Consider the following 55,925-nt stretch of genomic DNA (forward strand, 5'->3'; position numbering starts at 1 on the left):
TCGATCGTCGCGGTCGCGCCAAGCTCCTCGGCAAGCGCGCGGCGCGAGGCCTGCCTGGTCGACAAGATGATGGTCGCCGCGCCCGCGAGTTTCGCCAGCTGAACGACGAGCAGGCCGATGACGCCGCCGCCGAGCACCGCGACCGATGCGCCCGGCCGGATCGCGGCAAGGTCGACGCCATGTAGGCAGCAGGCCAGCGGCTCGCAGAAAGCGCCATGCGTCGGCTTGAGGTTTGCGGGCAGCCGGAAAGCCTGCTTCTGCGGCATCAATACATAGCCGGCAAAGCCGCCGTCGCGGTGGATGCCGATGGCCCGGAGATTGCTGCAGAGATTGACGCGGCCGGCATGGCAGTGGGCGCAGCGCCCGCAGGCGATGTTGGGATCGCCCGTGACGCGGTCGCCGACGGCAATGCCCGACACTGCCGCGCCGACGGCTTCGACGATGCCGGAGAATTCATGGCCGAGTGTCACCGGCGGCGTGCAGGGAAATTCGCCGTGGAAAAGGTGTCGGTCGGTGCCGCAGACGCCGCAGGCCTCGATCCGCACAAGGACGTCCTCCGGTCCCGGCGAAGGCTTGTCCACCTCGCGAAGCGCGATGCTGCCGATTGCTTCTAGCCGGACTGCTCTCATGACGCGGTCACCTCAATTGAAACTCGGTGGCTTCGAAAGGTCGGGCGCCGGCGCCGCCGGCTTGGCAGGCGCCGTGTCGCTGAAATTCGGCGGCTGCGACAGGTCGGGCGTGCCCGGCGCGGCAGGCGGGGCGGCACCGCCATCGGTCGGAGCCGCGCCATTGCCCGCCGGCGGCGTGCCGAGCGGCGACAGCGAAGGCATGCCGGGGAGCTTGAGGTCGATCGTGCTTGGTTCGACCGCAGCGCCCTTGTAGCGCATGACCATCTGGGGAAAGGCGATGGTAAGCCCGATCATGATCACCTGTATCAGGACGAACGGCACGGCGCCCCAATAGATCTGCCCGGTGCTGACCGGCGCGATCTGCTTGCCGGTGATCCTGTCGAGATAGGGCACCCGGGCCGCGACCGAGCGCAGGTAGAACAGCGCGAAGCCGAAGGGCGGATGCATGAAGCTGGTCTGCATGTTGACGCCGAGCAGCACGCCGAACCAGATCAGGTCGATGCCGAGCTTGTCGGCGGCCGGCGCCAGGAGCGGCACGATGATGAAGGCAAGCTCGAAGAAATCGAGGAAGAAGGCAAGCACGAAGACCAGGATGTTGACGCCGATCAGGAAGCCGGTCTCGCCGCCGGGCAGCGAGGTCAACAGATGCTCGACCCAGATATGGCCGTTGACGCCGTAGAAGGTGAGCGAAAAGACGCGCGCGCCGATCAGGATGAACAGCACGAAGGAGGAAAGCCTGGTCGTCGAGGCCAGCGCCTGGTTGACGACCTCCCTCGTCAGGCGTCCCTTCATCGCCGCCATGATGAGCGCCCCGACGGCGCCCATGGCGCCGCCTTCGGTCGGCGTGGCGATGCCGAGGAAGATCGTGCCCAGCACCAGGAAGATCAGCGCAAGCGGCGGGATCAGCACGATCACCACCTGCTGCGCCAGCTTGGACATCATCTTCAGCCCCAGCCGCTGGTCGAGGATGGCGACGACATAGATGACGATGACGCCGACGGCGAAGCCGAGGATGTCGGCATTGTCGCCCTGCGTCGGCGCAAGATAGCGATAGGCGCCGTACGAGACGGCGCCGGTGACCAGCAGCGCCACGATCAGCGACAGCACGCCGTGGCCGAGCGTACGGGCTTCGAGCGGCAGCGCCGGCATCGAGTTCGGCCGGACGATCGACATGATCAGAATGTAGAGCATGTAGATGCCCGTCAGCACGAGGCCGGGGATCAATGCGCCGGCGTACATGTCGCCGACCGAGCGCCCGAGCTGGTCGGCAAGCACGATCAGCACCAGCGAAGGCGGGATGATCTGGGCAAGGGTCCCGGAGGCCGCGATGACACCGGACGCAACCCTGCGGTCATAGCCGTAGCGCAGCATGATCGGCAGCGAGATCAGCCCCATGGCGATGACGGAGGCCGCCACCACGCCGGTTGTTGCGGCAAGCAGCGCGCCGACGAAGATCACCGCATAGGCAAGCCCGCCGCGGATCGGCCCGAACAGCTGGCCGATCGTGTCGAGCAGGTCCTCGGCCATGCCCGAGCGCTCGAGCACGATGCCCATGAAGGTGAAGAAGGGTATCGCCAGGAGTGTTTCGTTCGACATCACCCTGGTGCCGTAGAAATTGTCGGGCAGTGCATGCAGCAGCGGCCAGGCGAGGTTGATCGACCCGCCGGAATAGGGCGAGACCAGGACGCCGATGAAGAAGAACAGCAGGCCGTTGGCGGCGAGCGAGAAGGCGACGGGGTAGCCGATCAACAGGAAGATGATTAGCGAGGCGAACATGATCGGCGCCATGTTCTGCGCGATGAATTCGATCATTGACGGGCCTCGCCCGCGATCGTCTTGGCTTCCTCGGCCAGCGCCTTGGCCTCGAGCTCGGCCTGCTCATGCGCCGACACGAAGGGATTGGGATCGTCCATGTCGCCGCGCATGATGGCGATCTTCTTGATGATCTCGGAAACGCCTTGCAGCGCGAGCAGGAAGAAGCCGGCCAGCAGGATCGCCTTGGCCGGCCACACGATCAGCCCGCCGGCATTGGTCGACATCTCGCCGCTGCGGAAGGACAGCGACACATAAGGTACGAAATAGATCACCATCAGCACGACGAAGGGCATCAGGAAGAAGAGGTGGCCGAGGAGGTCGATCCAGTGCTGCACGCGTCTCGGGAACATGCCGTAGACGATGTCGATGCGAATGTGGTCGTTCTGCTTCAGCGTGTAGGCGGCGGCCAGCATGAAGGCGGCGCCGAACAGATACCATTGCAGCTCCAGCCAGGCATTGGAGGAGGTGTCGAACACCTTGCGGATGACGGCATTGCCGGCGCTCACGAGGATCGCGAGCAGGATCAGCCAGGAGACCCAGCGGCCGATGAACTCGTTGATGCGGTCGATCGTCCTGGATAGAGCGAGCAGCCCCGCCATGCATAGTCCTCCCTGGCGCATCGGCCCGAAAATCACGTTCGATTTTCGGAAAGCACGATGCGTTGACTCAAAGTTCCATGCGGCGCGCCCGATTCCCCCTCCGGTGCCGCGCCGCTTGGCCCAACGATATGCAGTGCGTGGTCCGGCAGGTCAACATGACAAAGCCGCGGCAAACAGATCGGCACGCCGGACAGCGGCGGAATGCCGCCGCCTGACGATGCGTCATGCGACGAAAGTCTGTGGGCAACGACAGTCTGGGGACATGAAGTCTAGGAGCTTAGGCGATCTTTGCCTGGTCGCGCCCGGCGCCGATCAGCACCAGCATGGCGACGAGGAAGAGATAGATCCAGGCGTCGCGCCATTCGAGCGGGAAATAGCCGGCCCAGAGCGATTCCGCCATGCCGAAGGCCGCGGCGCCGAGCGCTGCCTTGAGCGGCGACAGATAGCCGCCGACCGCTGTCACGAACAGGATCTTGAGGCCGTAGACCAGCCCGGTGCCGAAGGAGACATTGCCGTAATAGAGGCCGGCAAGCACGCCGGCCAGGGCAGCGCAAAGGCCGCCGAACAGCACGGCGCGGCGGAACACGGCGGTGACGTCGACGCCGCACATCGCCGCCGCTTTCGGATCGTCGGAGACGGCGCGCCAGGCGCGGCCGAAGCGCGAATGCGTAAACAGCCAGGCGGCCAGTGCCACCACCGCGATGACGCCCGCGCAGTCGAGCAGCTGGATCACGGTGAGCGTGACCTTGAAGCCGTTGCCCTGGGCAAAGATGACCGGGGTGGCGAGCATTGGCGGCAACCAGAGGTCATGCGTGTCGGCGGCGATGCGGCTCGCCTCGGACAGGAAGAGCAAAATGCCGAGCGTCGTCACCACGATGGCGTTGGGCGAGCGGTCGGCGAGCCGCTCGAAAACGCTACGCGACAGGACGTGGCTGATCAGCACCGCATAGAGAATGGCGACGGCCACGCCGAGCGCCACAGCAGCGGCGAGCGTCAGCCACAGCGCCTGATAGCCGAAGGCGGCGGTCAGGATCATCGTCTGGCCGCAGAAGGCGAACAGCGCGCCGTAAGCCAGGTTCGTGCGGTGCAGAATGCCGTTGGTCAGCACATAGCCGAAGGCGAGCAGCGCATAGAGCGCGCCCGAATGCAGCCCGTTCAGCACCTGCTGGAAGAAATAGAGCATGCGGCGTTCCTACAGCGCCGCGCGTCCTTCTGACGCGCAAAGGACGCTGTAGCGCTTTGGTTTTGCGCATGATCCTTTCCAAAAATCGTTCTCGATTTTTGGGGTCATGCGCGGGGTCGTACCTTGACCTCCATCTGGACCGTTACATTCGGAATCTAACTTGTCAAACACGTTTTATCGGTTAGATTTCTGTCATGACGGTATCCTGGACCCCGCATCGCTTCACCGGCGGCATCCTTGCGCTCGATACGGCGAACACCGTCGTGCTGCGCAACGATCCCCAAAAGTCCTTCGACCGTTTCGACGACCCGGCCGAGATCGCCCGCTTCGCCGAGGCGGCGAGCGGCTTCCGCACCGCCGAGCTCGGCGGCCGGCGGCTGCAGGCGTCCGAACCGGGGGAGATAAAACCGATCGTCATCTCGATCCGCGAAGCGACCGATCGCCTGTTTCGCCATGCCGTGTCGAACGGCGCGCTTGCGACCAGCCACCTGCCGGACTTCCTCACGGCCTGCGCCGGCGGGCTGTCAGGCAGCGCGACCGAGATTGGGACGCCGGGCCGGCCTTTCGGCGATCCGGCCACGCCGATCGCCTTCGAGGCGGCCTTGGCCGTCTCGGCGCTGTCGCTGCTGCGCGACGAAACGTTGGCGCGGCTTCGGATCTGTCCCAATTGCAGTTGGCTGTTCGTCGACCGCAGCCGCAATGCCAGCCGCTTGTGGTGCGACATGGCCGTTTGCGGGAACCGCCAGAAGGCAAACCGCTATTACCGCCGCCGTACAGCGGCGAGGGAGGTCAGCAATGCTTAGGAAATTGTCGCGTTCGGCTCTGGTCGGCGCCGCCCTGGTCGCCGCTGTCGCGCTCGGCGCCTGCCGCGACACCGGCAAGGACCAGCTCTTTGCCATTTCCGGCAAGCTGTTCGAGTTCAACTACCGGCTGGCCATCGCCACCTATGTCATCACGCTGAAGCCGCTGCGGCCGATGGTCGACGGCCAGGTCGCGGTAGTGAGTTTCCAGAACCCGGCCGGCGGCGAACCGCTCGTTGTCCACCAGAAGATCTGGCCGAAGCTGCCCCACATCACGCTCACCAGCCCGCCGCTCTCCTGCGTGGTCAAGGACAAGCCTTACAAAGTCTCGATCCGCATCGAGGATTCGAGCGGCACGCTGCTGCAAAGCATCGACACCACCATGACCTCATCAGAGGACCAAACGATGCTGCCGGACCGGCCGCTGGTGATCGGGCCGAACTACGAGCTCAATGCCGATCTGGCCGGCCACCCGGACGGCAAGCTGCCGGGCGAACCGAAGCCGGATTGCTCGAAAGCGACCTGAAACGTAGGTGCTTGCGCGAAATTTTTGTTCCTCACGAAGCGGTTAGCATGATCTTGCATGCGTCGCCGGCCACTCGCCAGACCGTTTGTTGCATGTTATCTGGCCTCTGCGATTTTGTTTGACCTCACAGCCAAGGGACGAAAGACTGCGGCGTCCCGCTCCGACGTTGGCTGCCTGATTTGAGGCGCCTCCGCAGAGGAAATACCTGATGACGCTGCACGACGTCGCGCTCGACGACAAGTTCGACCTTGGCAAGGAGCGCGTCTTCCTGTCCGGCGCGCAGGCGGTTGTGCGCATGCTTCTGATGCAGCGCGAGCGCGACCGCCGCGCCGGCCTCAACACGGCGGGCTTCGTCTCCGGCTATCGCGGCTCGCCGCTGGGCGGCCTCGATATGCAGCTGTGGCGGGCGAAGAGGCAGCTCGCCCAAGCCGACATCGTCTTTCAGCCTGGCCTCAACGAGGAGCTTGCCGCCACCGCCTGCTGGGGCTCGCAGCAGACCGAATTGCTGGGCGAGGGCACGCATGATGGCGTCTTTTCCGTCTGGTACGGCAAGGGCCCGGGCGTCGACCGTTCCGGCGACGTCTTCCGCCACGCCAATCTGGCGGGCTCCTCGAAACATGGCGGTGTGCTTGCCCTGATGGGCGACGACCACATGGCCGAATCCTCGACCAACGCGCATGCCACCGAATTCCTCTTCGTCGACACCATGGTGCCGATCCTCAATCCGGCCGGCGTCCAGGAGATCATCGACTACGGCCTCTACGGCTTTGCCATGTCGCGCTTCGCCGGGACCTGGGCGGCGATTAAATGCGTCAAGGACAACATCGAATCGACGGCTTCGGTCGACGCCTCGATCGAGCGCCTGAGCATCGTCATCCCCGAATTCGACATGCCGCCAGGCGGCCTGAACATCCGCCACGAGATCGACATGCTCGGCCAGGAAGAGCGCCTGCACGAGTATAAGCGCGCCGCCGCTTCCGCCTTCATCCACGCCAATGGGCTGAACCGCATCGTCTATTCCGGCGGCCGCAATCCCAAGCTCGGCGTCATCACCATCGGCAAGAGCTATCTCGACGTCCGCCAGGCGCTGGAGGATATCGGCATCGACGAACAGGCCGCCAACCGCATCGGCATCCGCCTGTTCAAGGTCGGCTGCCCGTGGCCGCTCGACTTCCAGCACATCGCCGAGTTCGCCCGCGGCCTCGACACCATCGTCGTCGTCGAGGAGAAGCGCTCGCTGATCGAGGTGCAGTTGCGCGAAAACCTCTATGGCACCGCCACTCAGCCGGTGATCGTCGGCAAGAAGGACGAGCGCGGCGACTGGCTGTTCCCCGCCAAGGGCGCGCTCGACCCGAACGAGATCGCGATCGCGCTCGGCGAAAGGATCCTGCGCACGATCGGTCCGTCGGAAGAGACCGCCGCGCGGGTGGCGAAGCTTCGCCAGTTCCAGGCGATGCTTGCCGACATTGTCGATATCGGCTCGCGCACGCCTTTCTTCTGCTCGGGCTGCCCGCACAATTCATCCACCAAGGTGCCGGACGGCTCGCTGGCCGCCGCCGGCATCGGCTGCCACTTCATGGCGCTTTGGATGGACAGGAACACCGTCGGCTTTACCGCCATGGGCGGCGAGGGCGCGCAATGGGTCGGACAGGCCCCGTTCTCGAAGCGCGACCACATCTTCCAGAATCTCGGCGACGGCACCTACAATCACTCCGGCGTGCTGGCGATCCGCTTCGCGCTGTCCTCCGGCGCCAACATCACCTACAAGATCCTATACAACGACGCCGTCGCCATGACCGGCGGCCAGCCGCATGAGGGCGGTCTGACCGTCGATATGATCGCGAGGCAGGTGCGTGCGGAGGGCGTCGATCGCATCGCCGTCGTCACGGACGAGCCGGACAAATATGCCGGCAAGGCCGATTTCCCGGCCGGCATCACCATCCATCACCGCGACGATCTTGACTTGGTCCAGCGCGAGTTGCGCGACGTGAAGGGCGTCTCGGTGCTGATCTACGACCAGACTTGCGCGGCCGAAAAGCGCCGGCGCCGCAAGCGCGGCACCTTCCCCGATCCGGACAAGCGCGTCTTCATCAACGAGCTGGTCTGCGAAGGCTGCGGCGATTGCGGCGTGCAGTCCAACTGCGTCTCCATCCAGCCGGTCGAGACCGAATTCGGCCGCAAGCGCCGGATCGACCAGTCGAGCTGCAACAAGGATTTCTCCTGCGTCAACGGTTTCTGCCCGTCCTTCGTCACCGTGCATGGCGGCAAGATCAGAAAGGCCGAAGGCATTGCCGGCAAGGCCGATCCTCTCGACGGCGTGCCGGCGCCCGCTGAATTCCGCATGGGCAACCAGGGCTGGGCGGCGATCATCGACGGCGTCGGCGGCACCGGCGTCGTCACCGTCGGCGCGGTGCTCGGCATGGCCGCGCATCTGGAAGGCAAGGGCTGCGGCATGATCGACATGGCCGGCCTCGCCCAGAAGGGCGGCTCGGTCTTCACCCATGTCCGCATCGCCCCGACGCCTGAGGACATCCACGCCATTCGCGTTTCGGCCGGCAAGGCCGACCTTGTGCTCGGCTGCGATCTTGTCGTCTCCGGCGCCAAGAAGGTGCTGGGCGCGGTGCGTGAAGGCCATACGATCTTCCTCGCCAACACCGCCGAGATCATGCCTGGCGAGTTCACCCGCTCCGCCGACTTCTCGCTGCCGGTCGAGCGGCTGAAGAAGGCGATCCGGGCGGCTGCCGGCGACGACAAGGCGCATTTCTTCGACGCCACCCGCACGGCGACCGCTCTGTTCGGCAATTCGCTCGGCGCCAACATGTTCATGCTCGGCTTCGCCTTCCAGTATGGCGGCCTGCCGCTTTCGGCCGAAGCCCTTGAAAAGGCGATAGAATTGAACGGCGAAGCGGTGGCGATGAACATCGCCGCATTCCGCTGGGGTCGCCGCGCCGCGCATCAGCCCGATTTCGTGCGCGGCCTGGTCGCCCAAACCGGCAAGCCGGCGGTAAAACCCGCCGAGACGCTGGATGATGTCATCGCCCGCCGCGTCGCCTTCCTCACCGCCTATCAGAACGCAGCCTACGCCAGGCGCTATGCCGACCGTGTGGCGATGGTGCGCGCCGCGGAATGCAAGGCCGTGCCCGGCTCGACCGCCGTGACCGAGGCCGCCGCCAGGAACCTCTTCAAGCTGATGGCGATCAAGGACGAGTATGAGGTGGCGCGGCTCTACACCGACGGCACCTTCGCCGCCGACCTCGCCAAGCAGTTCCAGAGCTATGAGAAGCTCGAATTCCATCTTGCGCCGCCGATCCTCGGGGGGCGCGGCAATGACGGCAAGCCCCGGAAATCGAGCTTCGGCCCGTGGATGATGACGGGTTTTCGGCTGCTGGCGGCGATGAAGGGCATGCGCGGAACCGCCTTCGACCTTTTCGGCTACACGGCCGAGCGGCGTATGGAGCGGCAGTCGCTGCGAGAATATGAGGCCGATCTCGACCTTGTCGCCGGCGCGCTGGCGCCGGGCAGGGTGGAAGCCGCGACGGCCCTTGCCTCCGTGCCGGCGCTGATCCGCGGCTACGGCCATGTCCGGCAGGCCAGCGCCGCGAAGGCGGCGGGCGAGCGCTCGCGCTTGATCGAGCGTCTGGCCCAGGCTCCGGCGGAGCCGGCCCTTCGCGCGGCGGAGTGAACGCGCCGGCGCGTCGATGGCGCCAAATCCCCCTGGGTCTCCTGGTCTGTCCCGCGTATCGCAACCCTCTGCAACCGTGTCCGAGTGCCGTTCTAAGCCTTTCTTAAGGCAGCTGTGGCATGACAAGGCGTAGTGTTGGGCCAACGGCATGGGTAGAACAAAGACCGAGAACATCCCGGCGGATGTTTACATCCAGTTTGTGCGGTCGTTGTTCGACAACGCGCACATGCTGGTGATCGGCGGCGTTTGCTACTGGATCCTCGGATTCATGATCTATTGGCGAACGGACAATCCGCTGTTTCTGGCCTTTTCTTTCGCTCTGCTCTCCATCAGTCTTTTCCGTTACTCCGGCATTCGCACTTTCCTGAAGGCAGGCGGCGCCATAGCCAATGTCGAAGAGGCCCGGCGGTGGGAGCGCAACTACATCCTCAAGGGCAGCCTGCAGGGCCTGGGCCTGGGTTCGCTGTGCTTCATATCGATCTATGTTTATCCCGATCCCTTCGCGGAGTTGGCCGCGACCTCGCTGACGATCGCGACCCTGGTCACGGTTGTCGGCCGCAACTACGGCTCCCCGCAGATGGTGCGGATTTTCTCCGTGACCTTTATCGGGCCGGCGGCGCTCGGGCTCTTGCTGCGCATGGATTTCCCGTCGGTCCTGCTCGGCCTGATGATCATCCCGCTGACCTTCATCACCATCAACAGCGCCGACCATGTCCGCAACGTGCTCTTCTCGGCCGTCATCGGCCATAAGCAGGCCAGGAACCTGACGCGCCGATTCGATCGCGCGCTCAACACCATGTCGCACGGACTGGTCATGCTGGGGCCGGACGGACGCGTGGCGGTAGCCAATGCCGAAGCCGCCCGCCTGATGTCGCTGAAGTCGGGCGACGCCTTGCTCGGACGCTCGATCCACGGCCTTTTGATGCGCGGCGTCGCCGGCGGCATGCTGGCACCTAAAGACTGCCGCTACATCGAGGCGCAACTGACGCGCGCTTTGCGCGAGGGCCGCGACCGCAAGGTGCTGGTCTCGCTTGCCAACGGCCAGCATTACGAATTCTCCGCCCGCGAAGGCAGCCAGGAACTGGGCGTCATCACTTTCGAGGATGTGACGGCGCGCGTCGAGGCTGAGGAAAAGATCCGCTTCATGGCGCGCTACGACAACCTGACCGGCCTGCCGAACCGCGCCTATTTCCACGAGCTGGTCGGCGAGGCCATGGCCTCCGGCGACCAGGACCGGCTCTGCGGCCTCGCGGTGCTCGATCTCGACGACTTCAAGAGCGTCAACGACACGCTCGGCCATCCGGTCGGCGACGGGCTGATCTACGCCGTGGCCGAGCGCCTCTCGGCGATTGCCGGACCGGGCATCACCGTCAGCCGCTTCGGCGGCGACGAATTCATGGTCTTCTTCGACCGCGTCGAGGACGAGAGCCATCTCAGCACCCTGCTCGACCGGATCTTCGCGGACCTGCAGGGCGAAGTGGACGTCGCCGGCCACGGCTTGCGCATCCAGGCCAGCGGCGGCGCGGTGCTTTCCAAGGTCAAGGACACCGACGCTGACGCCATGATCGTCAAGGCGGACCTTGCCCTCTACAAGGCCAAGGAGCTCGGCAAGAACAGCTGGCGGCTGTTCGAGGCGGCCATGGATGCCGCCTTCCGCAATCGCCAGCTGATGAAGGCCGATCTGCGCAATGCGGTGCAGGCCAAGGATTTGCGCGTGGTCTATCAGCCGATCGTGGCCGTCAGCACAATGCGCATCGCCAGTTGCGAGGCGCTTTGCCGTTGGGACCATCCCGATCTCGGCCCGATCTCGCCCAGCGTCTTCATCCCCTTGGCCGAGGAGATGGGCATCGTTTCCGACATCAGTACTCTCGTGCTGGAAGCCGCGTGCGCCGAATGCGCCAAATGGCCGGCCCAGACCAGCGTGTCGGTCAACCTGTCGGCCAAAGATTTCCGCAATCGCGATATCGTCCAGAAGGTCAGGGACGCCTTGGCCAAGTCGGGTCTGGCGGCGCACCGGCTCGAAATCGAGGTCACCGAGACCGCGCTGCTCGATGACAAGTCGCTGACGCGCGAGTCGATCGAGGAATTGAAGGCACTCGGCGCGCGCATCGCGCTTGACGATTTCGGCACCGGCTATTCCAGCCTGAGCTATCTTCACAAGCTGCCGCTCGACAAGATCAAGATCGACCGCTCGTTCCTGGTCGATGTCAACCAGAACCGGCAGTCGCTCGATCTTCTGAAGGGCATTGTCGGCCTGTCGCGGACGTTGGGACTTTCCGTCACTATCGAAGGGGTCGAGACCTTCGAGCAGCTGAAGACGCTGGTCCATTTGGTTAAGCCGGACTTCGTGCAGGGCTTCCTCTTCGGCGCCGCGCTCAGCGCGTCGGGTATCGAGACGATGTCGAGCGTCACATGGCCATTTGCCGCGGACCTGCATATCGCCGGCAAACGGACAGCCAGCTAGGAAGCAATTCCAGGAAAAGTGGATACCGGTTTTCCGTCCGGAATTTGCGTCAACAACGAGCAATTCCAGGAAAAATGGAAATCGGTTTTCCGTTCGAAGTTGCGCCGAGGCCATAGGACAATCCAAGAAAAGCGGGAGTCGCTTTTGCGCCCGAAGTTATTTTTGAAGTGTTGTGAAATTCAGGAAAGGTGTGAACAGGATATTGCGACCTGAAAAGTATGCATCGCATGAAACGATAATCGCTGCCGCATAGTATAGCTCTGCAACAGACTGGCGCTTGCTAGCTCTGATTCTGGATTGGCCCGGGCGCCGACCGTCAGGCTGGATCAGTCAACAGCCGGCATCGGCCGTTGCTTTCCCCGCGAAAGATAGCCGAAAACCTGCACCGCCGTTAACGTTAACAAGCGGTAAATCAGCAATATCGAATTTTCAGCTTGTGTCTCATTTCAACTCGAATAGCCTAATTGCAGGCGGAATTCGAGGATCGGCAATGGATGCTGTAAGGAAGAGTGCGTCGGCTGGCGCCAGCGCGAGAATGGACTCCGCGCTCAACCGATCCATGATGGAACTGCTGGACCACGTCGAATATCGCCTGATCACCGGCGGAGAAGATCTCGAGGCGATCTACCGGCTCCGCTACAATTCCTACCTGCGCTCAGGCATGTGTGGCCCGATCGCCAGCGGCATGTTCGAGGACCGTTGGGATAACCTGCCCAATTCCTACAGGTTCGGCGTCTATTGTTACGGTGAATTGGTCAGCACGCTGCGCTTTCATTATATTTCCAGCGAGCAGCCATACTCGCCCTCGATCGACGCCTATCCAGAGGTCTTGCTTCCGCGCCTCGCCCGCGGGGAAACCTTCATCGACGGAACCCGCTTCGCAACCGACCCCGACAGCGCGCCGGCGCCTGGAGTCCTGCCGTTCCTGACGCTCAGGATCGCCATGGTTGCCTCCTGTTACTTTGGCCAGGACTCGGTGCTTACACCCGTCAAGCTCGAACATTCTGCCTTCTATGCGCGTTTCTTCAATGCCGTGCAGCGGAGCGAGGCCAAGCAGTTTCCGGGTGTTCTTGCCCCGATCGCCCTGTTCGAAATTCCCGCGGGCGAAAACATGCGGCAGACGCTCGAGCGGCTGCCGTTCTTCAAGTCGACGCCGATGGAGCAGCGGCTGATGTTCGGCAATCCGGCCATCAACCGGCTGACGCCCCTCTCGATTGTGCCGACGGCGAAATACTATCGCGCTGCTGCCTGAACGCAGGCCATGAACCTTTCGCCGGCTGCGGCGTTAGCAAGCAATTCAAGGAAAAGTGTGAGCGGTTTTCCGGCCGGAATTGCGTCAAAACAAGCTCCGCAGCCCGCTCTGTCACGCGACCGCGCCCGCCATAAGAAAGGATTCCCGCATGACCATCCACTCGCTCGCGCTGACGCCGCTGATCTCGCTGATCGCCGGCGTGCTGATCCTGGTGATGCCGCGGCTCCTCAACTACATCGTCGCGCTTTACTTGATCGTAGTCGGCCTGCTCGGCCTTTTTCCCCATCTCGCCGGCTGAAATCTCCCTCGCAGCGCGGACGAAGTCGCGGCTTTAATTTCAACTTTCGTTTGAGGCTGTTGTCGCAGGCTGTGCGGCAATAGCGCCATTGCTCTTGGTTCGGCTTTTCGCTATGTGCCTCACAGGGATTTTCGAAGGGGTACTTCCATGGCTGATCACTCGCCGACCGGTCCTGTCGAGCTTGGCGCGCAGATGGACTATGCCGAGCACGACCGTACCTACAAGGCCTTCCTCGGCCTTGCCAAATACGGCTCGCTGGTCTGTGCCGCCATCCTTATCGCTATGGCCTTCGGCTTCTTCGTCGGCGGCTTCTTTTCGGCGACCATCCTGTTCATCCTGATCATGGCCGTCGGCGCTCTCATTCTGCGGTAGATTTCCCAAGCCAATTGCACTCGACGTCACCGGACGTCCCGGCCGACGCCTTGCGCAATCAAGGTTCCAGCCGAAAGGATCATCCGGTGGGACAGATAGTATTCATCCCTCGTGAGGTTGACCCGAACGAGCCGCGCGTCGCGGCCTCGCCCGAGACGGTCAAGCGCTTGGCGGGTCTCGGATTCGACGTGATCGTCGAGAAGGACGCCGGCCTCGGCTCCCGCATTCCCGACCGGGATTTCACTGCTGCCGGTGGCACGATCGGAACGGCGGCCGACGCCAAAAAGGCCGATGTCGTGCTGAAGGTGCGCCGGCCGACGGATGCGGAGCTGAAGGACTACAAGCCGGGCGCCGCCGTCATCGCCATCATGGACCCTTATGGCAACGATGCCGCGGTGGCAGCCATGGCCAAGGCCGGCATCACCGCCTTTTCCATGGAGTTCATGCCGCGCATCACCCGCGCGCAGGTCATGGACGTGCTGTCCTCGCAGGCCAATCTCGCCGGCTACCAGGCGGTGATCGACGCCGCCGCCGAATATGACCGCGCGCTGCCGATGATGATGACCGCTGCCGGCACCGTGCCGGCCGCCAAGACCTTCATCATGGGCGTCGGTGTCGCCGGCCTGCAGGCGATCGCCACCGCGCGCCGTCTCGGCGCGGTCGTCACCGCCACCGACGTGCGCCCGGCGGTGAAGGAGCAGGTGCAGTCGCTTGGCGCCAAGTTCCTGGCGGTCGAGGACGAGGAGTTCAAGGCGGCCGAGACCGCCGGCGGCTACGCCAAGGAAATGTCGAAGGAATATCAGGCCAAGCAGGCGGCGCTCACTGCCGAGCACATCGCCAAGCAGGACATCGTCATCACCACGGCGCTGATCCCTGGACGGCCGGCGCCGAAGCTGGTGTCGGCCGCCATGGTCGCCTCGATGCGACCGGGTTCGGTGATCGTCGATCTTGCGGTGGAGCGCGGCGGCAATGTCGAGGGCGCGGTGCCCGGCAAGGTCGTGACGACGGAGAACGGCGTCAAGATCGTCGGCCACCTCAATGTGCCGGGCCGCGTCGCGGCGTCGGCTTCGCTGCTCTACGCCAAGAACCTCTACGCCTTTCTCGAGACGATGGTCGACAAGACAACGAAGACGCTTGCCATCAAGCGGGACGACGAACTGGTCAAGGCGACGATGCTCACCGACGCTGGCCGGGTCGTGCATCCCGCCTTCGCCAAGGCGGCGGAAGAGCCGCGCACCGAGCCGCCGGCTATTCCGGCGACGACCATGGTTGCCGATGCCGCCGACGTGAAGCCGGCGGCAAGGAAAAAGTCCGCAGCCAAGCCTAGGGGGACCGCGTGATGGACGCCTTGCAGAAAGCTCTCGATCAGCTCGATCAGGCGACGGCCGCCGTGCGGCTCGCGGTGCAGGATCTCGCCAACAACGCGCCAGGCGCGGCCGATACCGCCGGCGGTGCGGCGCACGCGCTTTCGGGTGGCGCGATCGATCCCTTCGTCTTCCGTTTCGCCATCTTCGTGCTGGCGATCTTCGTCGGCTATTATGTCGTCTGGTCGGTGACGCCGGCGCTGCACACGCCGCTGATGGCCGTCACCAACGCCATCTCCTCGGTCATCGTCGTTGGCGCGCTGCTCGCGGTCGGCATTGCCGCTTCCGGCCTTGCGGCGGGCTTCGGCTTTGTCGCCCTGGTGCTGGTTTCGGTCAACATCTTCGGCGGCTTCCTGGTGACCCAACGCATGCTCGCCATGTACAAGAAGAAGGAAAAGTGACGTGACCGTCAATCTCGCTTCCTTCCTCTATCTGGTCTCCGGCATCCTGTTCATCCTGGCGCTGCGCGGCCTGTCGCACCCGACCACCAGCCGGCAAGGCAATCTCTACGGCATGATCGGCATGGGCATTGCCATCGCCACCACGCTGGCGCTGGCGCTGCCTTCGGCCGGCCGCTTCGGCCTGATCGTGCTCGGTCTCGCCATCGGCGGCGGGGTCGGCGCCTATGTGGCGCGCCGCATCGCCATGACCTCGATGCCGCAGCTGGTCGCCGCCTTCCACTCGCTCGTCGGCTTCGCCGCCGTCATGGTGGCTGCCGCTGCCATCTACGCGCCGGAAAGCTTCGGCATCGGCACGGCGGGCGACATCCATGCCCAGGCGCTGGTCGAAATGAGCCTTGGCGTCGCCATCGGCGCCATCACCTTCACCGGCTCGGTCATCGCCTTCCTCAAGCTCGACGGCCGCATGTCCGGCAAGCCGATCATGATCGGCGGCCGCCACATGATCAACATCGCGCTCGGCGCCGCCCTTGTGGTGCTGATCGTGCTGCTCGTCTCCACCGAATCCAAGCTTGTCTTCTGGCTGATCGTCGCTGCCTCGCTGGTGCTCGGCGTGCTCTTGATCATCCCGATCGGCGGCGCCGACATGCCGGTCGTGGTGTCGATGCTGAATTCCTACTCGGGCTGGGCAGCGGCAGCACTTGGCTTCACGCTCGGCAATCTGGCGCTGATCATCACCGGCGCGCTGGTCGGCTCTTCCGGTGCGATCCTGTCCTACATCATGTGCAAGGGCATGAACCGCTCTTTCATCTCGGTCATCCTCGGCGGCTTCGGCGGCGAGACGGCTGCAGCGGCGAGCGACGGCATCGAGCGCACCGTCAAGCAGGGTTCGGCCGACGATGCCGCCTATCTGATGATGAACGCGCAGAAGGTCATCATCGTGCCCGGTTACGGCATGGCGGTCGCCCAGGCGCAGCACGCGTTGCGCGAAATGGCCGACAAGCTCAAGGCCAACGGCGTCGAAGTGAAATACGCCATCCATCCGGTCGCCGGCCGCATGCCCGGCCACATGAACGTGCTGCTCGCCGAGGCCAACGTACCTTACGACGAGGTGTTCGAGCTGGAGGACATCAACTCCGAGTTCGCGCAGGCCGACGTCGCCTATGTCATCGGCGCCAACGACGTCACCAACCCGTCCGCGCGCGACGACAAATCCTCGCCGATCTACGGCATGCCGATCCTCGACGTCGACAAGGCCCGCACCTGCCTCTTCGTCAAGCGTTCGCTGGGTTCCGGCTACGCCGGCATCGACAACACGCTGTTCTACAAGGACGGCACCATGATGCTGCTCGGCGACGCCAAGAAGATGACCGAGGAAATCGTCAAGGCCATGGATCACTGATCCAGCCGTAATTCCTGCAAAAAAGCCCGCTCGAAGCGGGCTTTTTATTACAGGAACTGTCAGCCAGGTCGCGCTCAGATATCCAGGTTGGCCACCGATAGCGCGTTGTCCTGGATGAACTCGCGCCGCGGCTCCACCTCGTCGCCCATCAGCCGTGAGAACAGCGAGTCGGCGTCCGTCGCGTCCGCCACCTTGACCTGCAGCAGCGAACGCACATTCGGGTCGAGCGTCGTCTCCCAGAGCTGCTCGGCATTCATCTCGCCGAGGCCCTTGTAGCGCTGCATGGTGAGGCCCTTGCGGCCGGAAGCGAACACTGCGTTGAGTAGCGCTAGCGGCCCCGAAAGCAGCTCCGAGGTCTCTTTTCGACGCAAGGTCGGCTGCTCGCCATAGACTTCCGAAAGCCGCGGTGCGTAGCGGTCGAGCTGGCGCGCATCGGCCGAAGCGATCAATCCGGCATCGAGCTGCACCACATCCTTCACGCCGCGCACGGTGCGCTCGAACACATAGCCGCCGGAACCGTCATTGGAGGTCGAAAGCCGGCCGGTCCAGCCGCGCTCGGTCTCCTCAGCGATCATATCGAGGCGCTTCGCGACGCGCTCGGCCATGGCGTTGGCGCGGCCGAGATCGGCAAGCACGTCGGCATTGAGCGCGCCGGCGATCGCCGCCTGTTCGACGACGTTGCGGTTGTAGCGCGTGTGCAGCCCATTGATCAGCTGGCGCACCGCCAGCGCGTCGTCGACGGAGGCGCGCAGGTCGTGCCCGGTGCGGACCTCGCCGGAAGCCAGCACCAGCGAGGCCTCGTCCAGCCCGGACTCGATCAGGTATTCCTCATAGGCGCTTTCATCCTTGAGATATTGCGAGCTCTTGCCCCTCGTCACTTTGTAGAGCGGCGGCTGAGCGATGTAGAGATGGCCGCGCTCGATCAGCTCCGGCATCTGCCGGAAGAAGAAGGTGAGCAGCAGCGTGCGGATATGGGCGCCGTCGACGTCGGCGTCGGTCATCAGGATGATCTTGTGGTAGCGCAGCTTGTCGGCGTTGAATTCGTCTTTGCCGATCGAGGTGCCGAGCGCGGTGATCAGCGTGCCGATCATGTCGGAGGACAGCATGCGGTCGAAGCGGGCGCGCTCGACATTGAGGATCTTGCCGCGCAGCGGCAGGATCGCCTGGTTCTGGCGTGAACGGCCGCCCTTGGCCGAGCCGCCGGCCGAGTCGCCCTCGACGATGAAGATTTCCGACTTTGCCGGGTCGCGCTCCTGGCAGTCGGCGAGCTTGCCGGGCAGCGAGGTGACGCCAAGCGTGCTCTTGCGCGTGATGTCGCGCGCCTTGCGCGCGGCTTCGCGCGCGGCGGCCGCCTGGATCACCTTCTCGACCACGACCCTACCTTCGCTCGGATGCTCTTCCAGCCAGGTGCCGAGCGCCTCGTTGACCAGGCTTTCCACCACCGGACGCACCTCGGAGGAGACCAGCTTGTCCTTGGTCTGCGAGGAGAATTTCGGATCCGGCACCTTGACCGAGAGCACCGCGGTCAGGCCTTCGCGGCAGTCGTCGCCGGTCAGCGAGACTTTTTCCTTCTTGGTCTGGCCGGAGGATTCGCCATAGCCGGTGATCTGCCTGGTGAGCGCCGCGCGGAAGCCCGCCAGATGCGTGCCGCCGTCGCGCTGCGGGATGTTGTTGGTGAAGGCCAGCACATTCTCGTGGTAGCTGTCGTTCCACCACATTGCGACCTCGACGGTGATGCCGTCGCGCTCGGCCCGGATCGCGATCGGCTTATCGATCAGCGGCTTCTTCACCCGGTCGAGATATTTGACGAACTCCTCCAGGCCGCCGTCATAATGCAATTCATGGCGCACAAGGTCGGCATGGCGCGCATCGGTGAGGATGATGCGCACGCCCGAATTGAGGAAAGCAAGTTCGCGCAGGCGATGCTCCAGCGTGCCGAAATCGAACTCGATCATGCTGAAGGTTTCGGCCGACGGGAAGAAGGTGATCTCGCTGCCGCTGCGGCCCTCATAGGTGCCGGGCTGCTTGTCCTGGTCGTAGGTGCCGGTCACCTTCAACGGCGCGTCGGCATTGCCATGCGTGAAGCTCATCTCGAAGATTTCGCCGTTGCGGCGGATCTTGAGCTTGAGCCATGCGGAAAGCGCGTTGACCACCGAGACGCCGACGCCGTGCAGGCCGCCGGAGACCTTGTAGGAGTTCTGGTCGAATTTGCCGCCGGCATGCAGCTGCGTCATGATCACTTCGGCCGCCGAGACGCCCTCCGAGGGGTGGATATCGGTCGGAATGCCGCGGCCATTGTCGATGACGGTCACCGAACCGTCGGGATTGAGCGTCACCGAGACGAGATCGGCGTGGCCGGCCAGCGCCTCGTCGATGGCGTTGTCCACCACCTCATAGACCATGTGATGCAGGCCCGAGCCGTCATCGGTGTCGCCGATATACATGCCTGGACGCTTGCGGACAGCATCCAACCCCTTCAAAACCTTGATGGAATCGGCGCCGTACTCGGCTTCCACGCCAATGGCGCTTTCGGTCTGGTCGCTCATGAATACCTGTCTGATTGATGTCGATGGTCCGGCGCGGAAAAATGGCCGCGAATCGCGCCGTTTTGATGTCCTAGATATAGGCGCAAACGGTTGCTTTTCCAAGGTTTGTGGCCATTTTGCCGGCTTGGCGAGGGGTCTTTCCACGCCTCGCGCGAGTATGGCCGGTCGCGTTCCCCTGGCATAGGTCTGTCGAGACGAGAAAGCCGGGCCGAAGCGCGGCTTCGCTACGCCGGGGGAGTGCGCCTATCCGGCGGCGCGCAGCGTCTTCAGCGCTTCGCTCCAGCGGGACAGTTCGTCGAGCATGGTCTTGGCGCCTCCTTGCACCTGCTCGCTCGGGTGAAATGCGCGATTCTGGTCGAGCAGCGTCGCATAGGCCGGCAGCGCCACGCCCTCCGGGATCGGCATGACGCCGACGGAGGTGAGCAGCGGCTTCAGCGCCTGCGCGGCGCGCAAGCCGCCGGACACGCCGCCATAGCTGAAGATCGCCGCCGGCTTGTAGCGCCATTCATGGACCAGATAGTCGATCGCGTTCACGATCGCGGGCGCCACGAAGTAGTTGTACTCGGGTGCCACGAAAACGAAGGCGTCGGCGGCATCGATCGCCTTCGACCAGGCCTTGGTGTGGTCGTTCTCGTATTTGCGCAGGCGCGGGTGATGCGGCTCGTCGAGCATCGGCAGGTCGAACGCGGCGATGTCGGTCAGCACGGGCTCGAACTTGCCATGTTGGCGCACGAAGCCTTCCAGCCATTCGCCGAAAATCGGCCCCGCGCGTCCCGGCCGCGTGCTGCCGATGATGATGTCCAGACGATGCTTCACGGGGAACTCCTTGCTTGACGGTATCCATTGGTGACTAACGTAAGGTTCCACCGGCAACAAGCAGCTATCGGCTGATGCCGGTCACATTCCGGCGAGATGTGGCGATCTGCGCTGCCGTCCCGTCGCATGGACGCCGGTCCTGTCGGGCACTACATTCGGCGCTGACAGCGGAGCATGCTTCATGGACACCAAGCCCGCCCCCTTCGTGCCGCCGGCGCCCAAGCCGCGCACCCAGCCGCCCTCGACGCTGGAGATGATGCGCATCGTCTACCGCAACCCGCTCGAGCTCTGGGGCGAGCACACCTACAACGAGCCCTGGATATCGGTGACCGGCGTCGGCGGCCCGCTGGTTATCGCCAACGACCCCGGCCTCATCCGCCATGTGCTGATTGACAACGCCAGGAATTACAAGATGGCGACTGTGCGCCAGCTGATCCTGCGTCCAATCCTGCGCGACGGCCTGCTCACCGCCGAAGGCGAGGTGTGGAGGCGCTCGCGCAAGGCGATGGCGCCGGTGTTCACGCCGCGCCACATCTTCGGCTTCGCCGGGCCGATGCTGAAGCGCACGCTGGACTTCGTCACCCGCTACGAGGCGGGCGGCGTGTCCGACATCGCCCACGACATGACGCTGCTTACCTATGATATCCTGGCCGAGACGCTGTTTTCCGGCGAGATCGCCGGCGAACCGGGCAGCTTCGCCAAGGAGATCGACCGCCTGTTCGAGACCATGGGCCGAGTCGATCCGCTCGACCTTCTGCGCGCGCCGGAATGGCTGCCGCGGCTAACCCGCATCCGCGGCCGCAAGACCATGGCCTATTTCCGCAACATCGTGGCCAACACAGTGAAGATGCGCGAGGAGCGGCTGAAGCGCGATCCGGACGGCGTACCGCAGGATTTTCTCACGCTTCTGCTGCGGGCCGAGGGGCCGGGCGGGCTCACCCGCGCCGAAGTCGAGGACAACATCATCACCTTCATCGGCGCCGGCCATGAGACGACCGCGCGGGCGCTGGGCTGGACGATCTATTGCCTCGCCGAAGCGCCCTGGGAGCGCGACAAGGTCGAGCAGGAGATTGACGCCGTGCTGGCGCGCGAGCCAGATCCGACCAAGTGGCTGGATGCTATGCCGCTCACCCGCGCCGCTTTCGAGGAGGCGCTGCGGCTCTATCCGCCCGCCCCCTCGATCAACCGCGAGCCGATCGAGCCGGAGACCTGGAATGGTCTCTACATCCCGAAATATGCTGCCGTGCTGGTGATGCCCTGGGTCGTGCACCGCCACCGCAAGCTTTGGGACAGGCCGGACGCTTTCCTGCCCGAGCGCTTCCATCCGGAAAACCGCGACAGGATCGACCGCTTCCAGTATCTGCCTTTCGGCGCCGGCCCGCGTGTCTGCATCGGCGCCAGCTTCGCCATGCAGGAGGCGATCATCGCGCTGGCGATCCTGTTGTCGCGCTTCCGCTTCGATGTGACGTCGGACACCCGGCCGTGGCCGGTGCAGAAGCTGACAACGCAGCCGCAGGGCGGCCTGCCGATGCAGGTCTCCCGGCGGGCGTAATCGATGCATGTCGCCCACTTAAGTCTTCTATCGGTCGGCAATCGGCCGGCGCTGCTGGAACTGGCCGGCGGCGCGGAAGCGCCAGAGATAGCTGGGCAGGATGGTGGCGATCGCCTGCGGCTGGATACCGAGTCCGGCAAGCGTCCTGCCGGTCCTGGCGGCTTCGTCCGAAACGATGTTGTGCTCGCGCAGCTGCAGCACCTGGTCCCTGGTCAGGAGCGGATTGGGCAGCAGTTGAAGGATCGACGCCTGGATGTTCGCCACCCACCACGGCACCGGCACCAGCATCCGCCGGCGGTCGATGACCGCGAGCAATTCTTCCATGCACTCCTTGAAGGTCAGCACCTGCGGGCCGCCGAGCTCGTAGATTTGGCCGCCCCTGACATTGCCGTCGACCGAGCGCGCGATCGCTTCGGCGACGTCGCCGACATAGACCGGCTGCAGCTTGTTCAGTCCGCCGCCGATCAGCGGCAGCACGGGAAACAGGCGCGCCATGCCGGCGAAGCGGTTGAAGAACCTGTCCTCCGGTCCGAAATTGATCGACGGCCGGAAGATGACGGCGTCCTGAATCGTCTCGAACACGGCTTTTTCACCCAATGCCTTGGTGCGGGCGTAGTCGGACGGGGAATTGAGATCGGCGCCGAGCGCCGAGATCTGGGTGAGGCCGGCGCCGACCGAGCGTGCGGCCTCGGCGACGGCACGCGCGCCGAAATCGTGCACCGCGCCGAATTTCTGGCGCCCGGTCTCATGCAGGATCGCGACCAGGTTGACGACATGGTCGGCGCCCTGCACGGCGCGGTCGACCGACCAGCGCACGCGCACATTGGCCTGCACCGGCTGGATCTGGCCGACATTGCCGAGCGGCTGCACATGACCGGCAAGGTCGGGCCGCCGGCAGGCGACCCGGATACGGTAGCCGCGCTTGGCCAGCGCCCGCACGACATGGCGACCGACGAAGCCCGAGCCGCCGAAGACGACGACGAGCTTGGGGGTCTGCAGGATTTCGGTCATGACTGGCTCCGCGCGAATGCTTGGCTGAAGCCGTTTCTTAATCCGTTTCTCGCCAAAGGCAAAGAGCGACCGGAGGTCGCCGTTGCGTTGTTTTTTGAGCAATTCCCGAAAAATGTCGAGCGGTTTTCCGTCCGGAATTGCGCCGCTACAAAGCGGCTTAGAAAGCCTTGCCGATGCGCGCGTCGACCGAGTGGCGGTTGCCGCCGCGGATCACGAAAAAGGTGAGAATCGCAGCCCAAAGCAGCGACTTTTCCGCGCCCGAAAAACCCTGGCCCATGGTCACCCAATGGAACCACACGGTGACCAGAAGCACGATCAGGCCGGCGAAGGCGGCAGGGCGGGTGAAAAGGCCAAGCGCGATTAGGATGCCGCCGAAGAATTCGGTGCAGGCAAGCAGCGGCGACCAGAAGACGCCGGGATAGAAGCCGAGCCCCTCGACCATTTCCGTGGCGCCGAACGGATTGACGATCTTTTGCGAGCCATGGATGGCCAGGAAGCCGCCGGCGACAGCGCGCAGCAGGGTTTCGCCGGCATCATGCAATGCCGAATAGAGGCGGCCAAGCGCTGGAATGATCAGCTTTGCGCGGGGGGCGTGGGTGGTCGCGGACATCGTAGCTCCTGTTTGTGGCAATACCCGCAGACGCCCGACGGTCCCGAGCAAGTCAAGTTAACAAAAGTTAACTTTTGCGTTCATGTTTGTGGCGAACGATGCGAAACGCAGAAAACCCCGCCGAAGCGGGGTTTTCCGGGCAGCGTCCACGCCGAAACAGGGTCCAACGAGGCGGCCTGACCTGAGACGGTATCAAGGTGGCGTGAAGCAAGCACGCCCGCCCCCGCCCTGAACGTCCGGCGAACCGCGAGCCGGACGAAGCAACCATGGCGGCTCGCGGCGTGGGTGCCGGATATGGGTGGCGTCAGGCGGGGAAAAGGTTCAACAGCGCGGCAAACTCAGGCCGAATAACGCTCGGCGAATTCCGAAATGCGCTGCACGACCGCCCTGGACGTGGTGATGCCGCGCGCCTTGGCCTTCTCCGCGGCCTCGGCGCGGGAGCGGCCGGGAATATGCACGCCATAGCGCCGCCGCAGCCGGTCGAGCTGCTCCTTCATGCGCTGCTCGAAATCCGGGTCGAGCAGTTTTGGCTCGATGGCCAGAACGAAAAGGCCGGTGCCGGGGCTATCCGGCCCGCCGGTGAACCAGGGCGCGTCGAGCGACCAGTTGGCACCGGAAATGCCCGCGGCCAGCACCTCGACCATCAACGCGACATTGGCGCCGCGCTGGCCGCCAAAGGCAAGCATCGCGCCCTTCATGGCTGCCGCCGGATCGGTCGTGGGATTGCCGCTGGCATCCAGCGCCCATCCTTCGGGTATCTTCCTGCCGTCCTCGGCCGCCTTGCGGATGTTGACGAAGGCGGTCGCGCTCGACGACTGGTCGATGACCAGCGGCGGTCCGTCGGCGGCGGGCGAGGCGAAAGACATCGGATTGGTGCAATAGACCGGTTTGATCGAGCCTGAGCCGGCCAGCACCGCCGGCCCGTTGGTGGCGGCGAAGGAGACCAGCCCCTGTTCCGCCAGCCGGCCGGTGAAATAGCCGAGCGCGCCGCATGTATAGGCGTTCTTCTGCGAGAAGATCGAGACGCCGAACAGCTTCGCCGCCTTGACGAGGTCGTCGATCGTGCGGTCGAAGCCGGTATGGGCAAGCCCGCCGCGCGCGTCGGAGAGATAGACGGCGAGCGCCGGCCGGGTGATTGCCGGCTCTGCATTGCCGTCGATGCGGCCGGCTTCGAGCGCCTCCAGATAATCGATGAAATGCGACAGCCCGACCGTCGACAGGCCTTCGGCCTCGGCGGCGATGATCGAGGCGGTCAGCGACTGCGCCGCCTCCTCATTAGCGCCGGCGCCGAGCGCCGCCATCCGGCATAGGCCTGTTGCCTGGTCGAGGGTGAGTTGCATGGTCGCTGTCCTAAGGGAGTAGGGGAGTAGGGGGAAATTGTGGAGCGAATAGCGGCTGGGGATGGAAATGTGAATGCGGATCGTGGCTGAACACTCCCCTACTCCCCTACTCCCCTACTCCCTACTACCCGATCTTGACCGGAATCCGCGCCTCGATCCGGCTGAAGACGAAAACGAGGATACCGGTGATCGTCATATAGATCAGCGCCAGAAGCAGCAAAGGTTCATAGGTCAGGTAGGTGTCCTGGCGCACCTTGGAGGAGACGGCGAAGATGTCGATGACACTGATCGTCGCCACCAGCGGCGTCGATTTCAGCTGCAGCACCGTCTCGCCTGTCAGCGTCGGCAGCGCCCGGTAGAAGGCTTGCGGCAGCCAGATGCGGCGGAAGATTTTCCAGCGACTCATGCCGAAGGCGCGGGCAGCCTCGAGTTGGCCTCTCGGCACACCGGCAAAGGCGCCGCGCATCACCTCGCCCTCATAGCCTGCGAAGGAAAAGGTCAGCGCCACCACGGCATAGGGCCAGGCCTGCCTGAGATACGGCCACAGCCAGGATTCGCGGATCCATGGATATTGCGGGAAGACCGAGCCGAGCCCGTAATAGAGCAGCCAGAGTTGCAACAGCAGCGGCGTTCCGCGGATGATGGTGCAGAAGGCTTTTGCCGGCGCCGAGAACCAGATCGGCCCGCTGGCCTGGGCGAGCCCGAGCGGCACGGCGAGCGCAAAGCCCAGCGCGCATGTGACGGCGAGGATCCAGAGCGTCCGCCATATGCCCATCAGGCCCATTTGCCAATATTGCGGCAGCCATTCCCAGCGCATGAAAAAGGCTGCGCAGAGCACCAGCGCCAGCGCGATCAGGATGAGCACGATGCGGTGCGGTTTCAGCCAGATCGAGGCCCGAGCCGCCATGTTGATCGCGGTGGCTTCGGCCGACATCAGCGCGCCTCCTTGACGGAGGGCATGCCGCGCCGCGACCAGACCTCGACGCGGCCGATGATCAGGTTGGAGAACAGCGTGAGCGCCAGATAAAGCGCGCCGGCGGCGAGATAAAAGAGCAGGTAGGCCTTGGTGACGCCGGCCGCCTGGCGCGTCGCCAGCGTCAGTTCGAAGAAGCCGACGACTGCAAGCAGCGCGGTGTCCTTGGTGGCGATCAGCCAAAGATTGGCCAGGCCGGGGATGGCGAAGGGCAGCATGGCCGGCAGCGTGATGCGTCGCAGCATCAGGCCGGGCGGCATGCCGTAGGCACGGGCTGCCTCGATCTGGCCCTGCGGGATGGCGAGGATGGCGCCGCGGATGACTTCGGTCGAATAGGCGCCCTGGACGAAGCCCAGCACGAAAATGCCGGCCGCGAGCCCGCTGATGTCGACACGGCTGTAGCCCATTGCCGTCAGCACCTGGTTGATGAGGTCGGTGCCGGCATAATAGAGCAGCAGGATCAGCACCAGTTCCGGCACCGCTCGCACGATGGTCGTGTAGACCGCAAGCAGGTCGCGCGTCACCGGGCCGCCATAGAGTTTGCCGAAGGCGCCGGCGGTGCCGATCATGAGGCCGAGGCAGGTGGCGCCCACGGCGATCTCGATCGAATGCAGCAAGCCGACCAGCAGCGTGCCGCCCCAGCCGGGCGCCACGGGCGACAGGAGTTCCATGATGCCGGCCGCGGAGGCCGGAAGAAAGGCGTCGATCAGCTTCGCCCCCGGATAGCTGGCAAGCCGCCGATCATCGGGTCAGCGGCTGCATGCGTGGCAAGGTTGGGCATGGCGTTGGCGCCATGCCCACACTCATTCGCGAGAGGGCTCAGTTCGACTGCGTGGCGCCGCCATAGATGTCGAAGTCGAAATACTTCTTCGAGATCTCGTCATATTTGCCGTTGGCGCGGATCGCCTTGATGCCGGCGTTGAACTTTTCCTTGAGCGCGGTGTCTTCCTTGCGGATGCCGGCGCCGACGCCCGGTCCAAGCACCTCGTCGTCCGGGGCCACCATGCCCTTCAGGTCGCAGCAGGCCTTGCCTTGGTCGGTCTTGAGGAATTCGCCGAGCGCGATCGAATCGGCCTGCACCGCGTCGATGCGGCCGGCGGCCAGATCGTTGTTGGCTTCGTCCTGCGTCTGGTATTCCTTGATTTCCTGGGCGCCGGTGAAGTGCTTCTTCGCATAGACCGCATGCACCGTGGACACCTGGACGCCGATAACCTTGCCCTTGAGGTCGTCCGGCGTGGCGCCGAACTTCTGGTCCTTCGGCCCGATGATCGCGGTCGGGGTGTTATAGTACTTGTCCGAGAAGTCGATCGTCTTCTTGCGCTCGTCGGTGATCGACATCGAAGAGACGATGGCGTCGATCTTCTTGGTGGTCAGCGCCGGGATGATGCCATCCCAGGCAACCGGCGTGATGACGCAGTCGAGCTTCTCCTCGGCGCAGACGGCGTTGACGAAGTCGATCTCCCAGCCCACCCATTTGCCGGTGGCGTCGGGCGAGGTGAAGGGCGGATAGGGCTCGGCGGCGACGCCGATCTTCACCTGCTCGGCCTTGGCCACGCCACCCATCGCCGCGACGCCGAGAAGCAGCGCGGCGGCGAAGGTCTTGAGAACAGTCTTCATTTCAGGACTCCCAGTTTGTTGTTGTTCCCGGTTTTCGCTCCGCTTGATGCCGGCTCCTAGCCGACATTGCGAAGGAATTGCTTGAGCCTTTCGGATTTAGGCGCGCCGAACAATTGTTCCGGCGGACCTTCCTCCTCGACCAGCCCGTTGTAGAGATAAACGACATGCGTCGCGACCTCGCGGGCGAACTTCATTTCATGCGTCACCAGCACCATGGTGCGCCCCTCGCGCGCCAGGTCGCCGATCACCTTCAGCACCTCCCCGACCAGCTCGGGATCGAGCGCGGAGGTCGGCTCGTCGAACAGCATGACGCGCGGATTGATCGCCAGCGCCCGGGCGATCGCCGCGCGCTGCTGCTGCCCGCCGGACAGGAAGGCCGGATAGACGTCGCGTTTCTCCGCCAGCCCTACGCGGGCAAGCAGCTTCTCGGCCTGGACAATCGCCTCGTCGCGCTTGACGCCCAGCACATGCACCGGAACCTCGATGACGTTCTCGATCAATGTCATGTGGCTCCAGAGATTGAAATTCTGGAACACCATGCCGAGCCTCGAGCGGATGCGCTCGATCTGCCTGCGGTCCGCCGGAACGGTGTGGCCGTGGCTGTCGGCCTTGAGCTTGATCTCCTCGCCATTGACACGGATGATGCCGCTGGTCGGGTTTTCCAGGCAGTTGATGCAGCGCAGCAGCGTCGATTTGCCGGAGCCGGAGCCGCCGATGATGGCGACCACTTCGCCGTCGCGCGCCGACAGCGAAACGCCCTTCAGCACATGCAACTGGCCGAATTTCTTATGCAGGTTCTCGACATGGATGGCTTCGGCGGCGCTGCTTTGCGCCTTGCCGGATTGGACTGCGGCAGTATCCGCCACGCTCACCGGGCGACCTCTATACGGTCGAAGGCAGGTCGTCGAACGTCCATCCGGCTAATCAACATACGCTGTACCGCCCGCTCCAGACTTCAGCATGGACCCGACAGCGCGAGCCCGTCAATCCCGCTCATTACGGCACTTGCGGCGTTGTTGTGCAAGTGTATAAATAGCCGCTCATGAAATTTTTTCGATTTTTTTCAGCATAAAGGGCATCGATGAGCGCTTTCGGATCACAGTCCATGGCGGCGCCGCTGCGGCGTGTGCTGATGCGTTCGGCGGCCAACGCCATGCGCGATGCCGACAGGGCTGCCTGGCACTATGGCCCCGGGTTTAACCCGGCGAAAGCAGCCGCGCAGCACGCGGCCCTTGCCGAGCTGGTGGCGGCTTCCGGTGCCGAGATCGAATGGATCGAGGACAAGGCCGACGGGCTTTCGGATTCGGTGTTCACGCATGACCCATCGCTGATGACCGACCGCGGCGCGCTGATCCTGTCCATGGGTAAGCCGTTGCGCGCCAAAGAGCCTTCGCTGCATGAAGAGACCTATAAAAGGCTGGGCATTCCGATCCTCGGCCGCGTCGAGGCGCCAGGCCAGGTCGAAGGCGGCGACTGTGTATGGCTGGATGCCCGGACGCTGGCGATCGGGCGCGGCGTGCGCACCAACCAGGCAGGCATCCAGCAGGTAGCCAACCTGCTGACGCCGCATGGCATTTCGGTCTACGGCTTCGACCTGCCGCTGTGGCAGGGCGAAGAGGCGTGCCTGCATCTGATGTCGGTGATCAGCCCGCTGGCCGACGATCTCGCCCTGGTCTATTCGCCGCTTTTGCCGGCACCGTTCTACCAGATGTTGAAGGGGCGCGGCATCCGGCTAGTCGAAGGCGACGGCGAAGAGTTCGCCGCTTCGAACGGCCTTAGCCTGAACGTGCTGCCGACCAGCCCGTTGAAGGTCATTGCCGTGGCCGGCTTCCCCAAGACCAAAGCCGCGATGGAAGCCGCCGGCTGCACGGTCGAAATCTTCGAGGCGGGCGCGCTCTGCATCGCCTGCGAAGGCGGGCCGACATGCCTGACGCGGCCGATCCTGCGCCGATGAATGCGCGCCGCAAGTTCCGCCGCGAGGGTGAGGAGCGGCGGCGGCAGGATCTGATCGACGCCACCCTGGACTGCGTGGCCGAACATGGCCTCGAGGGCGCCACCGTGCGCACCATCGCCTTGCGCGCCGGCGTCACCGCCGGGCTGATCCGGCACTATTTCCCCGGCAAGGAAGATTTGCTGCAGGAAGCCTATGCGGCACTGATGGGCCGCATGACCGAGTTGGCGAAAGCGGCTTTGGTCATGGAAGACGCCTCGCCGCGCCAACGCCTTGCGGCTTTCGTAACCGCCAATCTCAACGCGCCGATCATCGACCAGCGGGTGTTCTCGCTCTGGGCGACCTTCATCGGCCGCGCCGGCGCGGATCCGTCGCTCGCCCGCGCCCACCGCGAGGGCTATCTCGGTTTTCGCAACGAGGTGGAAGCCGTCGTGGCCGAAGTTCTCGCCGCCGAACGGCGCAAGCCGGACGCGGCCGAGCTGCGCCACCATGCCATCGCCATTAACGCAATCATCGACGGGCTCTGGATCGAAGGCTGCCTGGCCGGCGAGATGTTCTCGCCTGGCGAATTGGCGGCGATCGGCATCAAAGCCATAGAGGCCGAGCTCGGCCTTGCGCCGGAACAGGGAGGAAATCAATGACCACCGTTGGCGAAGCGCTGATCACGCTGCTCGAGGCGCATGGCGTCGACACCGTCTTCGGCATTCCGGGCGTCCACACGGTCGAGCTCTATCGCGGCCTGGCGCGCTCGAAGATCCGCCATGTCACGCCGCGCCACGAGCAAGGCGCCGGCTTCATGGCCGACGGCTATGCGCGGGCCGGCGGCCGGCCGGGCGTCGCTTTCGTGATCACCGGACCAGGGCTGACCAACACCATCACCGCCATGGGCCAGGCGCGTGCCGATTCGGTGCCGATGCTGGTCATTTCCGGCGTCAATGCCACCGATACGCTGGGCAAGGGCCTCGGCTTCCTGCATGAACTGCCAGATCAGCGCGGCATGATGGAAAAGGTTGCGCTGTTTTCCGAGCGCGTCACCGAGGCCGGGCAATTGCCGGGCGCGCTCGCCCGCGCCTTCGCGCTGTTTTCGTCGGCGCGGCCGGGCCCGGTGCATATCGAGATTCCCACCGACGTCATGGTCAATCCCGCCGACGGCATCGCGGCGGCGCTGAGCAATGCCGAGCCGCCGGCGCCGGACGCGGCGGCGGTCGCCGAAGCGGCGACGTTGATCAAGGCCGCCAGCCGCCCGCTGATTCTGTCGGGCGGCGGCGCCAGGAAAGCCGACGCGGCGCTGCGGCGCCTGGCCGAGATGCTTGGCGCGCCGGTCGTCGAGACCGCCAATGCGCGCGGCCTGCTGCATGGCCATCCGCTCTGCGTGCCGGCCAGTCCCAGTCTGAAGGCCGTGCGCGCGCTGATGGCGGAGGCCGACCTGGTGATCGCGGCCGGCACCGAATTCGGACCGACCGACTATGACGGCTATGGCGACGGCGGCTTCGTGCTGCCCAAGAACCTGATCCGCATCGATATTGGGGCCGACCAGATCGCGCGCCGGCCGGTGACGGTCGGCATCCAGGCGGATTGCGCCGAGGGGATCGAGGTTTTGCTGTCGGCAATCGGGCCGGGTCATCCCGCCGCCAAGGACGGCGAAGCCCGCGCGGCCGCCGCACGGAACGCCGCGCTGGCCGAGCTGAGGCCCGAATACCTGGCGCAGGTTCGCGCGGTGGAGATGATCCGCGACGCGCTGCCGGGCGCCATCATCGTCGGCGATTCGACCCAGCCGATCTATGCCGCCAACCTCTATTACGACCACGACCGTCCCGGCGGCTGGTTCAACGCCGCGACCGGCTTCGGCGCGCTGGGCTATGGTCCGCCGGCGGCGATCGGCGCGGCGCTTGCTGTACCGGAAGCGCCGGTGGTGTGCCTCACCGGCGACGGCGGCTTCCAGTTCACCCTGCCGGAGATCGGCGCCGCGCTCGATGCCGAGACGCCGGTGATCTTCGTCGTCTGGAACAATCGCGGCTATCGCGAGATCGAGACCTCGATGCTCGATGTCGGCGTCGAGCCCGTCGGCGTGTCGCCGGCGCCGCCGGATTTCTGCAAGCTCGCCGAGGCCTATGGCATCGAGGCCGAGCGCTTGACCGGGGTCGGCGGTCTCACCGAGGCGCTGAAGCGCGCGCGGGCGGCGGCCAGGCCGCGCGTCATCGAAATCACCGTTGACTGAAAGCTGCTGCGACCGTTGCTCGGTCCCTGCCGGTACACCGGCAATTCGCGCCGCTCCGACGGGGGCCGACGCATGCAAAGACGCTGCGCCAGCCATGTCGATATTTCAATTGAGTGACAGCGCGAAAGGCGCGACGTTCACAATTGGGGCGGCATAACCACAAGAAGCATAATCATAAAAAACGACAGGAGCGGTCTAAGTATGACGGAAACGCTGAATGGCAGGCATGTCGTGGTGACGGGCGGCACTGGGGCGCTCGGCGGCGCGGTTGTCGGCAGGCTGTTGGAGCAAGGCGCGATCTGCCACGTGCCCAACGCCCACGCGGCGGCCCCGCCGCATTTTCCTTACGCGGCCCATGCCAACGTGCATCTGGCGCATAATGTCGACCTGTCGGATTCGGCCAAGGTCGAAGCTTTCTACCACCAGGTGCCTGCGCTCTGGGCCTCGATCCACCTTGCCGGCGGCTTCACCATGGCGCCGGTCGAAAAGATCGAGTCGGCCTCCTTCGCCGAGATGATGGACACCAACGCCCGCACAGCCTTCCTGTGCAGCCGCGCCGCGGTGCGCTCGATGCTGGCGTCGGGCACCGCGGGGCGCATCGTCAACGTCAGCGCGCGCGCCGGGCTTGATCCCAGGCGCGGCGCCGGAATGGTCGCCTATGCCGCGAGCAAGGCGGCGGTCGCGGCCATCACGGTGGCGATGGCCGAGGAGCTGAAGCACAAGGGCATCCTGGTCAATGCTGTAGCCCCCTCGACGCTCGACACGCCCGCCACCCGCGCCGACATGCCGGACGCCGATTTCACCAAATGGGTCAGCCTCGAAGCCGCCGCCGAAGCGATCGCCTATCTCGCCTCGCCCGCCAACCAGGCCATGAGCGGCACGCTGGTTCCGCTTTACGGCCGGGCCTGACGGGTATCTCTTTGTTTTACGCAATTCCGGACGGAAACCGCTGACACTTTTCCTGGAATTGCTCTGACATCTCGACAAAGAAAAACCCCGCCGGATCGCTCCGGCGGGGTTTTTGTTGTTCGGGTCGAAGGCCTTGGCTCAGTTGCCCTGCTTCTTCAGCGCCGCGCCCAGGATGTCGCCGAGCGACGCGCCGGAGTCGGTCGAGCCGTACTGGGCGACCGCTTCCTTCTCCTCGGCGATTTCCAGCGCCTTGATCGAGACCTGCAGCTTGCGGGTCTTCTTGTCGAAGGCGATGACGCGGGCATCGACCTTCTGGCCGACGGTGAAGCGCTCGGGGCGCTGCTCGTCGCGATCGCGCGAAAGGTCGGAGCGCTTGATGAAGGTCTCGAGGCCGCTGTCGACCAGCCGCACGTCCAGACCACCATCCTTCACGCCGATGACCTCGCAGGTGACGACGGCGTTCTTGCGCAGCTCGCCGCTGCTGGCCGCTTCGCCGACCGTGTCACGGGCCAGTTGCTTGATGCCGAGCGAGATACGCTCCTTCTCGATGTCGACGTCGAGCACCTGCGCCTTGACCATGTCGCCGCGATTGTACTCTTCGATGACCTGCTCGCCCGGACGGGTCCAGTCGAGGTCGGAGAGGTGCACCATGCCGTCCACGTCGCCTTCCAGGCCGATGAACAGGCCGAACTCGGTCTTGTTCTTGACCTCGCCCTCGACCTGGCTGCCGACCGGATGGTTGCGCGCAAAGGCTTCCCACGGGTTCTCCAGCGTCTGCTTGAGACCGAGCGAAATGCGGCGCTTGGCCGGATCGACCTCGAGCACGACCACGTCGACTTCCTGCGTCGTCGACAGGATCTTGCCGGGGTGCACGTTCTTCTTGGTCCACGACATTTCCGAAACGTGGATGAGGCCTTCGATGCCCGGCTCCAGCTCGACGAACGCGCCGTAGTCGGTGATGTTGGTGACGGTGCCCTTGATCTTCTTGCCGATCGGGAACTTGGTGCCGATATCCGACCACGGATCCGACTCGAGCTGCTTCATGCCGAGCGAGATGCGGTGGGTTTCCTGGTTGATGCGGATGATCTGCACCTTGACCGTCTGGCCGATGTTGAGGATCTCGGTCGGATGGTTGACGCGGCGCCATGCCATGTCGGTGACATGCAGCAGGCCGTCGATGCCGCCGAGGTCGACGAACGCACCGTAATCGGTGATGTTCTTGACCACGCCTTCGACCACCTGGCCTTCCTCGAGGTTCTGCACGATTTCCGAACGCTGCTCGGCGCGGCTCTCCTCGAGCACGGTGCGGCGCGACACCACGATGTTGCCGCGGCGGCGATCCATCTTGAGGATCTCGAAGGGCTGCGGGTTGTGCATCAGCGGGGTGACGTCGCGGATCGGGCGGATATCGACCTGGCTGCGCGGCAGGAACGCCACGGCGCCGTCGAGGTCGACGGTGAAGCCGCCCTTGACCTGGTTGAAGATGACGCCTTCGACGCGCTCGCCCTTGGTGAACTTCTCTTCGAGACGCACCCAGCTCTCCTCGCGGCGAGCCTTCTCGCGCGACAGCATGGCTTCGCCAAGCGCGTTCTCGATGCGCTCGACATAGACCTCGACGGTGTCGCCGACCTTGAGGGAGGAGTCCTTGCCCTTGGCGCCGAATTCCTTCAGCGGCACGCGGCCTTCGACCTTGAGGCCGACATCGATGATGGCCATGTCCTTTTCGATCGCGGTGATCGTGCCCCGGACAACCTGGCCCTCGCCGGAATGGCCGGCGGTGAATGATTCTTCGAGCATGCTCGCGAAATCGTCGCGAGACGGATTAGCAGCTGACATTGTTTCTCCTGGAATGCTCCGCGCGCTGGCGGAGCGGGCGCCGTGGGTTAGCGTTGCGCGAGCCTGCCGGCGTTCCGGGCTGAGGAGCCCTTGGCCGCTTTTCGAGCGGCAAGTCCGGCGCATGAAGAATGCTGGCAGGCTGGTTCGTGCCCGATATGGGGATTTTCGCCGCTCAAGGCAACCGAAAAAGCCCGATCAGGCCTTGTTTCTCTCGGCAAGGACGTCGTCAACGATCGCCATCGCCGCCAGAAACGCGGCCTCTATAGCCATTTCGCTGGTATCAAGCAAGTGCGCGTCCGCCGCCGGCTTCAAGGGCGAGTCGGCGCGGCCCATGTCGCGCTCGTCGCGGCGCTCGATGTCGGCGAGGATGGTGGCGAAATCGGCGCTGCCGCCCATGCTCTCGATCTCGGCCAGCCGGCGCTTCGCCCGCACCTCGGCGCTTGCCGTGACGTAGAGCTTGATGTCGGCATCGGGGCACACCACCGTGCCGATGTCACGGCCGTCGAGCACAGCACCCGGCGGTGCTTTGGCGAAGTCGCGCTGCTTCTCGACCAGGATGCGCCGGACACTGGGGATGACCGCCACCTTCGAGGCGGCCTCGCCGACCGCATGCGCCGACAGCACGGTGCGGTCGAGGTTCGAGAGATCGACCTGGCGCGCAGCGGTTTCGGCCGCCGAGACATTGTCGAGCGGCAGGCCGAGCTCCAGCAGCTTGTGGGCCACCGCGCGGTAGGTGAGGCCGGTGTCGAGCAAGTTCAGCCGGTAATGGTCGGAAAGCCGACGGGCAAGGGTGCCCTTGCCCGCGCCGGCGGGACCGTCGATGGCGATCGTGAAGGTGTGGGTCATGGGCGGAGCGTCGCGGTTGGAGGGGGCGACAAATACAATAAGCGCCGCAATCCTTCGCGCCCCCCTCTGTCCTGCCGGACATCTCCCCCACAGGGGGGGAGATTGGCAGTTTTGGCGCCCCGCTCGATCCTGCGACGTTGGCGATTGGCGAAAGCCGGCGCGACAGCTGATCTCCCCCCTTGTGGGGGAGATGTCCGGCAGGACAGAGGGGGGCGCTGTCCCGCCAGCGTTTCTGTTCGGCTCCAGCCCACCGTCACTCGATCTCCGCGCCCAACCCCTTCATCAGTCCCATGAATTCCGGAAAGCTCGTCGCGATCATGTTGGCGTCGTCGATGGTCACCGGCTTATCCGTCGCCAGTCCCATGACGAGGAAGCTCATGGCGATGCGGTGGTCGAGATGCGTCTTCACCACCGTGTCCTGGCCGTTCGGATGAGCGCCCAGACCCTTGCCGCCCGGCTTGCCGCGCACCGCAAGCGAAGCCTCACCCTCGGTGCAGTCGACGCCGTTGAGCTTCAGCCCGTTGGCGACCGCCGACAGCCGGTCGGATTCCTTGACGCGCAATTCCTCCAGGCCCTGCATCAGCGTCTCGCCCTCGGCGAAGCTCGCCGCGACCGCCAGCACCGGATATTCGTCGATCATCGACGGCGCGCGCTCCGGCGGCACCGCCACGCCTTTCAACTCCGAATACCGCACGCGCAAATCCGCGACATCCTCGCCGCCGGCATTGCGCGGGTTAAGGATGTCGATGCGACCGCCCATTTCCTGCAGCGTCAGCAGCAGTCCGGTGCGAGTCGGGTTCATCAGCACGTTCTCGATGATGATGTCCGAGCCCGGCACGATCAGCGCCGCGACCAGCGGGAAGCCGGCGGAGGAGGGGTCGCCCGGCACGGCGATCGTCTGCCCGATGAGCTTGCCCTGGCCCTCGATGAAGATGTGGCGCACGCCGCGCTCGTCGGTCTCGACTGTCAGATTGGCGCCGAAGCCTTTCAGCATCTTCTCGGTATGGTCGCGTGTCATCACCGGCTCGATCACCGTGGTGATGCCCGGCGTGTTCAAGCCGGCAAGCAGCACCGCCGACTTCACCTGGGCCGACGCCATCGGCACGCGATAGGTGATGGGTGCTGCGTGTTTCGGGCCGCGCAACGTGATCGGCATGCGGTCGCCGGGGGCTGCCTTCAGCACCTGCACGCCCATCTGGCGCAGCGGGTCGAGCACGCGGCCCATCGGCCGGCCGGAGAGCGAGGCGTCGCCGATGAAGGTGGTCTCCATGTCATAGGTGCCGACAAGGCCCATGGTGAGGCGCGAGCCGGTGCCGGCATTGCCGAAATCGAGCGGGCCTTCCGGTTGCAGCAATGCGCCGTTGCCGGTGCCGCGGATCACCCATTCGGCGCCCTTCTTTTCGATATGCGCGCCCATCGCCTTCATGGCCGCGCCCGTGCGCATCACGTCCTCGCCCTCGAGCAGGCCGGTGATGCGGGTCTCGCCGGAGGCAAGGCCGCCGAACATGAAGGAGCGGTGCGAGATCGACTTGTCGCCCGGCACGCGAGCTGTGCCGGCAAGGGCAGGGGATTTGTGGGCCGTGGCTGGTTTAGCGGCGGCGGAATGAGACATTTTGTCGTCCAAATGAAATGCCGGCTGACCGGCCCGGTTCGTCATGATGCGGCGGTCTCGTATCACGGCGCGCGGCAATGGTCATCCCCTTGGCGCAAGCCTTTGAAAAGCGGGTTTTGAGGTCATGTCTTTTGGCTTTGACAGCGCGGAAAACTGCGGTTAAGGGGACCATTCTTTTTTTGACGAGGCCTGACGTGGCAAAAGCTGAACTTGGCACCAAGCGTATCGACCCCGAAACGGGGCGGAAATTCTACGATCTGAACAAGGACCCGATCGTCTCGCCCTATACCGGCAAGAGCTATCCGCGTTCCTATTTCGAGGAAGGCAAGATTTCCGCCCTCGAGGAGGATGAGGATGTCGCCGACAAGGAAATCGACGCCGAGGAGGAAGAGGGCGCCGAACTCGTTTCGTTGGAAGATGCCGACGAGGAGACCAAGGGCGGCGGCGACGATCTTCCCGATCTCGGCGACGACGAGGACGTGGATCTCGGCGACGATGACGACGACACCTTCCTTGCCGACGAAGAGGAAGAGGACGACGACGTCTCCGATATGATCGGTGTCGGCGACGACGAGGACGAGGTCTGATTCTGATTGTTTGCCGGCCATTTTCGCCTGTGACGAAAAAGCGGTCTTTCAAGGCTTGATCTTGACCGAAGGCGGCGCTAGAAGCCGCCAGCACTAAACGACGGCGCGGTCCCAACCGCGCCGGATCTCTTCGCCGGAAACGGCGCCGGCTGACTGCCGGGAGTGGGGCCATAGCTCAGTTGGGAGAGCGCTTGAATGGCATTCAAGAGGTCGTCGGTTCGATTCCGATTGGCTCCACCAAACAGTCCTTCCTGATCGAACTTTTTTTCAGATGGCCGACGTCACCGCTTGGCTGCGCGGCGCCCGAGCTCGCATGACGGGCCTGACGCGAAGGCATCTTGCGGCCGGCATGGAGCTGAGGGAACCCGGTCAAACGGTCCGCTCCTCGTCCTGCAACTGCGGCTAACCGCGCTCGGCGCGGGTTCTGGCTGCCTTGCGTGCTGCCGCCGATCGTCCGGCGGCGCCTTTGGTCTGCGCGGCTTTCCTGGCCGCCGCCGACCGCTCCGCGGCCGTGCGGCCGGACGCGGCGCTCTTGGCCTGCCGTGACACGGCCTCGCGGGAGGCGGTGCTTCTCGGCTCGCCCTCGAGCACCTTCGACACTGCCTTCGAGACCTTCGGCTGGCGCTTCGGCTTCCGTTCGCCCTGGCCCGCCTCGTAAGCGTATTTGGCGCTCTTGCGCGTGGTCTCCTTCACGTCGCCTTTCTTGGGGGGCGGCAGGTCGACGCCCGCGCGACGCGCCTCCGAAAGGCCGATGGCGATCGCCTGCTTGGTGGAGCGGGCGCCGTGTTTGCCGCGGCGGATTTTGCCGATTTCCGCGTGAACGAACTCGCCGGCCTGCGTGCTTGCCGACTTGTCCTCGCGCTTGTCCTTGCGCGCCTTTTCGATGGTTTTCTTGTCCGGCATTGTTTTCTCCTTATTCGAACGGGCATAAACGAACGCCGAGAGTCCGCTTCAGTCTCGCCCGGCGGCGATGTCATAGACGGCCCAATGGCGAAACATGCCGCGCGTCGCGTCGGGATCCTCGACGACGAGCAGAAAATTTCTGGTGCCGGCCGGCGCGTTCTTCCATCGCAGGGGCGGAGACAAGTTGCCTCCGTTGCGGACATAGGGCTCGGGAATGGTCTGCCCGTTTTCAAAGGCTGGACTCTCAAGCTTGAAAGCCATGCTGGAACTCCGTGCTCTTATCGCGTTCGTATCGAGGAAATTCACGAGCGATGGTTGCTCGGATCGGCAGAGCGCACTCGGATCGGTGGAGCGCAATCGCTGCTGGTTTTCTTGGCAACGCGAGGCATCGGCGGGAGTTCCAGTACCATGCCTCGCGATGGAGCCCCGAGGGATGCTCGCAAGTGGAGCCATCGTCCCCTGGAAAACTGCCCGGACGGAGTGACGCCGGTCGCATCCGGCGAAAGATACCGGCAGGTCGGCATGAGAGCGTCGACGCGCAGCCGGTGGTCTCGAAGATTTCGCCGGTCGCATTTTCGGTATACTGAATCGAGAAGATGCCGGGACAACAGGAACAACATCATGCGCGTTCTGGTCCGGATTGCGGTGATTGTCGCGATATTGTTGGCGTTGCTCTATCTGGGATTGTGGTACTCGACCGGCGAACAGGGCTTTCTGCTGATCCCGGGCGGCACGCCGGCTCAATAGACAGAGTATCCGTCTCGGAAGAGGCGGATCGCGCAGACTGGACGTGGCCGGGAGACGGCACTTTGCGATACGGGACCGCGCCCGAGGAAATCCCTATGCCGGCGGCGGCAACTAGGCTAAGGGCTTCCTGTCAGAGGGATGCTCATGAATATTCCGGTTTTGGGTGGGAAACTGGCGCAGGCACGGGTTCGATCCGGACTGCTTGCGCGACCAGGCAGTCTCTTGCCGATGTTTTGCATTGCGGCCGCGCTTGTCGCTTGCCAGTCCGCTCCCGAGGAGCCGCCTCCACCCCAACCTGCCCCGGCCGCTGTTGCTGCTCCCGCTCCGGCCTCGCCGAATTCGGCTGTGCTGGATCAGACGGTCGCGGTCGTCCCGCCCGGTAAGGGTGTTCCGGCGAGATACGCCGCATTCTCCGGCATATGGGCGGGGCAGCTCAACGGCATGTATGATGGCAAGCTCGCGGTCCTGACCGTGTCTTCGGGCGGGCAGGTGACGGTCAGCTACGCATGGGGCGACCTGGCCGACAACAAGCCGGGTGTCGCGGACGGCTCCGGCAGGATCGTAGGCAACACTTTGAAGCTCGGGCGTCTGCCGAACGGCGCGGACATCACTGCCACGATGCCCTCGCCGGGAACGCTCAACGTCACCTACGCGCTTGCCGGCCAGACCTATACCGGTTCGTTCGTGCGGGTTAGCCAGTGAGCAACGCCGGCAGCTAGGATCGAAGCGGGTCCTCGATGATCCGCACGCACATCGGCGTCCCGATCTCGATGGCATGGCCGGTATCGGCCAGCCGACCGCTCTGCTCGTCGCGGGCGAAGATCGAGATGCGGTCGGCGTTCTGATTGGCCGAAAACAGGTGTCGCCCCGATGGCGTCAGCGCGAGGTTGCGCGGCGTCGCGCCGCCGCAAGGCGTGAAGTCGACCGTTTGGAGCTTTCCCGACTGCTGATCGACAGCAAAAATGGCGATGCTGTCATGGCCTCTGTTGGAGCCGTAGAGGAAGCGTCCGTCGGGCGAGATCTGGATGTCGGCGCAGTGATTGTGCGCGCGAGCCCCTCCGGGCACCGCCGGCTTGGTGTCGATGAGTTCAAGCTTGCCGGAAGACGGCTCAAGCGCCAGCGACACCACCGTCGAGTCCAACTCGTTCATGACGAAGACGAAGCGGCCGTTCGGATGCAGCGCGACGTGACGCGGCCCGGCGCCGGGCGCGAGCGCCGATGAAGCGAGCTTCACCAGCGCGCCGTCGGGCTCGATGCGGTAGGAGACCAATTGGTCGATGCCGAGGTCGGCGACGATCGCGACGCCGCGCTGGATGGTCTCGGTGACGCTGTGGGCATGCGACCGCTCCTGCCGTTCGGCGTTAGGGCCTGTGCCGGAATGGGCGACGCTCGCCAGCGGCGCGGTCAGGCCGCCATCGGCCGCAAAGCCGAACACGGCGACCGCCTTGTCGGGCCCGCCGCTGCCCATGCCGTAATTCGCGACCAGCAGCTTGCCGCCGTCGCGGGTGATCGTGTTGTGCGCGGTGATGCTGCCGAGCGAGGGCTGCTTGTTGATATAGGCGAGCGAATTGGTGGCGCGCTCGAAGCGATAGGCCGTGACCGTTCCCTCGCGCCAGGCGAAGACTTCCGAATTGGCATAGATGCGTGTCCCGTCCGGCGTCACCGACAGGAAAGTCGGATTGTCGACCTCGTCAGTCTCGGCAAGCTTCTGCACCGCAAGCGTCGCCTCGTCGAAGGCATAGACGCCGAGGCCGACGCCGCGCGCGCCCTGGAAATAAGGCGCCTCGCGGTTGAGGCTGCCGACAAAGACAAGACAGGCGCTTTGCATCGATCTCCCTCCCATCGCCGGCGGCTCTCCCGCCTGTGCGGCTTCCAAAAATTTCGCCGATCATCGCTTGCAAGGCAATCCCATATGTGAAAATATTATTCACAAAAGAAAATTGACGGGAGGAAAGCGATTATGCGTCTCGCCATCCGGAATCGCGCCCGGAACCGCTTTGCAGGCCGCGCCGGAAGCTTCCGGAGAGGATCATGAGCGCATTCTCGCCGAGCGTCGGTGTCGCCTCCACACATCCGTCGGACATGCCTGAGGCGCATGCCGACATTCCTGTCTGGAATTCGGAAAACTGGTTCTACGAGGACTGGCAGGTCGGCCACAAAATCCGCTCGCTCCGCCGCACCATCTCCGAAGGCGAAAGCCATATGTTCAATGCGCTGGTGCTGGACATCCACCCTTACGTGCAGGACCAGATGTTCGCGGAGAAGGAAGGCATTTTCGGCCGGCGGCTAGTGGCCGGCGCCTTCGTGTTTTCGGCCGGGCTCGGCCTGGTCGCCACCAATTGCCTCAATGCCTTTTCCTATGGCTACGACAAGCTGCGCTTCATCAAACCGGTTTTCATCGGCGACACCATCTATTCGATCCGCACCAACCTAGACAAAAAACCGCGCTACCAGGACATGGGCCTGATCCGCGCCAGCTATGAAGTCTTCAAGGGTGAAGGGGAGCTGGTGCTCTACTGCGAGCACCTGCAGACGGTGAAATACAAGAACCCGGCCGATTTCGCCGGCAAGACAGAGAAGTGAATCGTGGCTGCTGAAAACGATCTGCCGCTGACCGGCCTCGTCGTCATCGACATGAGCCAGTTCCTGTCGGGACCCTACTGCTCGCTGCGTCTGCTCGACCTCGGCGCGCGCGTCATCAAGATCGAGCGGCCCGACGGCGGCGACCTGTCGCGCCGGCTCTATCTCAGCGACACCGAGATCGGCGGCGACTCCACCATTTTCCACGCCATCAACCGCGGCAAGGAGAGCCTCGCCGTCGACCTCAAGAACGAGGCCGACCTCGCCATGCTGCGCGGGCTGATCGCCAAGGCCGACGTACTCATCCAGAACTTCAGGCCGGGCGTCATCGAGCGGCTCGGCCTCGATTGTGAGCATGTCAGCACGATCAACCCCCGCCTGGTCTATGCGTCGATCAGTGGCTATGGCGAGGACGGTCCCTGGGTGAAGCGTCCGGGGCAGGACCTGCTCGCCCAGGCTCGTTCCGGCGTCATGTGGTTGAACGGCGACGAGGAGCAGGGGCCGGTGCCATTCGGGCTGGCGATCGCCGACATGCTGGCGGGCGCCGCCTGCGCCCAAGGCATCCTCGCCAAGCTGGTGCGGCGCGGCATCACGGGCGAGGGCGGCCACGTCGAAACCAGCCTGCTGGAAGCGCTGATCGATTTCCAGTTCGAGGTGCTGACCACGCATCTCAATGACGGTCGCCGCCTGCCGAAGCGCTCGTCCTTCCGCAGCGCGCATGCCTATCTCTCGGCGCCTTACGGCGTCTATCCGGCGAAGGACGGCTATCTGGCGATCGCTATGACGCCGATCCCGAAGATTGCCGATCTGCTCGAATTGCCTGAGCTCGACCCGTTCCGCGACAAGCCGGCGACCTGGTTCACCGCCCGAGACGAGATCAAGGCGATCATCGCCAGGCGCATCGCGGAAAAGACCATCGACGAGTGGCTGGCCATCCTCGAGCCCGCCGACGTCTGGTGCGCCAAGGTGCTGAACTGGCCGGAGCTGATGGAGAGCGACGGCTTCAAGACGCTCGACATGCTGCAGACCGTGACGCGTGAGGACAATCTCTCGATCCTCACCACGCGTTCGCCGCTGCGCGTCGACGGCGCGCGCGCCAAGGTGGATCGCGCCGCCCCGCGCATCGGCGAGCACAGCGACAAGATTCGCGCGGAGTTCGGCCTGTGAGCGGTGTTTCGTTGAAAGGCATGACCTGGAGCCATCCGCGCGGCTACGACCCGATGGTGGCGTGCTCGGCGATTTGGAAGGAAAGGACCGGCGTTTCGATCGAATGGGAAAAGCGCTCGCTGCAGGACTTCGAGTCCTTCCCGGTGGAAGAGCTTGCCCGCGCCTATGATTTGATCGTCATCGACCACCCGCATGTCGGCCAGATCACCGCCGAGAGATGCCTGGCGCCGCTCGATGTGCCGGGACGCGAGGCGGAACGAGAGGCGCTGGCCAAGGGAAGCGTCGGCAAATCCTATCCGAGCTACACATGGCAGGGCCGGCAATGGGGTTTCCCGATCGACGCCGCGACCCAGGTGCAGGCTTGGCGGCCGGATCTGATCGAAGCTGCGCCGGCGATCTGGACCGAAGTGCTGGCGCTTGCCGAGCAGGGCCGCGTGCTCCTGCCGCTCCGGCCGCCGCATTCGCTGATGTGCTTCTACACTTTGGCCGCCGATCTCGGCCGGCCATGCGTCGTCGACGGTTCGGCCGACCTTGTCGATGGTGAGACCGGCGAAACCGCCTTCGAGATGCTGCATGAGATCGCGGCACTCGTCGATCCGGCATGCCTGACGATGGATCCGATAGCCATCTTCGAGAAGATGGCCGAGCCCGGCTCGCGCATCGCCTGCGCGCCGCTGATCTATGGCTATGTTCCCTATGCGGTGTCGGGCTTCCGGCCGCACCGCCTTGCTTTTGCCGACATGCCGGTCGCCGGCGGCAATGGCCCGGTCGGCTCGGCGCTTGGCGGAACCGGCATTGCCGTCTCGGCCTTTTCCGCCGCGCGCGAGGCGGCGATCGACTTCGCCTACTGGATCGCCAGCGGTGACGTGCAGCGCGGCCCTTATGCCGCTGCCGGTGGCCAGCCCGGCCACGCCGCGGCCTGGGAGGATGACGCCGTCAACGCCGCGACCGGCGACTTCTATCGCGCCACGCGGGCAACGCTGGAAGGCGCCTGGGTCCGCCCGCGCCATGACGGCTACATGGCGTTCCAGCAGCAGGCCTCCGATCGCATCAACGAGGGCCTTGCCGGCAGGCAGGACGCCCGCCGCGTCGTCGCCGACATCAATCGCCTGTTCCGGGAGAGTTTCGCGTCGGCCACCGCCGGCTAGTTCCATTGCACCAAGGGAGGAAAAAATGACCAGCCTGATACGCGGCCTGCTCGCCGCAACCGCCATAGCCTCGATGCCCTTCGCCGCTCATGCCGCCGATGTGAAGTCGGTGATTGACGGCCTGCCAGCCGATCTCAAGGCGCAATATGACGGCGCGCCGCAGAAGGTGCTGCCCTCGGCCTGGGACAATTTCACGCCGCCGCCCAAGCCCTGGAAGTGGTGCCACTCGGAGAGCTACCAGGGCAATCCGTGGCGCGTGTCGGTCACCAAGGAGCTGAAACGGCTGGTCGACGGCCTCATCGCCGATGGCACGGTGTCGAGCTTCGAAGTGTCGGATTCGAACAACGACCCGAGCCAGCAGATCAATCAGATCCGCGCCTTCATAGACAAGAAGTGCTCGATCATCACCTCGATCCCGGGATCGGCGACGGCGCTTGACGACGCCGTGGATGCCGCTGCCAAGGCGGGCATTCCCTTCGTCACCGCGGCCGGCTCCGTCACCAGCCCCAACGCCATCAATGTCGATTCCAACTATTCCCGCTGGGGCTATGACATGATGACGGCGATCGGCAAAGCCAAACCCGACGCCAGCGTGCTGGTCGTCGAAGGCATCGCCGGACATCCGATCGTGGTCCAGGAGAAGCAGGGCGCCGACAAGGCGCTGGCCGAGAACAAGGGCCTGAAGGTCGCGCGCACCGTCAACGGCAACTGGACGGCCAACGTCACCAAGACGGTCGTGCTGCAGGCGATCGCCACCAATCCGGCGCCGATCGACGCGGTGTGGACGACCGGCAGCGAAAGCCGCGTCGTCGCCGAGGCCTTCGCCGAAGCCGGCCGCCCGGCGCCGCTGATCACCGGCTCGATCACCGGCGATGCGCTCGGCTACTGGAAAGCCAATCCCGACAAATACCGTTTCGAGGGCCACGCCGTGCTGCCTGGCTGGACGGCGCAGACGCTGTTTCGCGTCGGCGAGCGCATGCTCGACGGCCAGAAGCCGAAGCTCAACACGCTGCTGATCCCGATCCCGCCGGTGCATGCCGCCGAACTCGACAAATGGTACAAGGACTGCATGACGCCGGACGCCGTTTCGGTGTTCCCGGTGCCGCCGACCGACCCGATGCCCGAGGACGTGCTCGACGCTTATTTCAGCAATCCCGCGCCGACCAAGGGCTGGGATTATTCCAAGGTGCCGGACGCCTGCGCCAAGTGATGTTTTGCGAAGCCGGTTCTCAGTGAAGAGCCGGCTTCTCCGTTCCGGGAAGAAAAATGCTCGAAGTCCAAGGCGTTTCCAAACGCTACGGCGAAACCGTCGCGCTGGCCGAGGCGTCGATCGCCTTCCGTGCCGGCACGATCCATACGATCCTGGGCGAGAACGGCTCAGGCAAGAGCACGCTGGTGAAGCTGTTGTCCGGCATCGTCCAGCCGGATGGCGGCGCGATCCTGCTCGACGGCAAGGCGTTTTCCGGCACGCAGCCCGCCGCCTTCCAGGCTGCCGGCTTCGCCACCGTTTTCCAGGAGGTGCTGGTCGCGCCCGACCGTTCGGTGACCGACAACATCCTGCTTGGCCTCGACGGCCTGTGGCGACGAGGCGTGCCGCGCGGCGAGCGCCGCGCCCGGGCGCAGGCGGCACTCGGCCGATTCGCGGTGACGCCGATCGATCTTGACCGGCCATGCGGCGAGCTGCCGCTTGCCGCGCGCCAGCTGGTTGTGCTCGCCCGCGCCGTCATCCGCAACCCGCGTGTCCTGATCCTCGACGAGGTGACGGCCGCGCTCGACTTCGCCGACCGCGAGTCGGTCTTCGCGCTGATGCGCGCCATGGCCGGCGCCGGCACGCTGATCCTGTTCATCACGCACCGCATGGACGAGGTGATGGCATTGTCCGACCGCATATCGATCCTGCGTGGCGGCCGCGTGGTGAAGACCGAGGAGCGCGGCGCCTCGACCCCGGCCGAGCTTCTGGCGGCGATGGCGCCGCAAACGGCCGCGGAGCTGGCGCATGGCTGAGGCAAATTCTCTTCGGGTCCGTGAGCTTGTCATCGCGCCCGCTGTCGATCCGATCAGCCAGACCATCGCGCCGGGCGAGATCGTCGGTCTTGCCGGCCTCGACGGCCACGGCCAGGAACGCTTTCTGCGCGCGCTGGCCGGGATCGAGCGGCCGGTCGCGGGCGAGATCGCCGTCGACGGCAAGGCAGGATCGATCACCAGCTTCCGCAAGGCCGTCGCAGCCGGCATCGCCTATCTGCCGCGCGATCGCCGTTCGACCGGCATTTTCCCGACCCAGTCGGTGCTCGACAATTTTGCGATTTCCACGGTGTCGAACGACCGCCGCTTCGGTCTTCTCTCCTTCGCAGCACGGCGCCGGCGCTACGAGGCTTACAGACAAAGGCTCAGCATCGTCGCGCCACGTCCCGACGCGGCCATCACCACGCTGTCCGGTGGCAACCAGCAGAAGGTGCTGCTCGCACGGGCCCTCGCGCTGGAGCCGAACTTCCTCCTGCTCAACGATCCGACGCGCGGAGTCGACGTGGCGACCCGGCACGTGCTCTACGACGTCTTCCGCGGTCTTGCCGCCGAGGGCGTGGCACTGGTGATCCTGTCCAGCGAGATCGAGGAGATATTGCTTCTCTGCCAGCGTGTGCTGGTGTTCCGCGAGCAGCGCGTGTCGGCCGAGTTCTCGGGTCGGGAAATGACCACCGATGCGGTGATCGCCGCCATGTTCGGGCGCGCCGCATGAGCCCGGCCCTTCGCAAACTCCGTGGCGCCGGCTTTGCCGTGGTGATGCTCGCCGTCCTGCTCGTGCTCAACGTCGCGCTCAATCCGGCGCGCTTTCAGCCGTCGTCCTGGGGCACGCTGCTCGGGCTGGCCGCACCCCTGATCGGCGCAGCCGTCGCCTCGGCGCCGGTCATCCTGGCGGGTCGCGGCGGCATTGATATCTCCGTCGGTCCGCTGATGGGCTTCGTCAACGCCCTGGTCATCCAGGTGCTGTTCCTCAATCTCGGCATTTCGTCGCCGTGGATCATCGTTCCGGCCGCGCTGCTGGTCGGGGCGGGGGTCGGCGCCGCGAACGGCGTTCTCGCCACGATCGTCCGCATCCAGCCGATCGTGGCGACGCTCGGCACCTATCTGATCCTCACCGGCATCACGCTCACCATCCTGCCGGCCCCGATCGGCCCGGCGCCGGACTGGCTGAAGGCCATGGCGGGGCCGCTCTCGATCGTGCCGCTGGCGCTGATCGGCCTTTGCTGGCTGCTCGTTCGCCAAACGCCCTATCACGACCTGCTGATGGCTGTCGGCAGCGACGACCGCGCCGCCTACACGGCCGGCGTGCCGGTGACCAAGGTGCGGCTCGTCGCCTACGTCCTGACCGGGATCTTCGCCGCCGCCGCGGGGCTGATGCTCACCTCGCTGATCGGCTCGGCCGACCCCAATATCGGCCCGACCTACACGCTGATTGCGATTGCCGCCGTGGCGCTTGGCGGCGTCAGCCTCGCCGGCGGGCGCGGCGGGCTCGGCGGCGCCGCGATCGGTGCGGTCGATATCTTCCTGCTGCAGAGCCTGCTCACCACCTTCAACGTCTCGACCTATGTGCTGCAGATCGCCTATGGCCTGATCCTCGTTATCGCCGTGGTGCTGACGGCGGTGCAGGAACGGCTGTCGAAGCGGAAAGGCTGACCGGATGACAAGCAACTGGTTCCAGTCCACCAACGCCCGCATCGCCGGCGCCTTCCTGATGGCGCTGCTGTTGCAGATCGTCGGCACGCTGCTTATTCCCGGCTATTCGGCGCCCTTCGCCATCCGCGCGCTGCTGGTCATCGCCTCGCTGCTGGCGGTGGCTTCGATCGGCCAGACGCTGGTCGTCATCCTCGGCGGCATCGATCTCTCCATTCCCTTCATCATCGGCTTCGCCAATGTCGTGGCGGCGCAGCTTTACGGCCAGGGCTGGAACTTCGCCCTGGTCTGCGTTCTCGTCGGTGTTCTTGCCATCGCTATCGGCGCGCTCAACGGGCTGATCTCACGCGGGCTCAACATCCATCCGCTGATCGTCACGCTCGGCATCGGCATGGTCGTCCAGGGCGCCGTGCTGTTGTGGACCGGCGGTTTTCCATCAGGATCGGCGCCGGAAGCCGTGTCCAGCTTCGTCTCGATTGGCGGCTCGGTCGGCCCGTTGCCCGTGCCCTTGCTGGTGCCATGCCTCGTGGTGCTGACGGCGCTGATCGTGCTGGTGCTCGCCCGCACGCCTTATGGGCGCCGCCTCTATGCGGTCGGCAGCAATCCGGAGGCAGCGCCCCTTGCGCTGATCGATCCGCTGCGCGTGTGGATCGTCACCTATGCGGCGAGCGCCTTGTTCGCGGCTGTCGCCGGCGTGCTGTTGCTCGGCTTCACCGGCTCGGCCTATGGCGATGTCGGCCAGCCCTATCTCTTCCAGACGATCGCTGCCGTCGTGGTCGGCGGCGCAGCGCTTGTCGGCGGCCGCGGCAGCTATCTCGGCACCATCGCTGGGGTCCTGGTGCTGACCGAAATCAACACGCTGCTGATCGGCCTCGGCTTCCGGCCGTCGACCGTGCAGGCCGCGCTCGGCCTGGTGATCCTGTTGCTGGTCTCGCTCTACGGCCGCGAGCGCCACGTTCGGGCGACGATCTAGGATCGAGCTGCTAGCTGTTTAATCCTCGCCCCGGTAAATGTCGCACTCGCGCGGCCCCCGAGGACGACACCTTGAGTTACGCGGCGAGGCATCGTTCTGGAATTATCAAGCCTGATGCGCTATATGACCATCTACATGGTCAGGAAGCATGACATGAATGAGATCAATTTGGCCGATGCCAAGGCCCACCTCAGCGAACTGGTCGATCGGGTCGAGGCTGGCGATTCGATCGACATCACTCGCCGCGGCAAGCCGGTCGCGCGGCTCACTGCCGTGGCCAAGCCACGCAAGCCGATCGATGTCGCGCTGCTTCGATCGCTGACGGCGGTGATGCCGGCCCAGTCCGAGAGCGCGGCCGATCTCGTGCGGTCCATGCGGGATAGCGATCGCTACTGATGCTCTATCTCGACACGTCGCTGATCGCCGCGGCGCTGACCAATGAAGCGATGACGCCGCGTGTGCAGGCTTGGCTGGCGGAACAGGACCCGGTGCAGTTTCTCATTAGCGACTGGACAGTCACCGAGATGTCGTCCGCCATGGCGATCAAGCTACGCACCGGACAAATCAGCCTTGAACAGCGTGCCTCGGTGCTCGCCATGTTCAATAGGCTGGTCGCCGAGAGCTTTACTGTCCTGGGCGTGACGGGTGGGCAGTTCCGGGCGGCAGCGAAATTTGCCGATCGGCACGATCTCGGGCTTCGTGCGGGGGATGCGCTGCATCTCGCCATCGCATCGGAGCACGGCGCCACGATATATACGCTTGATCAGCGGCTCGCCGACGCGGGACCGGAACTCGGTGTCCCGGCACAAATGCTCGCTGACAGCGGCTAGTGGCACTGCATAGGGATTTTGGCCGGTCGGCCCTGTTTGCGTTGGCAGGCGGCATGCGTTAGGGACTGGCCGAAACGCTCATCGCGATCGTCATTCTAGGGCGGAGCAGGAGCGAAGCTCCGTCGCGAAGACCCTAGAATCCATGCCATTACCTTCGCCAAGGCGTGCAACGGCGCATAATTCCGCACCGTGGCGGCGCTTCCAAGTCACGGCATGGATTCCATGGTCTGCGCGCGTCGCTTCGCTCCTTGCTCCGCCATAGAATGACGAGGTTGGGGCGGCTTCGACCAATCTCCGGCGTCTGCGCTGATTTCATGCAAACGAACGGAAATAGAGCGGTTCGCCGTTTTCGTGAAACGATGAACCGCTCTAGCCTATCCAAGCCGCCATAGCCTGCGCGCATTGCCCGAGATGAGCCGGCTCCGCTCCGACTCGCTTGTTCCAGCCAGCAGCGCGTGCGTGGCGGCAATCCAGGTCGTCAGCCCGCCGCCCAGCGTGCAGACCGGCCAGTCGCTGCCCCAGATCACCCGGTCCCATCCGAAGCTGCTGATCGTGTGCTCGACATAGGGCCGGAGCGTCTCGACCGTCCAGGTTGCCGGGTCGGCATAGGCGACGACGCCGGAGATCTTGCCGACGACGTTGGGCCGCTTGGCGATCGCTTCCATATGCTCGCGCCAGGGATGCTCGGCATTGCCCTTGATGTCGGGCACGCCGCAATGATCGAGGACGAACTGGACGTCGGGCGCGAGATCGGCAAGCGCCATCGCCTTCGGGATCTGATGCGGCAGCACCACCAGATCGAAGGTCAGGCCGGTGCCGGCCAGCCGCTTGAGGTTCTGGCGAAACAGCGCCCCTTCAGACAAGTCGTCTGGCACGACATGCAGCACGCGGCGGAAACCCTTGACGAACGGGTCGGCCTTGACCGTTTCCAGATAGGCCTCGAAACCAGCCTCCTCCGGCCGGCAGGCGGCGATCGCTCCGCGAAGCAGGCTCCCGGCCCGGCGGGCGATCGACTTCACATAAGCGGTCTCGGCGGCGATGTCGGCCGGGTCGACATCAACCTCCATATGTAGGACGCCTTCGATACCTGAGCGCCGCGCATCGGCGGCATATTCCTCATAGGAGAAATCGCGGTTCAGCGCCGGCACACCGGCCAGCCACGGATAACGAAGCGCGCTCTGGTCGATGAGATGCAGATGCGTGTCGATGATCATGGTGGCCTGTCCTCCGTGGTCTCCGGGCACTATCCCGCCGAAAAATCCATTATTCAAATAAGAAATTATGACGATTGCGGCACGTCCGATCCGGCAAGCTGCGAGAGCCTGGCCGCGGCTCCTTGCAGATGCCGAATCGTCAGCGTGATGTCCGGCGCCGCGGGGGCATTGACGAGGGTGATGTAGGGAATAGTCAGCGCCGCGATGGCTCTGCCGTCCGGTCCCAGCACCGGCGTCGAAAGATTGTAGACGCCGGCGGTCTGCAGCGACGCCATCATCTCGTAGCCGCGGTCGCGCACCTGGTCGAGGCGGGCGAAGAACTCCGGCGTCAAATTGAGTTGCTCAGTGCTCTGCAGATGCTCGGCGATCATCATCTTGCGCTCCTCCGGCGAGCGGAAGGCAAGCAGCACATGCCCGGAACCGGTATCGAACAGGCTGATATGCGAGCCGACGCGGATCGAGATGCCCCAGTAGCGCGGCGCCTCCTGCTGTGCGATGACCACGGCGGCGCCGCGATCGAACACCACCAATTGATTGGCCTGCCATGAAGTCTCGGCCAGTTCCCGCATGATCGGTGTCGCGTAAGACACCAGCCGCCGCACCGGCGCATGCAATTGCGCCAGCCCGAAAAGCTTGAGCGTCAGCGAATAGCGGTCGCCGTCGATCTTGGTGACATAGCCGCGCCGCACCAGGCGGTCGAGCATGCGGTAGAACTCATTCGGGCTGCGGTCGAGCCGCTTGGCGATCTCCGCCTGCGTCAGTCCGCCGTCTACGCTGGACAGCAGCTCGAGAATGTCCAGCCCCTTGTCCAGCGCCGGCGCGCGGTAGCGGTCCCCATCTTCTTCCTCGGCCACGAGCCCCTCCAGTGAATTTCGATCTGCATATATGCATGAACTTCACTCGGCTGGAAGCATAATCGCCTTGACCCGGCAATGAAAATGCTATTTGCATATGAATGAAGCTTAAGCGCTCGGTCGCGCGCTCGGCGGGCCGTCGCTACGAGTCCATGGGAGGAGAACATGACGAGACTGGTTTTACGCATTTCCGCCGGCCTGGCTGGCCTGCTGCTGAGCGGCACCGCGTTTTCGGCCGATCTGCCCGGCAAATTTCCGGACGTGACGATCGACGTGAAGCTGATCGGCGGCCAGCAATATGAAAAGCTCTACGAGCGCATCCCCGAATGGGAGAAGGCGACCGGGGCCAAGGTCAACATCCTGACCAAGAAGAACGGCTTCGACATCGACAAGGAACTGAAGTCCGACATCGCATCGGGCAGCACCAACTGGTGCGTCGGCTGGAACCATTCGTCCTTCGCGCCGCAATATACGAGCCTTTACACCGACCTCAGCAAGCTCTTGCCGAAGGAAGAGATAGACGCGTTCGTGCCCTCGACGATCAAGGCCGCGACCATCGACGGCAAGCTGGAGATGCTGCCGCGCGCGCAGTTCGACGTCTCGGCGCTCTACTACCAGAAGAGTCTCTACGAGAACGCCGACAACAAGACCAAGTTCAAGGCCAAATACGGCTATGACCTTGCGCCGCCGGACACCTGGAAGGAAGTGACCGACCAGGCCGAGTTCTTCGCCAACCCGCCGAACTTCTACGGCACCCAATTCGCCGGCAAGGAAGAGGCGATCAACGGCCGCTTCTACGAGATGGTGGTCGCCGAGGGCGGCGAATATCTCGACAAGGACGGCAAGCCCGTCTTCAACTCCGAGGCTGGCATCCGAGCGCTCGACTGGTTCGTCAACCTCTACAAGGCCAAGGCCGTGCCGGCCGGCACCACCAACTACCTGTGGGACGATCTCGGCCAGGGCTTTGCCTCCGGCACCGTGGCGATCAACCTCGACTGGCCGGGCTGGGCCGGGTTCTTCAACGACCCGAAGTCCTCGAAGGTCGCCGGCAATGTCGGCGTGAAGGTCGCGCCCAAGGGCTCCTCCGGCAAACGCACCGGCTGGTCGGGCTTTCACGGCTTCTCGGTGACCGAGAACTGCCCGAACAAGGAAGCGGCGGCCTCGCTCGTCTGGTGGCTGACCAACGAGGACAGCCAGAAGCTGGAAGCCGCCGCCGGCCCGCTGCCGACCCGCACCGCGGTCTGGGACTGGGACCTGAAGCAGGCCGAGAACGATCCTTACAAGAAGGAGGTTCTGGCCGCCTTCCAGGAGGAAGCCAATCACGCCTTCGCCGTGCCGCAGACGCCTGAGTGGATCGAGATCTCGAACGCCGTCTACCCCGAGCTGCAAGCGGCGATCCTCGGCGACAAGACGTCCAAGCAGGCGCTCGATGACGCCGCCGCCAAGGCGACGCAGATCCTCCAGGACGCCGGCAAGCTCTGACGATAGCTCTCAACGCCGCCTCCCCCGTCGCGAATGGGGGAGGCGACTTGCCGCTACGGGCCTTCCGTTTCGGCCGGTGCCTTGCTCATGGCGGCCCGAATTGAATGCAGAACCTCACAGGATCCCGATGAAGGGCCTCAAGCCATCCGCGCCATTCCTGCTGCTGCTCCCGGCGATTATCGTGCTGGCGGCGGTCGTGGTGCTGCCGTTGGTCTTGTCGCTTTATTCCAGCTTCACGCCCTTCCGCCTGACGCGGCCGGAGTCCTTCTTCGTCTTCGTTGGCTTCAGGAATTATCTGTCGATCCTGTCCAATGCCGATTTCTGGTGGGCTTTCGGCCGCACCGTTCTGTTGCTCACCATCGCGCTCAACCTCGAAATGCTGCTCGGCCTCGGCCTGGCCATGCTGGTCGAGAAAGCGACGCGCGGCCAGCGCATCCTGCGCACGCTGATGATGTTCCCGATGATGTTCTCGCCGATCCTCGTCGGCTTCCAGTTTAAATTCATGTTCAACGACAATATCGGCCTGGTGAACAACGCGCTGCAGTCGCTGGGCGTTACGCAGGACGCCATCCCGTGGCTGATCGAAGGCCATCTCGCCTTCATCGCCATTGCGATCGCCGAGATCTGGTCGTCGACCTCGATCTTCGCCATCCTGATCCTGGCCGGCCTGCTCGCCATGCCCAAGGAGCCGATCGAGGCGGCGCGCGTCGACGGCTGCACGCCCTGGCAGACCTTCCGCTATGTCACCTGGCCGTTCGTGATGCCCTTCGCCTATATCGCCATGACGATCCGCTCGCTCGACGTGGCGCGCGCCTATGACATCGTCAAGATCATGACCGACGGCGGACCTGCCGGCCGCACCGAGCTGTTGTGGACGCTGGTCGGGCGCACCGCTTACAGCGACGCCCGCATGGGCCTCGCCAACGCCATGGCCTATTTCTCGATCCTGCTGTCGATCGCTTTCACCGTCTATTTCTACAACAAGCTTGCCGCGGCGCGCGCGCAGATCGGCGCGGAGTGGTGAGAATGGACGAGAACGCCTCCGCCCGCCTCGCGCGCCGCGCGCTGACAGTCGCGCATCGTGTCGGCCTCTTCCTCGCCATGCTGGTCATCTGCCTGCCAGGCATCTGGATCGTGCTGTCATCGCTGCGCCCCACGGTCGAGATCATGGCCAAGCCGCCGGTCTGGATCCCGCAGCAGCTCTCCTTCGACGCTTATGTTGCGATGTTCAGCGGCATCGGCAAAGGCGGCATCCCGGTGCTCGACTATTTCCGCAACTCGCTGATCATCTCGATCACCTCGACGGTGATCGCGGTGGCAATCGGCATGGCCGGCGGCTACGCCTTCGCGCGCTACCGATTCCGCGGCAAGTCAGGCATGTTCCTCGGCCTGATGCTGACGCGCACCGTGCCCGGCATCGCGCTGTCGCTGCCCTTGTTCTTCCTCTATGTGCGGCTGGGCATTATCGACACCCATATCGGCATGATCCTGGCCTATGTCGCGCTCAACGTGCCCTTCACCATTTGGCTGATCGACGGCTTCTTCCGCCAGGTGCCGAAGGACCTTGCCGAGGCCGCGCAGATCGACGGCTGCACGCGCTGGCAGGCCTTTTGGCAGGTCGAACTCCCGCTGGCGCGTCCCGGCATCGCCTCGGCCGCGATCTTCGCCTTCCTCACCTGCTGGAACGAGTTCGCGCTGGCGTCGCAGCTTACCCGTTCCGTCAGTTCCAAGACGCTGCCCGTCGGACTGCTCGACTATACGGCGGAGTTCACCATCGACTGGCGCGGCATGTGCGCGCTGGCCGTGGTGATGATCATTCCGGCGCTGACCCTCACCTACATCGTCCAGAAACACCTCGTCGGCGGTCTTACCTCCGGCGCGGTGAAAGGTTGAACTGCATGGCAACGGTTTCGCTGAAAAGGCTCACCAAGCGCTACGGCAACATCGAGATCGTGCACGGCATCGATCTCGAGATCGCCGACCGCGAATTCATCGCCTTGGTCGGCCCGTCGGGCTGCGGCAAGTCGACGACGTTGCGCATGATCGCCGGCCTCGAGGATATCACCGGCGGCGCGATCGAGATCGGCGGCCGCACGGTCAACGACCTGCCGCCGCGCTCGCGCAACATCTCCATGGTGTTCCAATCCTATGCGCTCTACCCGCATATGACGGTGCGCGAGAACCTGGGCTTCTCGCTGAAAATCGCGGGTGCTGCCAAGGACGACATGGACCGGCGCGTCGCCGAGGCTTCCGCCATCCTCGGCCTCGACGAACTGCTGGAACGCCGTCCCTCGCAGCTTTCCGGCGGCCAGCGCCAGCGCGTCGCCATGGGCCGTGCCATCGTGCGCGACCCCGATGTCTTCCTGTTCGACGAGCCGCTCTCCAACCTTGACGCCAAGCTGCGCACGCAGATGCGCACCGAGATCAAGAAGCTGCACGCCAAGGTGAAGTCGACGGTCATCTACGTCACCCACGACCAGGTTGAGGCGATGACGCTGGCCGACCGCATCGTCATCATGCGCTCAGGTTATATCGAGCAGGTCGGCACGCCGGACGAGGTGTTCAGCCGTCCCGCTACCCGCTTCGTCGCCGGCTTCATCGGCTCGCCGCCGATGAATCTGCATGAGGCGACGGTGAGCGACGGCAAGCTTATGTTTGGCGGCGGCGACAGCCTGCCTCTGCCAGGACAGTTCAAGTCGAAGACGGCGGCCGGCGACAAGGTCGTATTCGGCATCCGCCCGGATGATTTCTATCCCACGGGCCACGGGCTAAGCTCCGGCGGCGAGACAGAAGTCCATCGCATCGAGTTGCCGGTCAGCATCACCGAGCCCCTAGGCAACGAAACGCTGGTCTTCGCCGAGTTCAACGGCACCGACTGGGTGTCGCGCATGCTCAATCCGAAGCCGCTGAAAGCCGGCGACAGGATCGGCATGAGCTTCGACCTGAGTCGCGCGCATCTGTTCTCCGCCGAAACCGGCAAGTCGCTGAGGAGCTGACATGGCGAAAATCGAGAAGATCGAACTGCGCATGGTCGACCTCGTGCCGAAGGTCAAGCGCACGGACGCCATCCAGAGCTTCGTCAGCCAGGAGACGCCGATCGTCACCGTCACCGATTCCGACGGCGCATCGGGCACCGGCTACAGCTACACG

At 64.6% G+C, this 55,925-nt stretch carries 53 protein-coding genes, 1 tRNA gene and 1 pseudogene (2 of these 55 cut by a window edge); 34 read left to right on the forward strand and 21 right to left on the reverse strand.

The window, feature by feature from the left end; genetic code table 11:
• The 4 genes from P9273_RS00445 to P9273_RS00460 all read right to left on the reverse strand — a co-directional run.
• A protein-coding gene (locus P9273_RS00445; RefSeq protein WP_278047146.1) for a zinc-dependent alcohol dehydrogenase family protein crosses the window boundary here: on the reverse strand, window positions 1-629 show its 5' portion. 400 nt of this gene lie to the left of the window's left edge; the window shows 629 of its 1,029 coding nt (coding positions 1-629); it begins with the start codon at window positions 627-629; its stop codon lies beyond the left edge, outside the window.
• Window positions 630-641: 12 nt separating this feature from the next.
• Window positions 642-2,441, reverse strand: coding sequence for a TRAP transporter large permease (locus tag P9273_RS00450; protein ID WP_278047147.1), 1,800 nt, complete (start codon window positions 2,439-2,441; stop codon window positions 642-644).
• The gene (locus tag P9273_RS00455; RefSeq protein ID WP_278047148.1) at window positions 2,438-3,043 is read right to left on the reverse strand and encodes a TRAP transporter small permease subunit; all 606 of its coding nucleotides are present in this window, start codon (window positions 3,041-3,043) and stop codon (window positions 2,438-2,440) included. Before P9273_RS00455 ends, P9273_RS00450 begins: the two co-directional genes overlap by 4 nt.
• Window positions 3,044-3,320: 277 nt before the next feature.
• A complete protein-coding gene (locus tag P9273_RS00460; RefSeq protein WP_278047149.1) occupies window positions 3,321-4,226 on the reverse strand; it encodes a branched-chain amino acid ABC transporter permease in 906 nt (301 codons plus the stop codon).
• Window positions 4,227-4,420: 194 nt separating this feature from the next.
• Between P9273_RS00460 and P9273_RS00465 the strand changes: the two genes are divergently transcribed.
• The 10 genes and pseudogenes from P9273_RS00465 to P9273_RS00510 all read left to right on the forward strand — a co-directional run bounded on the left by P9273_RS00465 (window position 4,421) and on the right by P9273_RS00510 (window position 16,784).
• Entirely contained in the window at window positions 4,421-5,029 is a 609-nt protein-coding gene (locus P9273_RS00465; protein WP_278047150.1) for a CGNR zinc finger domain-containing protein, read from the forward strand.
• Window positions 5,022-5,552, forward strand: a complete 531-nt coding sequence (locus P9273_RS00470; RefSeq protein ID WP_278047151.1) for a hypothetical protein — start codon at window positions 5,022-5,024, stop codon at window positions 5,550-5,552. Before P9273_RS00465 ends, P9273_RS00470 begins: the two co-directional genes overlap by 8 nt.
• Window positions 5,553-5,748: 196 nt before the next feature.
• Window positions 5,749-9,234: pseudogene (locus P9273_RS00475) on the forward strand (indolepyruvate ferredoxin oxidoreductase family protein); the annotation flags it as partial.
• 148 nt (window positions 9,235-9,382) lie between these two features.
• Complete coding sequence (locus P9273_RS00480; RefSeq protein ID WP_278047153.1) at window positions 9,383-11,698, forward strand: putative bifunctional diguanylate cyclase/phosphodiesterase; 2,316 nt, start codon at window positions 9,383-9,385, stop codon at window positions 11,696-11,698.
• 436 nt (window positions 11,699-12,134) lie between these two features.
• The gene (locus P9273_RS00485; protein ID WP_278047154.1) at window positions 12,135-12,950 is read left to right on the forward strand and encodes an N-acyl amino acid synthase FeeM domain-containing protein; all 816 of its coding nucleotides are present in this window, start codon (window positions 12,135-12,137) and stop codon (window positions 12,948-12,950) included.
• 148 nt (window positions 12,951-13,098) lie between these two features.
• Window positions 13,099-13,248, forward strand: coding sequence for a DUF3096 domain-containing protein (locus P9273_RS00490; RefSeq protein ID WP_023729728.1), 150 nt, complete (start codon window positions 13,099-13,101; stop codon window positions 13,246-13,248).
• A 147-nt stretch (window positions 13,249-13,395) separates the two neighbouring features.
• On the forward strand, window positions 13,396-13,620 hold the full coding sequence (locus P9273_RS00495) for an aa3-type cytochrome c oxidase subunit IV (protein WP_041000220.1): 225 nt from the start codon (window positions 13,396-13,398) through the stop codon (window positions 13,618-13,620).
• 86 nt (window positions 13,621-13,706) lie between these two features.
• A complete protein-coding gene (locus P9273_RS00500) occupies window positions 13,707-14,960 on the forward strand; it encodes a Re/Si-specific NAD(P)(+) transhydrogenase subunit alpha (RefSeq protein ID WP_278047155.1) in 1,254 nt (417 codons plus the stop codon).
• Window positions 14,960-15,385, forward strand: coding sequence for an NAD(P) transhydrogenase subunit alpha (locus P9273_RS00505; protein ID WP_278047156.1), 426 nt, complete (start codon window positions 14,960-14,962; stop codon window positions 15,383-15,385). Before P9273_RS00500 ends, P9273_RS00505 begins: the two co-directional genes overlap by 1 nt.
• A gap of 1 nt (window position 15,386) precedes the next feature.
• Window positions 15,387-16,784, forward strand: coding sequence for an NAD(P)(+) transhydrogenase (Re/Si-specific) subunit beta (locus tag P9273_RS00510; RefSeq protein ID WP_041000214.1), 1,398 nt, complete (start codon window positions 15,387-15,389; stop codon window positions 16,782-16,784).
• A 74-nt stretch (window positions 16,785-16,858) separates the two neighbouring features.
• On the opposite strand, the gene gyrB is transcribed toward P9273_RS00510, so the two are convergent.
• A complete protein-coding gene (gene gyrB / locus P9273_RS00515) occupies window positions 16,859-19,330 on the reverse strand; it encodes a DNA topoisomerase (ATP-hydrolyzing) subunit B (RefSeq protein ID WP_278047157.1) in 2,472 nt (823 codons plus the stop codon).
• Between the two features lie 243 nt (window positions 19,331-19,573).
• Complete coding sequence (locus tag P9273_RS00520) at window positions 19,574-20,146, reverse strand: NADPH-dependent FMN reductase (protein WP_278047158.1); 573 nt, start codon at window positions 20,144-20,146, stop codon at window positions 19,574-19,576.
• A gap of 181 nt (window positions 20,147-20,327) precedes the next feature.
• Here P9273_RS00520 and P9273_RS00525 point away from each other — a divergent pair, with 181 nt between their 5' ends.
• Window positions 20,328-21,698, forward strand: a complete 1,371-nt coding sequence (locus tag P9273_RS00525) for a cytochrome P450 (protein WP_278047159.1) — start codon at window positions 20,328-20,330, stop codon at window positions 21,696-21,698.
• A gap of 27 nt (window positions 21,699-21,725) precedes the next feature.
• Here P9273_RS00525 and P9273_RS00530 read toward each other — a convergent pair whose 3' ends face one another.
• From P9273_RS00530 to P9273_RS00560, 7 genes are all read right to left on the reverse strand, one after another.
• A complete protein-coding gene (locus tag P9273_RS00530) occupies window positions 21,726-22,709 on the reverse strand; it encodes a complex I NDUFA9 subunit family protein (protein WP_278047160.1) in 984 nt (327 codons plus the stop codon).
• A 157-nt stretch (window positions 22,710-22,866) separates the two neighbouring features.
• The gene (locus tag P9273_RS00535) at window positions 22,867-23,319 is read right to left on the reverse strand and encodes a DoxX family protein (RefSeq protein ID WP_278047161.1); all 453 of its coding nucleotides are present in this window, start codon (window positions 23,317-23,319) and stop codon (window positions 22,867-22,869) included.
• Between the two features lie 338 nt (window positions 23,320-23,657).
• Complete coding sequence (locus P9273_RS00540; RefSeq protein ID WP_278047162.1) at window positions 23,658-24,659, reverse strand: Ldh family oxidoreductase; 1,002 nt, start codon at window positions 24,657-24,659, stop codon at window positions 23,658-23,660.
• A gap of 124 nt (window positions 24,660-24,783) precedes the next feature.
• Window positions 24,784-25,593 (reverse strand): ABC transporter permease, encoded by an 810-nt coding sequence (locus P9273_RS00545; RefSeq protein WP_040993550.1) that lies wholly within the window; start codon window positions 25,591-25,593, stop codon window positions 24,784-24,786.
• A complete protein-coding gene (locus P9273_RS00550) occupies window positions 25,593-26,303 on the reverse strand; it encodes an ABC transporter permease (RefSeq protein WP_278047163.1) in 711 nt (236 codons plus the stop codon). Before P9273_RS00550 ends, P9273_RS00545 begins: the two co-directional genes overlap by 1 nt.
• Window positions 26,304-26,451: 148 nt before the next feature.
• On the reverse strand, window positions 26,452-27,249 hold the full coding sequence (locus P9273_RS00555; protein ID WP_040988876.1) for a transporter substrate-binding domain-containing protein: 798 nt from the start codon (window positions 27,247-27,249) through the stop codon (window positions 26,452-26,454).
• A 56-nt stretch (window positions 27,250-27,305) separates the two neighbouring features.
• Window positions 27,306-28,121, reverse strand: coding sequence for an ABC transporter ATP-binding protein (locus tag P9273_RS00560; protein ID WP_052458556.1), 816 nt, complete (start codon window positions 28,119-28,121; stop codon window positions 27,306-27,308).
• Between the two features lie 209 nt (window positions 28,122-28,330).
• On the opposite strand from P9273_RS00560, the gene P9273_RS00565 reads away from it, so the two are divergent.
• From P9273_RS00565 to P9273_RS00580, 4 genes are all read left to right on the forward strand, one after another.
• Complete coding sequence (locus P9273_RS00565) at window positions 28,331-29,203, forward strand: dimethylarginine dimethylaminohydrolase family protein (protein ID WP_278047164.1); 873 nt, start codon at window positions 28,331-28,333, stop codon at window positions 29,201-29,203.
• A complete protein-coding gene (locus P9273_RS00570) occupies window positions 29,173-29,841 on the forward strand; it encodes a TetR family transcriptional regulator C-terminal domain-containing protein (RefSeq protein WP_278047165.1) in 669 nt (222 codons plus the stop codon). Before P9273_RS00565 ends, P9273_RS00570 begins: the two co-directional genes overlap by 31 nt.
• Window positions 29,838-31,418, forward strand: a complete 1,581-nt coding sequence (locus P9273_RS00575) for a 5-guanidino-2-oxopentanoate decarboxylase (RefSeq protein WP_278047166.1) — start codon at window positions 29,838-29,840, stop codon at window positions 31,416-31,418. The genes P9273_RS00570 and P9273_RS00575 overlap by 4 nt, the downstream gene beginning before the upstream one ends.
• Before the next feature lie 201 nt (window positions 31,419-31,619).
• Window positions 31,620-32,327 (forward strand): SDR family NAD(P)-dependent oxidoreductase, encoded by a 708-nt coding sequence (locus P9273_RS00580; RefSeq protein ID WP_278047167.1) that lies wholly within the window; start codon window positions 31,620-31,622, stop codon window positions 32,325-32,327.
• 138 nt (window positions 32,328-32,465) lie between these two features.
• Here P9273_RS00580 and rpsA read toward each other — a convergent pair whose 3' ends face one another.
• From rpsA to aroA, 3 genes are all read right to left on the reverse strand, one after another.
• Window positions 32,466-34,163, reverse strand: a complete 1,698-nt coding sequence (rpsA, locus tag P9273_RS00585) for a 30S ribosomal protein S1 (protein ID WP_040993565.1) — start codon at window positions 34,161-34,163, stop codon at window positions 32,466-32,468.
• A gap of 195 nt (window positions 34,164-34,358) precedes the next feature.
• Window positions 34,359-35,009, reverse strand: coding sequence for a (d)CMP kinase (gene cmk / locus P9273_RS00590; protein ID WP_278047168.1), 651 nt, complete (start codon window positions 35,007-35,009; stop codon window positions 34,359-34,361).
• Between the two features lie 253 nt (window positions 35,010-35,262).
• A complete protein-coding gene (aroA, locus tag P9273_RS00595; protein WP_278047169.1) occupies window positions 35,263-36,621 on the reverse strand; it encodes a 3-phosphoshikimate 1-carboxyvinyltransferase in 1,359 nt (452 codons plus the stop codon).
• Window positions 36,622-36,815: 194 nt separating this feature from the next.
• On the opposite strand from aroA, the gene P9273_RS00600 reads away from it, so the two are divergent.
• On the forward strand, window positions 36,816-37,208 hold the full coding sequence (locus tag P9273_RS00600; RefSeq protein WP_040993567.1) for a TIGR02300 family protein: 393 nt from the start codon (window positions 36,816-36,818) through the stop codon (window positions 37,206-37,208).
• A gap of 164 nt (window positions 37,209-37,372) precedes the next feature.
• Window positions 37,373-37,448: transfer RNA gene (locus P9273_RS00605), tRNA-Ala, on the forward strand.
• A gap of 162 nt (window positions 37,449-37,610) precedes the next feature.
• Here the strand turns inward: P9273_RS00605 and P9273_RS00610 are convergent.
• Both P9273_RS00610 and P9273_RS00615 read right to left on the reverse strand, forming a co-directional pair.
• A complete protein-coding gene (locus P9273_RS00610; RefSeq protein WP_278047170.1) occupies window positions 37,611-38,111 on the reverse strand; it encodes a DUF6496 domain-containing protein in 501 nt (166 codons plus the stop codon).
• A gap of 48 nt (window positions 38,112-38,159) precedes the next feature.
• Entirely contained in the window at window positions 38,160-38,372 is a 213-nt protein-coding gene (locus tag P9273_RS00615) for a YbhB/YbcL family Raf kinase inhibitor-like protein (RefSeq protein WP_278047171.1), read from the reverse strand.
• 360 nt (window positions 38,373-38,732) lie between these two features.
• Between P9273_RS00615 and P9273_RS00620 the strand changes: the two genes are divergently transcribed.
• Both P9273_RS00620 and P9273_RS00625 read left to right on the forward strand, forming a co-directional pair.
• Complete coding sequence (locus tag P9273_RS00620; protein WP_278047172.1) at window positions 38,733-38,858, forward strand: hypothetical protein; 126 nt, start codon at window positions 38,733-38,735, stop codon at window positions 38,856-38,858.
• A gap of 345 nt (window positions 38,859-39,203) precedes the next feature.
• Complete coding sequence (locus P9273_RS00625) at window positions 39,204-39,560, forward strand: hypothetical protein (RefSeq protein ID WP_278047173.1); 357 nt, start codon at window positions 39,204-39,206, stop codon at window positions 39,558-39,560.
• Between the two features lie 13 nt (window positions 39,561-39,573).
• Here P9273_RS00625 and P9273_RS00630 read toward each other — a convergent pair whose 3' ends face one another.
• Window positions 39,574-40,686 (reverse strand): lactonase family protein, encoded by a 1,113-nt coding sequence (locus P9273_RS00630; protein WP_278047174.1) that lies wholly within the window; start codon window positions 40,684-40,686, stop codon window positions 39,574-39,576.
• A 203-nt stretch (window positions 40,687-40,889) separates the two neighbouring features.
• Here P9273_RS00630 and P9273_RS00635 point away from each other — a divergent pair, with 203 nt between their 5' ends.
• From P9273_RS00635 to P9273_RS00680, 10 genes are all read left to right on the forward strand, one after another.
• Entirely contained in the window at window positions 40,890-41,441 is a 552-nt protein-coding gene (locus P9273_RS00635; RefSeq protein ID WP_278047175.1) for a MaoC family dehydratase, read from the forward strand.
• A gap of 3 nt (window positions 41,442-41,444) precedes the next feature.
• Window positions 41,445-42,605 carry a CaiB/BaiF CoA transferase family protein gene (locus P9273_RS00640; protein WP_278047176.1) on the forward strand — a complete coding sequence of 387 codons (1,161 nt, stop codon included), beginning with the start codon at window positions 41,445-41,447 and terminating at the stop codon, window positions 42,603-42,605.
• A 20-nt stretch (window positions 42,606-42,625) separates the two neighbouring features.
• On the forward strand, window positions 42,626-43,753 hold the full coding sequence (locus P9273_RS00645) for an extracellular solute-binding protein (protein ID WP_278047770.1): 1,128 nt from the start codon (window positions 42,626-42,628) through the stop codon (window positions 43,751-43,753).
• A gap of 25 nt (window positions 43,754-43,778) precedes the next feature.
• Window positions 43,779-44,963: a substrate-binding domain-containing protein gene (locus P9273_RS00650; RefSeq protein ID WP_278047177.1), complete on the forward strand. Its 1,185-nt coding sequence runs from the start codon at window positions 43,779-43,781 to the stop codon at window positions 44,961-44,963.
• Between the two features lie 56 nt (window positions 44,964-45,019).
• Window positions 45,020-45,757, forward strand: coding sequence for an ATP-binding cassette domain-containing protein (locus P9273_RS00655; RefSeq protein ID WP_278047178.1), 738 nt, complete (start codon window positions 45,020-45,022; stop codon window positions 45,755-45,757).
• Complete coding sequence (locus P9273_RS00660; protein WP_278047179.1) at window positions 45,750-46,487, forward strand: ATP-binding cassette domain-containing protein; 738 nt, start codon at window positions 45,750-45,752, stop codon at window positions 46,485-46,487. Before P9273_RS00655 ends, P9273_RS00660 begins: the two co-directional genes overlap by 8 nt.
• Window positions 46,484-47,425: an ABC transporter permease gene (locus P9273_RS00665; protein ID WP_278047180.1), complete on the forward strand. Its 942-nt coding sequence runs from the start codon at window positions 46,484-46,486 to the stop codon at window positions 47,423-47,425. Before P9273_RS00660 ends, P9273_RS00665 begins: the two co-directional genes overlap by 4 nt.
• Window positions 47,426-47,429: 4 nt before the next feature.
• Window positions 47,430-48,395 (forward strand): ABC transporter permease, encoded by a 966-nt coding sequence (locus P9273_RS00670; RefSeq protein WP_278047181.1) that lies wholly within the window; start codon window positions 47,430-47,432, stop codon window positions 48,393-48,395.
• Between the two features lie 153 nt (window positions 48,396-48,548).
• A complete protein-coding gene (locus P9273_RS00675; protein ID WP_278047182.1) occupies window positions 48,549-48,791 on the forward strand; it encodes a type II toxin-antitoxin system Phd/YefM family antitoxin in 243 nt (80 codons plus the stop codon).
• The gene (locus tag P9273_RS00680; protein WP_278047183.1) at window positions 48,791-49,225 is read left to right on the forward strand and encodes a type II toxin-antitoxin system VapC family toxin; all 435 of its coding nucleotides are present in this window, start codon (window positions 48,791-48,793) and stop codon (window positions 49,223-49,225) included. The genes P9273_RS00675 and P9273_RS00680 overlap by 1 nt, the downstream gene beginning before the upstream one ends.
• 374 nt (window positions 49,226-49,599) lie before the next feature.
• Here the strand turns inward: P9273_RS00680 and P9273_RS00685 are convergent, their stop codons facing one another.
• Together P9273_RS00685 and P9273_RS00690 are read right to left on the reverse strand one after the other, a co-directional pair.
• On the reverse strand, window positions 49,600-50,439 hold the full coding sequence (locus P9273_RS00685; RefSeq protein WP_278047184.1) for an amidohydrolase family protein: 840 nt from the start codon (window positions 50,437-50,439) through the stop codon (window positions 49,600-49,602).
• Between the two features lie 65 nt (window positions 50,440-50,504).
• Window positions 50,505-51,293, reverse strand: a complete 789-nt coding sequence (locus tag P9273_RS00690; RefSeq protein ID WP_278047185.1) for an IclR family transcriptional regulator — start codon at window positions 51,291-51,293, stop codon at window positions 50,505-50,507.
• A 165-nt stretch (window positions 51,294-51,458) separates the two neighbouring features.
• On the opposite strand from P9273_RS00690, the gene P9273_RS00695 reads away from it, so the two are divergent.
• From P9273_RS00695 to P9273_RS00715, 5 genes are all read left to right on the forward strand, one after another.
• Window positions 51,459-52,775: an ABC transporter substrate-binding protein gene (locus P9273_RS00695; RefSeq protein ID WP_278047186.1), complete on the forward strand. Its 1,317-nt coding sequence runs from the start codon at window positions 51,459-51,461 to the stop codon at window positions 52,773-52,775.
• Window positions 52,776-52,902: 127 nt separating this feature from the next.
• On the forward strand, window positions 52,903-53,799 hold the full coding sequence (locus P9273_RS00700; RefSeq protein WP_278047187.1) for a carbohydrate ABC transporter permease: 897 nt from the start codon (window positions 52,903-52,905) through the stop codon (window positions 53,797-53,799).
• Window positions 53,800-53,801: 2 nt separating this feature from the next.
• Window positions 53,802-54,668: a carbohydrate ABC transporter permease gene (locus P9273_RS00705; RefSeq protein WP_278047188.1), complete on the forward strand. Its 867-nt coding sequence runs from the start codon at window positions 53,802-53,804 to the stop codon at window positions 54,666-54,668.
• 5 nt (window positions 54,669-54,673) lie between these two features.
• A complete protein-coding gene (locus P9273_RS00710) occupies window positions 54,674-55,771 on the forward strand; it encodes an ABC transporter ATP-binding protein (RefSeq protein ID WP_278047189.1) in 1,098 nt (365 codons plus the stop codon).
• Between the two features lies 1 nt (window position 55,772).
• Window positions 55,773-55,925, forward strand: the beginning of a protein-coding gene (locus tag P9273_RS00715) for a mandelate racemase/muconate lactonizing enzyme family protein (RefSeq protein ID WP_278047190.1). 960 nt of this gene lie beyond the right edge of the window; the window shows 153 of its 1,113 coding nt (coding positions 1-153); the start codon lies at window positions 55,773-55,775; the stop codon falls past the right edge of the window.

The organism is Mesorhizobium sp. WSM4935 (genome assembly GCF_029625735.1).
GTDB lineage: Bacteria > Pseudomonadota > Alphaproteobacteria > Rhizobiales > Rhizobiaceae > Mesorhizobium.

Excerpts from the sequence above, each read along its gene's own strand:
- P9273_RS00530 (WP_278047160.1), bottom strand. The coding sequence starts at position 22,709 with ATGACCGAAATCCTGCAGACCCCCAAGCTCGTCGTCGTCTTCGGCGGC.
- P9273_RS00610 (WP_278047170.1), bottom strand. The coding sequence starts at position 38,111 with ATGCCGGACAAGAAAACCATCGAAAAGGCGCGCAAGGACAAGCGCGAG.
- P9273_RS00570 (WP_278047165.1), top strand. The coding sequence starts at position 29,173 with ATGCCTGACGCGGCCGATCCTGCGCCGATGAATGCGCGCCGCAAGTTC.
- P9273_RS00650 (WP_278047177.1), top strand. The coding sequence starts at position 43,779 with ATGACCAGCCTGATACGCGGCCTGCTCGCCGCAACCGCCATAGCCTCG.
- P9273_RS00670 (WP_278047181.1), top strand. The coding sequence starts at position 47,430 with ATGACAAGCAACTGGTTCCAGTCCACCAACGCCCGCATCGCCGGCGCC.
- P9273_RS00505 (WP_278047156.1), top strand. The coding sequence starts at position 14,960 with ATGGACGCCTTGCAGAAAGCTCTCGATCAGCTCGATCAGGCGACGGCC.
- cmk (WP_278047168.1), bottom strand. The coding sequence starts at position 35,009 with ATGACCCACACCTTCACGATCGCCATCGACGGTCCCGCCGGCGCGGGC.
- P9273_RS00700 (WP_278047187.1), top strand. The coding sequence starts at position 52,903 with ATGAAGGGCCTCAAGCCATCCGCGCCATTCCTGCTGCTGCTCCCGGCG.
- P9273_RS00495 (WP_041000220.1), top strand. The coding sequence starts at position 13,396 with ATGGCTGATCACTCGCCGACCGGTCCTGTCGAGCTTGGCGCGCAGATG.
- P9273_RS00480 (WP_278047153.1), top strand. The coding sequence starts at position 9,383 with ATGGGTAGAACAAAGACCGAGAACATCCCGGCGGATGTTTACATCCAG.
- P9273_RS00655 (WP_278047178.1), top strand. The coding sequence starts at position 45,020 with ATGCTCGAAGTCCAAGGCGTTTCCAAACGCTACGGCGAAACCGTCGCG.
- P9273_RS00490 (WP_023729728.1), top strand. The coding sequence starts at position 13,099 with ATGACCATCCACTCGCTCGCGCTGACGCCGCTGATCTCGCTGATCGCC.
- rpsA (WP_040993565.1), bottom strand. The coding sequence starts at position 34,163 with ATGTCAGCTGCTAATCCGTCTCGCGACGATTTCGCGAGCATGCTCGAA.
- P9273_RS00555 (WP_040988876.1), bottom strand. The coding sequence starts at position 27,249 with ATGAAGACTGTTCTCAAGACCTTCGCCGCCGCGCTGCTTCTCGGCGTC.
- P9273_RS00680 (WP_278047183.1), top strand. The coding sequence starts at position 48,791 with ATGCTCTATCTCGACACGTCGCTGATCGCCGCGGCGCTGACCAATGAA.
- P9273_RS00575 (WP_278047166.1), top strand. The coding sequence starts at position 29,838 with ATGACCACCGTTGGCGAAGCGCTGATCACGCTGCTCGAGGCGCATGGC.
- P9273_RS00460 (WP_278047149.1), bottom strand. The coding sequence starts at position 4,226 with ATGCTCTATTTCTTCCAGCAGGTGCTGAACGGGCTGCATTCGGGCGCG.
- P9273_RS00470 (WP_278047151.1), top strand. The coding sequence starts at position 5,022 with ATGCTTAGGAAATTGTCGCGTTCGGCTCTGGTCGGCGCCGCCCTGGTC.
- P9273_RS00660 (WP_278047179.1), top strand. The coding sequence starts at position 45,750 with ATGGCTGAGGCAAATTCTCTTCGGGTCCGTGAGCTTGTCATCGCGCCC.
- aroA (WP_278047169.1), bottom strand. The coding sequence starts at position 36,621 with ATGTCTCATTCCGCCGCCGCTAAACCAGCCACGGCCCACAAATCCCCT.
- P9273_RS00450 (WP_278047147.1), bottom strand. The coding sequence starts at position 2,441 with ATGATCGAATTCATCGCGCAGAACATGGCGCCGATCATGTTCGCCTCG.
- P9273_RS00615 (WP_278047171.1), bottom strand. The coding sequence starts at position 38,372 with ATGGCTTTCAAGCTTGAGAGTCCAGCCTTTGAAAACGGGCAGACCATT.
- P9273_RS00685 (WP_278047184.1), bottom strand. The coding sequence starts at position 50,439 with ATGATCATCGACACGCATCTGCATCTCATCGACCAGAGCGCGCTTCGT.
- P9273_RS00465 (WP_278047150.1), top strand. The coding sequence starts at position 4,421 with ATGACGGTATCCTGGACCCCGCATCGCTTCACCGGCGGCATCCTTGCG.
- P9273_RS00705 (WP_278047188.1), top strand. The coding sequence starts at position 53,802 with ATGGACGAGAACGCCTCCGCCCGCCTCGCGCGCCGCGCGCTGACAGTC.
- P9273_RS00455 (WP_278047148.1), bottom strand. The coding sequence starts at position 3,043 with ATGGCGGGGCTGCTCGCTCTATCCAGGACGATCGACCGCATCAACGAG.
- P9273_RS00630 (WP_278047174.1), bottom strand. The coding sequence starts at position 40,686 with ATGCAAAGCGCCTGTCTTGTCTTTGTCGGCAGCCTCAACCGCGAGGCG.
- P9273_RS00545 (WP_040993550.1), bottom strand. The coding sequence starts at position 25,593 with ATGTCGGCCGAAGCCACCGCGATCAACATGGCGGCTCGGGCCTCGATC.
- P9273_RS00710 (WP_278047189.1), top strand. The coding sequence starts at position 54,674 with ATGGCAACGGTTTCGCTGAAAAGGCTCACCAAGCGCTACGGCAACATC.
- gyrB (WP_278047157.1), bottom strand. The coding sequence starts at position 19,330 with ATGAGCGACCAGACCGAAAGCGCCATTGGCGTGGAAGCCGAGTACGGC.
- P9273_RS00525 (WP_278047159.1), top strand. The coding sequence starts at position 20,328 with ATGGACACCAAGCCCGCCCCCTTCGTGCCGCCGGCGCCCAAGCCGCGC.
- P9273_RS00565 (WP_278047164.1), top strand. The coding sequence starts at position 28,331 with ATGAGCGCTTTCGGATCACAGTCCATGGCGGCGCCGCTGCGGCGTGTG.
- P9273_RS00535 (WP_278047161.1), bottom strand. The coding sequence starts at position 23,319 with ATGTCCGCGACCACCCACGCCCCCCGCGCAAAGCTGATCATTCCAGCG.
- P9273_RS00695 (WP_278047186.1), top strand. The coding sequence starts at position 51,459 with ATGACGAGACTGGTTTTACGCATTTCCGCCGGCCTGGCTGGCCTGCTG.
- P9273_RS00620 (WP_278047172.1), top strand. The coding sequence starts at position 38,733 with ATGCGCGTTCTGGTCCGGATTGCGGTGATTGTCGCGATATTGTTGGCG.
- P9273_RS00645 (WP_278047770.1), top strand. The coding sequence starts at position 42,626 with ATGACCTGGAGCCATCCGCGCGGCTACGACCCGATGGTGGCGTGCTCG.
- P9273_RS00550 (WP_278047163.1), bottom strand. The coding sequence starts at position 26,303 with ATGGAACTCCTGTCGCCCGTGGCGCCCGGCTGGGGCGGCACGCTGCTG.
- P9273_RS00675 (WP_278047182.1), top strand. The coding sequence starts at position 48,549 with ATGAATGAGATCAATTTGGCCGATGCCAAGGCCCACCTCAGCGAACTG.
- P9273_RS00665 (WP_278047180.1), top strand. The coding sequence starts at position 46,484 with ATGAGCCCGGCCCTTCGCAAACTCCGTGGCGCCGGCTTTGCCGTGGTG.
- P9273_RS00635 (WP_278047175.1), top strand. The coding sequence starts at position 40,890 with ATGAGCGCATTCTCGCCGAGCGTCGGTGTCGCCTCCACACATCCGTCG.
- P9273_RS00540 (WP_278047162.1), bottom strand. The coding sequence starts at position 24,659 with ATGCAACTCACCCTCGACCAGGCAACAGGCCTATGCCGGATGGCGGCG.
- P9273_RS00580 (WP_278047167.1), top strand. The coding sequence starts at position 31,620 with ATGACGGAAACGCTGAATGGCAGGCATGTCGTGGTGACGGGCGGCACT.